54 protein-coding genes and 1 tRNA gene (2 of these 55 only partly in view) are annotated in these 57,671 nt (G+C 54.1%); 32 read left to right on the top strand and 23 right to left on the bottom strand.

Features of this window, described 5'->3' with window-relative positions:
• The 10 genes from M8Q36_RS02140 to M8Q36_RS02095 form a co-directional block, all read left to right on the top strand.
• Positions 1–129, top strand: the end of a protein-coding gene (locus tag M8Q36_RS02140) for a KPHS_23130 family T6SS system protein (RefSeq protein ID WP_249879881.1). Its footprint begins 1,080 nt before the window's first position; only the last 129 of its 1,209 coding nucleotides appear in the window; its start codon lies off the left edge, out of view; the stop codon is at positions 127–129.
• The gene (locus M8Q36_RS02135) at positions 126–3,602 is read left to right on the top strand and encodes an ImcF-related family protein (protein WP_249879880.1); all 3,477 of its coding nucleotides are present in this window, start codon (positions 126–128) and stop codon (positions 3,600–3,602) included. Before M8Q36_RS02140 ends, M8Q36_RS02135 begins: the two co-directional genes overlap by 4 nt.
• Positions 3,602–5,203, top strand: coding sequence for a type VI secretion system protein TssA (tssA, locus tag M8Q36_RS02130; protein WP_249879879.1), 1,602 nt, complete (start codon positions 3,602–3,604; stop codon positions 5,201–5,203). The genes M8Q36_RS02135 and tssA overlap by 1 nt, the downstream gene beginning before the upstream one ends.
• Positions 5,204–5,233: 30 nt before the next feature.
• Complete coding sequence (locus tag M8Q36_RS02125; protein ID WP_249879878.1) at positions 5,234–6,388, top strand: PAAR domain-containing protein; 1,155 nt, start codon at positions 5,234–5,236, stop codon at positions 6,386–6,388.
• Positions 6,381–6,650, top strand: coding sequence for a hypothetical protein (locus M8Q36_RS02120; RefSeq protein ID WP_249879877.1), 270 nt, complete (start codon positions 6,381–6,383; stop codon positions 6,648–6,650). The genes M8Q36_RS02125 and M8Q36_RS02120 overlap by 8 nt, the downstream gene beginning before the upstream one ends.
• Before the next feature lie 67 nt (positions 6,651–6,717).
• On the top strand, positions 6,718–8,472 hold the full coding sequence (tssF, locus tag M8Q36_RS02115) for a type VI secretion system baseplate subunit TssF (protein WP_249879876.1): 1,755 nt from the start codon (positions 6,718–6,720) through the stop codon (positions 8,470–8,472).
• Positions 8,436–9,521, top strand: a complete 1,086-nt coding sequence (tssG, locus tag M8Q36_RS02110; protein WP_249879874.1) for a type VI secretion system baseplate subunit TssG — start codon at positions 8,436–8,438, stop codon at positions 9,519–9,521. Before tssF ends, tssG begins: the two co-directional genes overlap by 37 nt.
• A complete protein-coding gene (tssJ, locus tag M8Q36_RS02105) occupies positions 9,499–10,044 on the top strand; it encodes a type VI secretion system lipoprotein TssJ (protein WP_249879873.1) in 546 nt (181 codons plus the stop codon). Before tssG ends, tssJ begins: the two co-directional genes overlap by 23 nt.
• On the top strand, positions 10,044–10,481 hold the full coding sequence (gene tssE, locus M8Q36_RS02100) for a type VI secretion system baseplate subunit TssE (RefSeq protein WP_017457549.1): 438 nt from the start codon (positions 10,044–10,046) through the stop codon (positions 10,479–10,481). Before tssJ ends, tssE begins: the two co-directional genes overlap by 1 nt.
• A 404-nt stretch (positions 10,482–10,885) precedes the next feature.
• Complete coding sequence (locus M8Q36_RS02095) at positions 10,886–12,295, top strand: VasL domain-containing protein (protein WP_249879872.1); 1,410 nt, start codon at positions 10,886–10,888, stop codon at positions 12,293–12,295.
• Between the two features lie 808 nt (positions 12,296–13,103).
• Here the strand turns inward: M8Q36_RS02095 and M8Q36_RS02090 are convergent.
• Both M8Q36_RS02090 and M8Q36_RS02085 read right to left on the bottom strand, forming a co-directional pair.
• Positions 13,104–13,179 (bottom strand) — tRNA-Phe (locus M8Q36_RS02090).
• A gap of 105 nt (positions 13,180–13,284) precedes the next feature.
• A complete protein-coding gene (locus M8Q36_RS02085; RefSeq protein ID WP_017457551.1) occupies positions 13,285–14,001 on the bottom strand; it encodes a DUF554 domain-containing protein in 717 nt (238 codons plus the stop codon).
• A gap of 399 nt (positions 14,002–14,400) precedes the next feature.
• Here M8Q36_RS02085 and M8Q36_RS02080 point away from each other — a divergent pair, with 399 nt between their 5' ends.
• Positions 14,401–16,536 carry an ornithine decarboxylase gene (locus M8Q36_RS02080; RefSeq protein ID WP_249879871.1) on the top strand — a complete coding sequence of 712 codons (2,136 nt, stop codon included), beginning with the start codon at positions 14,401–14,403 and terminating at the stop codon, positions 16,534–16,536.
• A 35-nt stretch (positions 16,537–16,571) separates the two neighbouring features.
• Here M8Q36_RS02080 and M8Q36_RS02075 read toward each other — a convergent pair whose 3' ends face one another.
• Complete coding sequence (locus M8Q36_RS02075) at positions 16,572–17,264, bottom strand: response regulator (RefSeq protein ID WP_017457553.1); 693 nt, start codon at positions 17,262–17,264, stop codon at positions 16,572–16,574.
• On the bottom strand, positions 17,254–18,891 hold the full coding sequence (locus M8Q36_RS02070) for an ATP-binding protein (RefSeq protein ID WP_249879870.1): 1,638 nt from the start codon (positions 18,889–18,891) through the stop codon (positions 17,254–17,256). The genes M8Q36_RS02075 and M8Q36_RS02070 overlap by 11 nt, the downstream gene beginning before the upstream one ends.
• A gap of 335 nt (positions 18,892–19,226) precedes the next feature.
• Between M8Q36_RS02070 and M8Q36_RS02065 the strand changes: the two genes are divergently transcribed.
• The 8 genes from M8Q36_RS02065 to citG are packed head-to-tail and all read left to right on the top strand — an operon-like array spanning position 19,227 to position 26,573.
• Complete coding sequence (locus M8Q36_RS02065) at positions 19,227–20,591, top strand: 2-hydroxycarboxylate transporter family protein (protein ID WP_200553449.1); 1,365 nt, start codon at positions 19,227–19,229, stop codon at positions 20,589–20,591.
• Between the two features lie 21 nt (positions 20,592–20,612).
• Positions 20,613–21,476, top strand: coding sequence for a fumarylacetoacetate hydrolase family protein (locus M8Q36_RS02060; protein ID WP_249879869.1), 864 nt, complete (start codon positions 20,613–20,615; stop codon positions 21,474–21,476).
• Positions 21,477–21,492: 16 nt separating this feature from the next.
• Positions 21,493–22,512, top strand: coding sequence for a [citrate (pro-3S)-lyase] ligase (gene citC / locus M8Q36_RS02055; RefSeq protein WP_249879868.1), 1,020 nt, complete (start codon positions 21,493–21,495; stop codon positions 22,510–22,512).
• Positions 22,513–22,529: 17 nt separating this feature from the next.
• Positions 22,530–22,823: a citrate lyase acyl carrier protein gene (citD, locus tag M8Q36_RS02050; RefSeq protein ID WP_249879867.1), complete on the top strand. Its 294-nt coding sequence runs from the start codon at positions 22,530–22,532 to the stop codon at positions 22,821–22,823.
• Positions 22,820–23,695: a citrate (pro-3S)-lyase subunit beta gene (citE, locus tag M8Q36_RS02045; protein WP_086873483.1), complete on the top strand. Its 876-nt coding sequence runs from the start codon at positions 22,820–22,822 to the stop codon at positions 23,693–23,695. The genes citD and citE overlap by 4 nt, the downstream gene beginning before the upstream one ends.
• A gap of 10 nt (positions 23,696–23,705) precedes the next feature.
• Positions 23,706–25,232, top strand: coding sequence for a citrate lyase subunit alpha (citF, locus tag M8Q36_RS02040; RefSeq protein WP_249879866.1), 1,527 nt, complete (start codon positions 23,706–23,708; stop codon positions 25,230–25,232).
• Positions 25,229–25,768, top strand: coding sequence for a citrate lyase holo-[acyl-carrier protein] synthase (gene citX, locus M8Q36_RS02035; protein WP_249879865.1), 540 nt, complete (start codon positions 25,229–25,231; stop codon positions 25,766–25,768). Before citF ends, citX begins: the two co-directional genes overlap by 4 nt.
• A complete protein-coding gene (gene citG / locus M8Q36_RS02030; protein WP_249879864.1) occupies positions 25,746–26,573 on the top strand; it encodes a triphosphoribosyl-dephospho-CoA synthase CitG in 828 nt (275 codons plus the stop codon). The genes citX and citG overlap by 23 nt, the downstream gene beginning before the upstream one ends.
• 241 nt (positions 26,574–26,814) lie before the next feature.
• Here the strand turns inward: citG and M8Q36_RS02025 are convergent, their stop codons facing one another.
• The 4 genes from M8Q36_RS02025 to mutY form a co-directional block, all read right to left on the bottom strand.
• Entirely contained in the window at positions 26,815–28,068 is a 1,254-nt protein-coding gene (locus M8Q36_RS02025; protein WP_020455178.1) for a nucleoside permease, read from the bottom strand.
• 238 nt (positions 28,069–28,306) lie between these two features.
• Complete coding sequence (gene mltC / locus M8Q36_RS02020) at positions 28,307–29,389, bottom strand: membrane-bound lytic murein transglycosylase MltC (protein ID WP_249882710.1); 1,083 nt, start codon at positions 29,387–29,389, stop codon at positions 28,307–28,309.
• 109 nt (positions 29,390–29,498) lie between these two features.
• Positions 29,499–29,774 carry an oxidative damage protection protein gene (locus M8Q36_RS02015; RefSeq protein ID WP_200553435.1) on the bottom strand — a complete coding sequence of 92 codons (276 nt, stop codon included), beginning with the start codon at positions 29,772–29,774 and terminating at the stop codon, positions 29,499–29,501.
• A gap of 25 nt (positions 29,775–29,799) precedes the next feature.
• Positions 29,800–30,849 carry an A/G-specific adenine glycosylase gene (gene mutY, locus M8Q36_RS02010; protein WP_249879863.1) on the bottom strand — a complete coding sequence of 350 codons (1,050 nt, stop codon included), beginning with the start codon at positions 30,847–30,849 and terminating at the stop codon, positions 29,800–29,802.
• 142 nt (positions 30,850–30,991) lie between these two features.
• Between mutY and trmB the strand changes: the two genes are divergently transcribed.
• From trmB to wzz(fepE), 4 genes are all read left to right on the top strand, one after another.
• Positions 30,992–31,711 carry a tRNA (guanosine(46)-N7)-methyltransferase TrmB gene (gene trmB / locus M8Q36_RS02005; protein WP_097406099.1) on the top strand — a complete coding sequence of 240 codons (720 nt, stop codon included), beginning with the start codon at positions 30,992–30,994 and terminating at the stop codon, positions 31,709–31,711.
• Entirely contained in the window at positions 31,711–32,037 is a 327-nt protein-coding gene (locus M8Q36_RS02000) for a YggL family protein (protein WP_249879862.1), read from the top strand. The genes trmB and M8Q36_RS02000 overlap by 1 nt, the downstream gene beginning before the upstream one ends.
• Positions 32,038–32,092: 55 nt before the next feature.
• Complete coding sequence (locus M8Q36_RS01995; RefSeq protein WP_017457569.1) at positions 32,093–32,812, top strand: YggN family protein; 720 nt, start codon at positions 32,093–32,095, stop codon at positions 32,810–32,812.
• A gap of 327 nt (positions 32,813–33,139) precedes the next feature.
• Positions 33,140–34,243 carry an LPS O-antigen length regulator Wzz(fepE) gene (wzz(fepE), locus tag M8Q36_RS01990; RefSeq protein WP_249879861.1) on the top strand — a complete coding sequence of 368 codons (1,104 nt, stop codon included), beginning with the start codon at positions 33,140–33,142 and terminating at the stop codon, positions 34,241–34,243.
• Positions 34,244–34,297: 54 nt separating this feature from the next.
• Here the strand turns inward: wzz(fepE) and hemW are convergent, their stop codons facing one another.
• The 5 genes from hemW to M8Q36_RS01965 are packed head-to-tail and all read right to left on the bottom strand — an operon-like array spanning position 34,298 to position 37,605.
• On the bottom strand, positions 34,298–35,434 hold the full coding sequence (gene hemW / locus M8Q36_RS01985) for a radical SAM family heme chaperone HemW (protein ID WP_249879860.1): 1,137 nt from the start codon (positions 35,432–35,434) through the stop codon (positions 34,298–34,300).
• Positions 35,427–36,020: an XTP/dITP diphosphatase gene (locus tag M8Q36_RS01980; RefSeq protein WP_249879859.1), complete on the bottom strand. Its 594-nt coding sequence runs from the start codon at positions 36,018–36,020 to the stop codon at positions 35,427–35,429. Before M8Q36_RS01980 ends, hemW begins: the two co-directional genes overlap by 8 nt.
• Positions 36,021–36,028: 8 nt before the next feature.
• A complete protein-coding gene (gene yggU, locus M8Q36_RS01975; RefSeq protein WP_020455169.1) occupies positions 36,029–36,319 on the bottom strand; it encodes a DUF167 family protein YggU in 291 nt (96 codons plus the stop codon).
• Positions 36,316–36,882 carry a YggT family protein gene (locus tag M8Q36_RS01970; RefSeq protein ID WP_017457574.1) on the bottom strand — a complete coding sequence of 189 codons (567 nt, stop codon included), beginning with the start codon at positions 36,880–36,882 and terminating at the stop codon, positions 36,316–36,318. Before M8Q36_RS01970 ends, yggU begins: the two co-directional genes overlap by 4 nt.
• Positions 36,883–36,900: 18 nt before the next feature.
• Positions 36,901–37,605 carry a YggS family pyridoxal phosphate-dependent enzyme gene (locus M8Q36_RS01965; RefSeq protein ID WP_249879858.1) on the bottom strand — a complete coding sequence of 235 codons (705 nt, stop codon included), beginning with the start codon at positions 37,603–37,605 and terminating at the stop codon, positions 36,901–36,903.
• A gap of 17 nt (positions 37,606–37,622) precedes the next feature.
• On the opposite strand from M8Q36_RS01965, the gene M8Q36_RS01960 reads away from it, so the two are divergent.
• A complete protein-coding gene (locus tag M8Q36_RS01960; protein WP_249879857.1) occupies positions 37,623–38,603 on the top strand; it encodes a type IV pilus twitching motility protein PilT in 981 nt (326 codons plus the stop codon).
• On the opposite strand, the gene M8Q36_RS01955 is transcribed toward M8Q36_RS01960, so the two are convergent.
• Complete coding sequence (locus tag M8Q36_RS01955; protein ID WP_249879856.1) at positions 38,600–40,858, bottom strand: FAD-dependent oxidoreductase; 2,259 nt, start codon at positions 40,856–40,858, stop codon at positions 38,600–38,602. The genes M8Q36_RS01960 and M8Q36_RS01955 overlap by 4 nt on opposite strands.
• 66 nt (positions 40,859–40,924) lie before the next feature.
• Between M8Q36_RS01955 and M8Q36_RS01950 the strand changes: the two genes are divergently transcribed.
• On the top strand, positions 40,925–41,617 hold the full coding sequence (locus M8Q36_RS01950; RefSeq protein ID WP_249879855.1) for an IclR family transcriptional regulator domain-containing protein: 693 nt from the start codon (positions 40,925–40,927) through the stop codon (positions 41,615–41,617).
• A gap of 152 nt (positions 41,618–41,769) precedes the next feature.
• Here the strand turns inward: M8Q36_RS01950 and ruvX are convergent, their stop codons facing one another.
• The 8 genes from ruvX to metK form a co-directional block, all read right to left on the bottom strand.
• Positions 41,770–42,186, bottom strand: a complete 417-nt coding sequence (gene ruvX / locus M8Q36_RS01945) for a Holliday junction resolvase RuvX (RefSeq protein ID WP_017457579.1) — start codon at positions 42,184–42,186, stop codon at positions 41,770–41,772.
• Positions 42,186–42,749: a YqgE/AlgH family protein gene (locus M8Q36_RS01940; protein ID WP_017457580.1), complete on the bottom strand. Its 564-nt coding sequence runs from the start codon at positions 42,747–42,749 to the stop codon at positions 42,186–42,188. The genes ruvX and M8Q36_RS01940 overlap by 1 nt, the downstream gene beginning before the upstream one ends.
• Positions 42,750–42,869: 120 nt before the next feature.
• The gene (gene gshB, locus M8Q36_RS01935) at positions 42,870–43,817 is read right to left on the bottom strand and encodes a glutathione synthase (protein ID WP_097406108.1); all 948 of its coding nucleotides are present in this window, start codon (positions 43,815–43,817) and stop codon (positions 42,870–42,872) included.
• Positions 43,818–43,830: 13 nt separating this feature from the next.
• Positions 43,831–44,562, bottom strand: coding sequence for a 16S rRNA (uracil(1498)-N(3))-methyltransferase (rsmE, locus tag M8Q36_RS01930; protein ID WP_249879854.1), 732 nt, complete (start codon positions 44,560–44,562; stop codon positions 43,831–43,833).
• Positions 44,563–44,643: 81 nt separating this feature from the next.
• A complete protein-coding gene (gene endA / locus M8Q36_RS01925) occupies positions 44,644–45,342 on the bottom strand; it encodes a deoxyribonuclease I (RefSeq protein WP_249879853.1) in 699 nt (232 codons plus the stop codon).
• A gap of 87 nt (positions 45,343–45,429) precedes the next feature.
• Positions 45,430–45,936 carry a SprT family zinc-dependent metalloprotease gene (locus M8Q36_RS01920; RefSeq protein WP_249879852.1) on the bottom strand — a complete coding sequence of 169 codons (507 nt, stop codon included), beginning with the start codon at positions 45,934–45,936 and terminating at the stop codon, positions 45,430–45,432.
• Between the two features lie 81 nt (positions 45,937–46,017).
• Positions 46,018–47,412: a sugar porter family MFS transporter gene (locus tag M8Q36_RS01915; protein ID WP_249879851.1), complete on the bottom strand. Its 1,395-nt coding sequence runs from the start codon at positions 47,410–47,412 to the stop codon at positions 46,018–46,020.
• Positions 47,413–47,814: 402 nt separating this feature from the next.
• Positions 47,815–48,969, bottom strand: coding sequence for a methionine adenosyltransferase (gene metK, locus M8Q36_RS01910; RefSeq protein ID WP_017457586.1), 1,155 nt, complete (start codon positions 48,967–48,969; stop codon positions 47,815–47,817).
• Between the two features lie 439 nt (positions 48,970–49,408).
• Here metK and yqgG point away from each other — a divergent pair, with 439 nt between their 5' ends.
• From yqgG to speA, 3 genes are all read left to right on the top strand, one after another.
• Positions 49,409–49,552, top strand: a complete 144-nt coding sequence (yqgG, locus tag M8Q36_RS25545) for a small protein YqgG (protein WP_419177757.1) — start codon at positions 49,409–49,411, stop codon at positions 49,550–49,552.
• A 94-nt stretch (positions 49,553–49,646) separates the two neighbouring features.
• A complete protein-coding gene (gene yqgB, locus M8Q36_RS25540) occupies positions 49,647–49,829 on the top strand; it encodes an acid stress response protein YqgB (RefSeq protein WP_502825464.1) in 183 nt (60 codons plus the stop codon).
• Between the two features lie 8 nt (positions 49,830–49,837).
• Positions 49,838–51,814 (top strand): biosynthetic arginine decarboxylase, encoded by a 1,977-nt coding sequence (gene speA / locus M8Q36_RS01900; RefSeq protein ID WP_249879850.1) that lies wholly within the window; start codon positions 49,838–49,840, stop codon positions 51,812–51,814.
• Between the two features lie 284 nt (positions 51,815–52,098).
• Here speA and loiP read toward each other — a convergent pair whose 3' ends face one another.
• The gene (gene loiP / locus M8Q36_RS01895) at positions 52,099–52,857 is read right to left on the bottom strand and encodes a metalloprotease LoiP (RefSeq protein WP_249879849.1); all 759 of its coding nucleotides are present in this window, start codon (positions 52,855–52,857) and stop codon (positions 52,099–52,101) included.
• Positions 52,858–53,136: 279 nt separating this feature from the next.
• Between loiP and tkt the strand changes: the two genes are divergently transcribed.
• From tkt to pgk, 4 genes are all read left to right on the top strand, one after another.
• Positions 53,137–55,128, top strand: a complete 1,992-nt coding sequence (gene tkt / locus M8Q36_RS01890) for a transketolase (RefSeq protein WP_249879848.1) — start codon at positions 53,137–53,139, stop codon at positions 55,126–55,128.
• A gap of 309 nt (positions 55,129–55,437) precedes the next feature.
• Positions 55,438–56,187, top strand: a complete 750-nt coding sequence (locus tag M8Q36_RS01885) for a phage antirepressor KilAC domain-containing protein (RefSeq protein WP_249879847.1) — start codon at positions 55,438–55,440, stop codon at positions 56,185–56,187.
• 353 nt (positions 56,188–56,540) lie between these two features.
• Positions 56,541–57,560, top strand: a complete 1,020-nt coding sequence (epd, locus tag M8Q36_RS01880; protein WP_249879846.1) for an erythrose-4-phosphate dehydrogenase — start codon at positions 56,541–56,543, stop codon at positions 57,558–57,560.
• A 48-nt stretch (positions 57,561–57,608) separates the two neighbouring features.
• Positions 57,609–57,671, top strand: the 5' portion of a protein-coding gene (pgk, locus tag M8Q36_RS01875) for a phosphoglycerate kinase (protein ID WP_017457593.1). It continues 1,101 nt past the right edge of the window; the window shows 63 of its 1,164 coding nt (coding positions 1–63); the start codon lies at positions 57,609–57,611; its stop codon lies off the right edge, out of view.

The raw sequence follows: 57,671 nt of genomic DNA, 5'->3' as shown, positions 1-57,671 counted from the left end.
GCTGCCGCCACTGAAATCGCCCGACAAACACAGTCACCACAGATGATCATCTGCGGTGATACCACACAGAATGTGCTGTGGAGCACGCTCATTACCCCGATTGCTTCCCGACAGGAGATGGATCCGTGAAGCTACCTTTAGCACCGAAGACTACGGAAGGACGCTATCTTGTTGTCGCATTCATTTTCTTTTTGCTGTTAGCCGTTATGACGTTCATGGTCTGGATGCACCCGGATATAGCCGGGATTGAAGACGGTAGTCAGCAGCAAATTTACTGGCTTATCGCCGGCGGATGTATTTCAGGGGGTGCCCTTATCGTATCAGTGATGCTCCTGGCCGCGGTACGTAGTGCCGGCAAGCAGGAGTTTAATGCGCTTGTCGACAACACCAGCGGTGATGATGAGAAAAAGAAACGGGAAAATGATAAAGCGCCTGTTCACCCGGCGGTGGCCATGTGTAACAAGATTCGGGGGCATCTCCGCTCCCGTATTGGCCTTTACTGGCGTCGTAAAACCCGTCTGTTGTTAATCACTGGCGATGAGGCGGCAATCGAAAAACTGGTACCTGGCCTGCAGGAAAACCAGTGGCTTGAAGGCAACTGTACCGTTCTGATTTACGGCGGCAGCCTGACTGCTGAACCGGATAAGGAAAAATACACCGCACTGCGTAAACTGAGTCCTGGACGCCCACTGGACGGTATTGTTCGCGTCATACCACAGTCGCTTAATCTGACCCCACAAACCAGTGACAACGATTTACGCGGACTGGAAAAAATCGGCGAGTTGCTTCGTTTTTCCGCACCGGTCTGGCTGTGGCAGTTGTGCGATAGCAAGTGGTCGCAGACTAAACGCACTGAACAAACGGTAGGGGTCAGTTTCCCGCTGCGTGCGAAAGCCGAAAATATTACCCGCCAGCTTGAATTGATGCTGCCGACCCTGCGGACGCAGGGGGTGAGTCAGGTCGCTGAGAGCAACAGTCACGACTTCCTGCTGCGTCTGGGGCAGCACCTCAAAGACGGCGGTATTGCCCGCTGGGCTCAGCAACTGGTGCCATGGTTGTCTGGTTCCCAGCAGCGCGTTCCGCTGCGTGGCCTGATGTTCAGTCTGCCGGAGAATCAACCCGCTGATCCATTAGAGGGAACAACCAGCTCCGCATCTGCCGCGAAATATATCCCAGAATCGCAACGCCATGCGCTGACCCTGCCGGTTACCTGGCAGGGTATCGTTGACGGCTGCACCCGAGTACGTGGTCGCCGAGTCGGTTTGGCGTGGGAACAGACGTTTGCCTGGGCGCTGATGACCTTTATCGGTATCTGGGGAGCGGGAATGCTGCTGTCGTTTGCGTTAAATCGCCTGCAGATAGTCTCTGTTGCTGAACAAGCCCATGCCCTGGTGGAGCATCCTTCCGTATTGGATTACCAACTGACGGCTCTACATGCCCTGCGAAATGATGCTGGTCGCCTACAGCACCGTATTCAGGATGGTGCGCCATGGTATCAGCGCTTTGGTCTGAACCATAACCAGCAGTTGCTCGACGCGATGCTGCCCTTGTACGGCGTGGCGAACAATCGCCTGATACGCGACCCGGCAAATGCCGCCCTGGCGCAGAAACTCAGCGCTTTGGCAGGCACTCCTCCCGACAGCGGCCAGCGTGCTCAACTGGCGAAACCGGGCTATGACCAGTTGAAAGCGTGGCTGATGATGGCCCGTCCGGATAAAGCCGATGGCGCGTATTACGCGCAGACTATGAAAACCGTGCAGCCGACGCGGATGGGCATCTCAACCGACCTGTGGCAAAGCCTGTCGCCGGATTTATGGGCCTTCTACATTTCCGAACTGCCAAAGCAGCCCCAGTGGAAAATCACGCCGGATGCGCAACTGGTCAGCCAGAGCCGGCAGATACTGTTGCAGCAGATTGGCCGCCGCAACGCTGAAAGTACGCTTTATGAGAACATGCTCAAATCCGTGCGTCGTAATTTCGCCGATGTGTCTCTGGAAGACATGACTGGTAGCACCGATGCGCGCCGTCTGTTTACTACAGATGAAGTGGTTCCGGGTATGTTCACCCGCCAGGCATGGGAAGGGGAAATTCGGCAGGCCATTGAAAAGGCGGCCAACTCGCGGCGGGATGAAATCGACTGGGTGCTGAGCGACAGTCGAAAAAACGTACCCTCAACTCTGTCAGCGGAAGCACTGAAAGGGCGTCTGACGCAACGTTACTTCACCGACTTTGCCGGTAGCTGGCTGAATTTCCTCAATAGCCTGCGACTTAATCCGGCGAACAACATTGCGGACGTCACTGACCAACTGACCCTGATGAGTGATGTACGCCAGTCGCCATTGGTTGCCCTGATGAATACCATTGCCTGGCAGGGTCAGACCGGGCAGCAGAATGAAGCTCTTTCGGACTCCATCATCAGATCGGCCAAAGATCTGGTGGGCGAAAAAGACAAACCCGCCATTGACCAGTCAGCGTCAGGCCAGCAGGGACCACTGGATGAATCCTTTGGACCATTGCTTACACTGATGGGCAAAGACAAGGGCGGTAATATGGTGTCGGCGGATGACATGCTGAGCCTGCAGACTTACCTGACCCGCATCACCCGCGTGCGTCTGCGCCTGCAACAGGTGGCCAGCGCCTCTGACCCGCAGGAAATGATGCAAACCCTGGCGCAGACCGTGTTCCAGGGCAAAAGCGTGGATCTGACCGACACCCAGCAGTACGGCAGTCTGATTTCGGCAAGCCTTGGCGAAGAGTGGAGCGGTTTTGGTAGTACGATGTTCGTGCAGCCATTGACTCAGGCCTGGGAGACGGTACTTCAGCCGTCGGCGGCAAGCCTCAACGACAAATGGAGCCGTTCGGTTGTCGCCAACTGGCATACCGCTTTTGACGGGCGCTTCCCGTTTGCGGCGAGTAAAAGTGATGCCTCTCTGCCGATGCTGGCTGAATTTGTGCGCAAGGACAGCGGACGTATTGAGCGCTTCCTGACGACAGAGCTCAGCGGTGTACTGCACAAAGAGGGCAGCCAGTGGGTACCGGATAAAGTCAACAGCCAGGGGCTGAGCTTTAACCCGGCCTTCCTGCGGGCGATTAATCAGCTGAGTCAGTTGTCGGACATTCTGTTTACTGATGGAAGCCTGGGCATCAGCTTTGAACTGCAGGCGCGTCCTGTATCGCAGGTGGTGGAAACCCAGCTGACCATTGATGGACAAAAGCTGCACTATTTCAACCAGATGGCCGACTGGCAGAGCTTCCGCTGGCCGGGAGACACTTACAAGCCGGGGACTATGCTGACCTGGGCTACTGTCAACGCCGGCGCGCGCCTGTTCGGAGACTACAGCGGGAGCTGGGGCTTCATTCGCTGGCTGGACCAGGGTAAACATCAGCAGCTTGACCACAGTCAGTGGATGATGAGCTTTACCGCCCCGGACGGTCGAACCCTGCCGTGGGTGCTGCGCTCACAACTCGGAAAAGGTCCACTGGCGCTGCTGGATCTGCGCGGTTTCACGCTGCCGGAGCAGATATTCAGTGTCGACAGCGCGGCCACCGCTCAGGCGCTAATGGTCAACACCGGAAACAGTGACATGGATGGAGTCGAATAATGAGCACTCTGCAGAATCTGGTTGCCGCCTGCCAGGCTGATGAAACTCAGTTACGGCAACAGGCGCAGGCACGCATGGAAAACTGGCAACCCTGGCTTGCTCTGGTCAGCGATACCAGTCCGACTGGAGAAGACCCAGGATATGACGATGATTTTCAGCGCATCCGGGAGGAGGTCAATAAACTTTCCGGCATCGATACCGTGCTGATTTGCACGCTTGCCGAAAAACTGCTGACTACTACTGCCAAAGATATCCGGATTGTCACCTATTACTGCTGGGCGCGTCTGCATAAGGACGGGGAAACCGGCTTTGCCGAAGGGCTTGAGCTGCTGGCGGGATTGCTTCAGCGCTATGGAACGCAACTTCATCCGCAGCGCGAGCGAAGCCGTAAACCGGCGCTGGAGTGGCTCGCAGGCTCCCGTGTTCTCGACAGCCTGTCACTCTGGCCGGAAGTGGTTCGCGAGGATGCGTTGCGCACTGTCGGCGCGTTGCTGCTGATCCGCGACAGCCTGGAGGCGGAGCCGGAAGCGTTACAGCCAGGTCTGAATACGCTTTATAGAGCACTGGAGTCCCGATTGATGAAAGGCGGCGGCGTTGATGCGGTTGTACCGCAGAACGCCAGCAGTCAGACACGCGCGCAGCCGCCATCTCACACGACAGAACAGGATGCGCCAGTGCTGAGCCGCATCACGTCCGGTCAGGATTTGCTGGCCCAGTCCCGCACCCTAACGGGGTACCTGCGTGAGCAACCCGATGGCTGGCTTGCCGCACATCGGCTGATGAAAAGCCTGCGCCATGACACGCTGAGCGCTATTCCGGCTCCGGATGCCGAAGGGAAAACGCGCATTGAACCGCCACGGGCTGATCAGCGGGCCATGCTCAAACGCCTGTACCTGCAGCAGAGCTGGCTGGAGATTCTGGAGCAGGCGGACAGCACTTTCTCGCGTGGCGCTAATCACCTCTGGTTGGATTTGCAGTGGTATATCCACCAGGCCCTGGTGAAATCGGGGCAGGATGTGCTGGCCGACATCATTATCGCCGACCTGAAAGGGCTGCTGCGCCGTCTTACCGGGCTTGAAATCCTGGCCTTTAATGACGGGACGCCATTTGCCGATGAGGTAACACTGAACTGGATAAATCAGAGTGTGCTGGACGAAATTTCCGGCTGGTGTGATGAGCCGGTCAGTTTCGTCAGTGGGACGGATAACGATATCCTTGCACTCGAGCCGGAAGCGCTGGATAAAGCGGACACTGACGGTCTGGATGCCACACTTCAATGGCTGCAGACACGCCCGGGCACCGACTCGATAAAAGACAAATGGTTACTGCGTTTACTGATGGCTCGCGTGGCCGAGCAGAAGGGCAAAAATGAACTGGCCCTGCATTTGCTGGGGGAACTCGATGGGGCTGCACAGTCCATCACCCTCACGCAGTGGACTCCGGCACTGTTATTCGAAGTCAAATCGCGCCGCCTCAAATTGCTGCGCATGAAAGCCGCCCGCAGTGAAACCGATAAATCGCGGTTACAGCCAGAGATGGAGCAACTTCTGGCAGGTCTGATTGCGCTCGATCCGGCAGGCAGTGCGGTGCTTTGCGGGTAAACAGAACTGAATTTAGCAAAAAGGGAAGTTATGTCAGCAGAAGGCTTTTATCTGGTGCAGGGCGACAAAACGACCTGCGGCGGGAGAATTATCACAGGTGCAGAGGATCATACGCTGTTTGATAGACCTGTTGCCCGGGAACAGGACAGCGTGACCTGTGGAAAACATGCCGGGCTTTACAGGATAGCCGGTGGCATCGACAACGATACCATACACGGCAGGCGAATGGCCGGAACACTCGACAGCTACAGTACCTGCCCGTGTAAGGCGAAGTTTATTCCATCGATGATGGATGATACATACGAGAAGAGTTCGGCTGGAGCAATTTCAACTGCAGGAGGATCTGGAACGGATGATGTTTCTAAGGCGTTTCTGGCTGGCTTACGGGCTGATACGATGTTAGCTCCGGGCATTGATAGTAGTCAGTCTGGTCAAAATGACCTTGCGGGAATGTGTATTGCAGAACCGAATGAACTGAGCGATGGCGTTTTTCTTTGGACAGAAACCCAGGGTGCAGGACATGCTTTCGTTTCAATACATATTAAAAATATGATCCATGTGTTCACCTATGGACGATATGATCAGGAAGGATTTAGTCCTGTAGGTGAAGGTGTGTTGATTAAATATTCCAGCGAAAGAGCGGAAAGGTTTTACACAAAAGAACTTTATCGAATGATGGCGTCAGTTTTTAAAATACTGGATGTTGATGAATCCAACACGCTATCAATATTTAATGCTTTATGGGCATCCAGTAGCGTTCACCCTGATGGAAAAAATACCAGTGCGGAGATAAAAGAAAATGGACGTGTTATTGATAGATATAACCTGGTAGTCAACAACTGTACTACAACGTCAGTAACGGGACTTAAAAAAGCAGGTACCGGAATATTTAACGTGAGCCTGCTTGACTCTTTTGGTTACAGTGAAGACTTTGCGATCCCATCGTCCCTGAATGCTTATCTGGAGGAGTTAGCTGTAAATCCAGCTGATATGCGAATAATGAGAATGACTGACGAATTTAAGGGCAACTATCATAACGCTTCAAATTATAAGGAAATTGAAGGTGCAGGCAGCGGTAATGAAACTGCCGGGGCAATAGGCAAAATAAGTGGGTTCGCCGGAAAAGGTTCGAGCGGTTATGCCCCCACAACATTCAGCCAGTCCCAGGGATTTGAGAATGATTAAACCTCTACTGATTGCTTTTGTGCCCGTAGCCTTATTTTTACTGGTCAGTACAGCGGTTCTTTCCCTGTCATTTATGGATATCAAATACACTTACGAATCCGTGTTAATTGGAACGCATCTGGATTATCTGGTTGACGAAACTTACTCTATGGTCTGGTTATTCTTCGCTACATCGAATATTGCTTTTATTGTTATTTATATTGTCTTTCTCCTGGTTTTTAAACGCTCAAGTAATAAAGATCAGCCGGTACGATCTCAATAAGTTGCAGGCTGTTATGGCTTCGCTTTATTCCTGAACACTGTAAGTCACTCAATCATATTGGTTATCTATGGATGATTTAACCCTGCGTTATTACGACGCTGAAATGCGTTACCTGCTGGAAGCGGGTGAAGAATTTGCCCGTGCTCATCCTGAGCAGGCGGCAATGCTGAACCTCGATAAGGCTGGTGCCCGTGACCCGTATGTGGAGCGCTTGTTTGAGGGCTTTGCTTTCCTCATGGGGCGGCTGCGCGAGAAGCTCGACGATGACCTGCCGGAGTTGACCGAAGGATTGGTCAGCCTGCTGTGGCCCCATTACCTGCGTACCATACCGTCGATGTCCGTGGTGGAGTTCACTCCCGACTGGCGTGAAATGAAGGAGCAGATGCGTATCGTCAAAGGTTTCGAGGTGAACTCGCGGCCGATCGGTGAAAAGGGCACCCGCTGCCGGTACACCACCACCAAAGATATCACCCTTCAGCCGCTGTCGCTTGAGCACGCAAGTCTGATAACCGATCCTGATGGCCGGTCGGTGATTACGTTGCGCTTTAACTGTAGTCAACTTGCAGACTGGAGCCGTATCGATCTCAGCCTGATCCCGTTTTACTTCAATGCTGACACACCGCTGGCCTGCGCCATGCATGAAGCTTTTACCCTGAATATTGCCCGTCTGTGGTTGCGGATGTCCGGTGATGTGGAGAGAAGACCGCTTGATGGGTATTTCACCGCGCTCGGGTTTGGTGATGATGATGCTCTGTGGCCGAAGGGGGAGAGTAGTTTCAGTGGCTATCAGCTGCTACTTGAGTATTTCACCTTTCGCGAGAAATTCATGTTCACCGGGCTGCGAGGGCTGGAGGCCGTCGCCTTTCCGGCTGATCTCTCCTGGTTTGAAATAGATGTGGTCCTGGCTGAGCGCTGGGAGCATGACTTCAGCTTCACTGAAAAGCACTTGCGTCTCAACTGTGTACCGGTGATCAACCTGTTTCCGCTGGAGTCAGACCCGCTAACACTCAACGGATTGCAGACGGAATACATGTTGCGCCCGATGCGTGTGCAGGATGGTCACACAGAGATTTATGCGGTGGATTCGGTGATGTCATCCAGCCAGCATACCTACGTCCCCTTCACGAGCTTTCGCCACAAGGGGGGAATGATGCGCCATGAGGCACCGGAATATTACTGGCACACCCGTGTGCGTCGTGGTCCATCCGGGTTGCATAACACCTGGCTTATTCTCGGTGGTGAAGCCTTTGATAACCATACCATCCCGGAAGATGAAAGCCTTTCTCTGACACTCACCGGCACCAATGGTCAGTTACCTCGCCGCGCGCTGCAGAGTACCGTGCTCGACACGGTGATGAAAACCACCTCGGTCAGCATTGCTGTTCGCAACCTTTGCGCCCCGACGCTTCCCTGTTATCCGCCGGCACAGGACAGGTTTCACTGGCGTGTGCTCAGCCACCTCGGCAGCGGGTTTCTTTCGATGATGGATAATGCCGATGTGCTGCGTGGCACCCTTGCGTTGTATGAGTGGACCAACCGTGAGATGAACCGCCGCCGTCTGGAGAGCATCATCGATGTGAAACACAGCGAAACTGAGCGCTTTGAGCAGGGCTACCTGGTGCGCGGTGTACAGATAGAAGTGATGTTGGACAGCCACGGTTTTGCCGGGCGTGGCGACATCTGTCTGTTCGGCGAGATGCTGAGTCGCTTCTTTGCGCTCTATACCGACATTTACCTGTTTAATCGCCTGATTATTATCCTGCAACCGACCGGAGAACGTCTGGAATGGGAAGAGAAGCACAATCGCCGTATTCCCGGCTGACCGCGCGACTGGAGGCTGACCTCAACCGGATCAATTTCTATCGTTTCTGTCAGTTACTGGAGAAACGGAATCCGGACAAGTCGTTGATGGGTTCAACCAGCCACCCGGCAGATGACCCGGTGCGCTTTGCGCCGCATCCAGGGATGGGATTTCCGGTCAGTGAGCTGAAGGCGATTGAATACGATGAAGACGATGGCAGCAAACCGCCGATCATCCGTACCACATTTATGGGATTGTACGGCGTAGATTCCCCTCTGCCGACGGCATATCTCGATGATATTACTCAGCGTCGGGAAGGACATGAGGCGCTGCAGGGTTTCCTGGATATCTTTAACCACCGCATTCTGACGCAGTTCTACCGCATCTGGCGCAAGTATTCTTATCCGGCCACGTTTGAACGTGGCGGCACCGACAATATCTCACAGTCATTGCTGGGGCTGGTGGGGCTGGGTATTCCCGGCACGGCTGAACATATTGCCACGCCAGTATCACGCTTTCTGGCTCTGCTTGGCGTGTTGCGCCAGCCGGGTAAAACCCAGGAGGGGATACAAGCACTGGTTAGCCTGCTGGCTCCGGATACCACCGTGCAGGTCAGCCCTTACTGTCTGCGCCCGGTAGAAGTGAGTAAACCTATGGGCTTTTACGGCGATGAGGATTTTCTGCTGGATGGCAATACGCCGCTTGGCGACGAAGTGCTGGATGCCAACAGCCAACTGCTGATTGCTCTTTCCACGGATAACGAACAGGAATCGCAGGGCTGGAGGCCGAATGGCCTGCTGTATCAGGATTTGCTGGTTATGCTGCGGGTATACCTGGGCTGGCGATTCAGGGCAAAAATTACCCTGACCATTTGTAGCCACCTGCTGGCTTTCATGCCGTTGGGCGAAGGCTCTTTCTGGCTCGGGATAAACGGTGTACTCGGTGTGGAAGGTGATGAACTTCCGGACGATATTCCGCAGAGCTTTACGATAGAGTTGGGCTACTACACAGGACTGGAACCTGCGAAAACACAACAAGGAAACCGACGTGTTACGTACAAATTTAACTAAGGTCGCGTTCTGGCTACTGCCTGTGCTGGCTTTCAATCTGGCGGGCTGCGGAGTGACGCAGGGCGTTACTGATGGCACTAAATCGGCATTTAACGCCGTGTTCTACAAAAAGATTAAGGTGCTACACCTGGATTTCACGGCTCGTGAAGCACTGAACACTGATACCCGTGAGAACAACGTGCTGTCTGAATCGGTTCTTGTGCGGATTTATCAGCTTAAAGACCACAAAACCTTCGACCAAAGTGTGTACCAGCAGCTACTGAACGACGGTGAAAAGGTGCTCGGAACTGATCTTTTGGCTACCCGCGATGTCGTGCTTAAACCGGGCGGAGACGTGCTGCTCGATATGCCACTGGAAAAGGACGCGAATTACGTGGCCGTGGCTGGGTTGTTCCGGCAACCCGATCTGGTGAAAAATACATGGAAGCTGAAGATAAACCGTGAAGAACTCGTTCCGGATACCCCCCGGGTGGTTGAAGCCGGGAATAACTCTCTCAGGCTGCTACCGGTAAAGGACGAATAATGTCTCACAGCCAAAACTCTCCTTCTTTATATGAAATGCTCACCGGCAATTTCGTCGGTGGCCTCAATCTTCAGCAGGTCAATGAAGAAAATCAGGTCATACTTTCCGTACTGGACAATATGCAGCGCGTTCTTAACTGTCGTGCAGGCACATTGGCGCACCTGCCGGACTATGGACTGCCTGACATGACCAAAATCCTCGAGGGCATGCCGGGGACGGCGCATGTACTGATGGGAACCCTCTCCGCCGTCCTGCTCAAATATGAGCCACGCCTGAAAAAAATCGCCGTCGTACTACTGGAGCAGGAAATCCCCGGTGAACTGCGTTATGCCATAGACGCTGAACTCAAAGGTATTGGCCTGGTGCGTTATGGAACAGATTTTAAACCCGAAGGGCGGGTTCTGTTGCGACACCTTAAGCAACAGCAGTATCTCTAAACGACAACCCGTACGTAAGGCCAGGGAAGATAGTGTTCGTAAAATCACAATTCCTGCAAAAGTGACCGTCCCAACAATCCCTCTCTGCTTCGTTCATCAGTGAGCGCCTGGCAGCTATCGCTACATTTCGCCAGTGAATGTAACCGTGTCAGGAACAGATGGAAGAGTGGCTAATGCGATATGAAACACAGCGTCACGCAGAAGGCGCGGACAGATAAAAAGCTTGAATGCTAGCGTTTATATCTTGAACAAAAATTCAGGACGTACCCCCAGCAATATTCTCGTGCCGAATCCATTTCCCACCGTGCAAAGCACGGCTTGCGTATGCGATCTCAGATATGAGCTCCTTTGTTGATAATGCCTTCCAAACCTTCTGTTCTATACAAGCTAAATGGATATCTGTCATGAATGACATTTCCCCCCGTAAAATCAAAACCGGTAGCGACCCGCGTACACTGCCGGATTATGCCAACTTGCGCGATGAGCTGAGTAAGCTAAGTCATCCGGCGCGCCCGGACGTGAACTGGCGGTATGTAGAAAAGCTCTGTCTCTCACTGTTTGAGCAAAATGGCGTGGAATTGCAAACGGCCGCCTGGTATACGCTTGCCCGGACGCAACTGGCCGGATTATTCGGTCTGAATGAAGGCCTGGCAATACTGGAGGCCCTGATAAGTCATCAGTGGGGAGGGTTCTGGCCGCAGCCTGTACACGCCCGCATGGAAATTCTCAGCAACCTGAGCCAGCGCCTGCAGCAACGGATGCGCGCGCTAGCGCTGAACTACAGCGACCTCAGCCAGTTATATCGGGCTGAGCAACAGCTAATGAATCTCGGCGCGGTGCTACAGCGCCTGGAACTTAAGCACCTGAGCCAGCTCGATACTTTGCGATTGATGATACATAACAGTGCTGTTCGGCTGGAAAATAGTGATGGCGCATCCGACTCTGGTGTAGCTATTCAGACTGGTGTCGTGCTGCCTGCGACAGTAATGAATAACGCAGGAATATTAAGTGATGCTTTGCCTGATGCTCCTGTTACAGAAAAGAACGGGCCGACCAACTCGGTTAATTGGGTTTATGTTGCACGGCCCGAATATCAGCCGAACGTGGATGTGCTGGCGGCGCTACCGGTACAGGAAAAAAAGTGGAAATCCTTTGCCGCCGGTATGTGCACCATGCTGGTAATCAGTGCGGTAACGGTGTGGGGCTGGCATGTCTTATATCGACCTGACCCATTGCAGGCTCAGCTTGCTGCATCGCTGGCACCGTTACCCGCGACACTCACACCCGCGCAACTTGATACGCTGTATCAGCACACTCCCATACCGCAATCCTTGTTCGCAGACACGCAGCAGCAGCTCGTGCGCTTAGGTCAGTTGTCGCCGGACTGGAATATTGACTACAGCCGTCAACTGGTCGAACAGGCCCAGTCGCTCTGGCCTGAGCAGGCTAAGCCGCTGACGCAGAAGTGGTTTCGGCAATTGAACGCTGCCGGCATACCAACAGAAAATCTGAATGGCTGGCATCAAGGGATGGTGAAGCTACAGCAACTGAGTAACCAACTAAGTGGGCTGGATGGGCACAAGGGTAAATACATGACGGTCAGTGAGCTGAAGTCATCCGTCTTTGGCATGATGACCAGCTTTCAGCAGACTGAACCGGCGGAGGAACAGCTTCGTCAGATTAATTTATTGCCAGTTGGTTCTCCTCTGCGTCAGCAACTTATCCGGCTACTGGAACAACATCTACGGTCACAGATTTATACACTGTGGCAGATGAAAAACAGCACACCTGTCACGACGTTGCTGCACAAATAATCGGCAAATCCAGGCCCCTGAGCGATTAAGGAAACAACTTTTGGTGAGGAAGAGAACGGCGGGTTCTCCATGCAGAAGATTGCGCCACATTTGGTCGGGAGTTCAAAAAGTGCACGAACCTAAGGCGGGCTATTTATATTTGCAGCAATTTTTTTTCAACGCGTTTGCGCACCGTAACACAGCAGTTGCTACTGATTATGGCTATGCGGTGTTACGGCAACTTTCTGCTTAGTCCTGCTTTTTCGTTGCGTTATCCGCTTTCGCATTACGCTTTTTTTTCAGCGCCATATAAATAAAGATAACCAGTGCTGCCCCGATGATAAATCCTAATGTATGCATTTTTTAACCTTTCCTTTAGTTTCATACCGCTCGCAGGAGGGGGACTGAAAACCCTTCGGACGTGCTTTTTCGCGACAAAATCCTGGCACAGGTTTCGGTATTATTCGACAACTTTTAGCGATGTTTCCTAAAGGGCAGGGGCAAATTCAGGGGGTAAGATCCCATCGCGTCTTTTGTCCAACGCGCTCTGATTGTCAGTTCTGGATGAGGCAAGAGGTTTGCGGCGAATAATCGAACGCAGTTCGATGGAGAGTCCGTATCGCCAAAAGCAAAAACCCAGCCATAGGCTGGGTTCTCTGAATAAGTGGTGCCCGGACTCGGACTAACGCCGTCAGGCGTTGAACAGCGCGCTTGTCGCGCTGGCCCCGAAGGGGTGAGCCGCTTGCGGCGAATAATCGAACGCAGTTCGATGGAGAGTCCGTATCGCCAAAAGCAAAAACCCAGCCATAGGCTGGGTTCTCTGAATAAGTGGTGCCCGGACTCGGAATCGAACCAAGGACACGGGGATTTTCAATCCCCTGCTCTACCGACTGAGCTATCCGGGCAACGGGGCGCATTAAACCTGATTCGCCGCGCTCCGTCAACGAAATTTCTTCAATTCGCTGCGGACTGCACAATCTATCACCACTTTGTGCATAATGCACGTTCGCTCAGGCAAAAAATGCTGTCCACAGGGCAGAAATCGGCATTGCAATCACCAGCGCGGGCAGCATATTCGCCACGGCAAACATCTTAATACCGCAGATGCGTAACCCGGTCGCCAGCAGCAGGATGCCGCCAACGGCGGTGAAATCACCCATCATGGCGGGCGTGGTCAGCGGCAGGATCAGCGTTGCGCAGGTGGCGAGAGTAAGCTGGATAATCAGCATCGGCACGGAAATCATCGCGACAGCAAAACCGAGCGAAGTCGCGAAGATCACGGCGGTAAAGAAATCGAGAAAAGCTTTGGCGATAAGAATACTTGGATCGCCGGTCATCCCTTCGCGCATGGAACCAAAAATCCCGGTGCCGCTGGCGCAGAACAGAATAATGATTGCCACCAGGCTCTGAATAAACGACTCGTGAGCGCTGTTGGCATCCCCGTCTTTGCGTTTTTGCAGCAGATTACGTAGCGCGTTTACACCGCCGCTGATACCACGCTCGACGTAACAAAGTTCGCCAATTAACGTGCCGACCAGCGTGGCGAGCACCATCACCGGCAAATTCACGCATTTGATCACCAGCAAAATACCGATACCCAGCGATGCAAGGCCGAAAATTGAAGGCATGGAGGAACGGATACGCTCGGGCAGGCGGTGGCTGAGCAACGCGCCAAGGGTGCCGCCAATTAATACCGCGGCGGCGTTAATAAAAGGACCTGTCAGCACGAGTCACTCCTGTATTTCATATAACTGAATAATATGCCGCGTAGAATAGCATTTTTATGCGCGACCACGCCCGGCCCGGTTGCGCCTCTTTGGGAAAGGTGACATGATTGCGCGAATTTTATTCCACCTTACGGGAGCTGCCAGATGACGTACATGACTACTGTTTGTCACGCGTTTTGCACCTGCATGCCTTCAGGTACCCGTGTCATTTTCCCCCATACTTCACTCACCATGCGGTGAGGGTAACGCACGCTCACTGTAGGACAACAGTAAGATCAGAAGCTGTCTGCTTTTACTGATGTCTGGCGGTCGGAGCTGGTTCCAGTCAGACACGTTCGTTGGGCGAAGCAACTGCTTTGTCCGGGGTCTTTTACTCCCCTGAAACGGGTATTCGTGCTTATGAAATCAATGAAAATTGCCGTCAGCCGCGAGCTGATATCTGCGCTTTCCACCCACCGCGAAGTGGTGACGCTGGACAGTACCGATTTTACGGATGTGGCGGCAGTCGTCATGACATTAGCGGAGAGTCGCAGCGGCATTCTTGCGTTACTCAAACGGACGGGGTTTAACCTGCCGGTTTTTTTGTTCACTCAAGAGCCGGAGAGTGCGCCGCAGGGCGTGACAGCGGTGATCGGCGGTAAGGATCAGGACTGGCTGGAGCTGGAAACCGCCGCCTGTGATTATGAAGATAATCTGCTACCGCCATTTTTCGATACGCTGCGCCAGTATGTCGAAATGGACAACAGCACGTTTGCCTGCCCCGGTCATCAGCACGGCGAGTTCTTTAAAAAGCACCCGGCGGGCCGCCAGTTTTACGAATTCTTCGGCGAGAACGTATTTCGCGCCGACATGTGCAACGCCGACGTCAAGCTTGGCGATTTGCTGATCCACGAAGGGTCGGCCAAACACGCGCAGAAGTTTGCCGCGAAGGTATTCAACGCCGATAAAACCTACTTTGTGTTGAACGGCACTTCTGCCGCCAACAAAGTGGTGACCAATGCGCTGCTGACGCGGGGCGATCTGGTGCTGTTCGATCGTAATAACCACAAATCCAACCATCACGGTGCGTTGATCCAGGCTGGTGCAACGCCGGTTTATCTGGAAGCGGCGCGTAACCCGTTTGGTTTTATTGGTGGCATTGACGATCACTGCTTTGACGAAACTTACCTGCGCGAGCTGATCCGCGAAGTCGCGCCGGAAAAGGCAGAACAGCCACGTCCGTTCCGTCTGGCGGTGATCCAGCTTGGGACTTACGACGGCACGATCTACAACGCACGGCAGGTGATCGACAAGATCGGCAGCCTGTGTGACTACATTCTGTTTGATTCGGCCTGGGTAGGGTATGAGCAATTTATCCCGATGATGGCCGACTGCTCGCCGCTGCTGCTGGAGCTGAACGAGAATGATCCGGGCATTTTTGTCACCCAGTCGGTGCACAAGCAGCAGGCCGGGTTCTCACAAACCTCGCAGATCCACAAAAAAGATAACCATCTGCGCGGACAGGCACGCTTTTGCCCGCATAAGCGGCTGAATAACGCCTTTATGCTGCATGCGTCAACCAGCCCGTTTTATCCGTTATTTGCCGCACTGGATGTTAACGCCAAGATCCATCAGGGCGAGAGCGGACGCCGGCTGTGGGCAGAATGCGTGGCGCTGGGCATTGAAGCGCGCAAAGCGATCATCGCGAACTGTAAGATGATCAAACCCTTTGTGCCGCCGGAGATCGCCGGGCGACCGTGGCAGGATCACCCGACAGAAGTGATCGCCCGCGAGCGGCGCTTCTTCAGCTTTGAGCCGGGTGATAAATGGCACGGTTTTGAAGGTTATGCGCACGAGCAATACTTTGTTGATCCCTGCAAACTGCTGCTGACCACGCCAGGCATCGATGTTGAAACGGGCGAATATACCGAGTTTGGCATTCCGGCCACCATTCTGGCGCACTATCTGCGTGAAAATGGCATTGTGCCGGAGAAGTGCGATCTCAACTCGATCCTGTTCCTGCTGACGCCGGCCGAAAGTGCCGAGAAGATGGCGCAGCTGGTGGCGATGCTCGCCCAGTTCGAACAACATATTGAAGACGACACACCGCTGGCTGACGTGCTGCCAACCATATTTAATAAATATCCGGTACGTTATCGCGACTACACGCTGCGTGAGCTGTGCCAGGAGATGCACGATCTGTACGTGAGTTTTGATGTAAAAGATCTGCAAAAGGCGATGTTCCGCAAAGCCAGCCTGCCAGCGGTAGTGATGAATCCACAGGATGCCAACAGCGAGTTTATTCGCGGTAATGTTGAGCTGGTGCGCATCAGTAAGGCGGAAGGGCGTATCGCCGCCGAAGGTGCGCTGCCTTATCCGCCGGGCGTGCTCTGCGTGGTGCCGGGAGAAGTGTGGGGCGGGGCGGTGCAGCGCTACTTCCTCGCGCTGGAAGAGGGCGTCAATCTGCTGCCGGGCTTTTCACCGGAGCTACAGGGCGTTTATTCGGAGACCGACACCGATGGCATTAAACGCCTGTACGGTTATGTACTGAAGTAGTTTTTAGCCCCTCGACCGCACGGTGAGGGGCAATTTCACGCAGCCACCCGGCGGTACATGCGCCTCGGGTGGCCAATTTTCCCGTACTGCATCTCCACCGCCAGAAACCCGGCTTCCACGCAGTGTTCCAGATAGCGCCGGGTGGTGGTTTTGCTCAACCCCGTTTCGCTCACCACTTCATCGACGGAGAAACAGCGCGCGATCTCGTCGGCAAACAGTTTCTGAATCAGCGCCAGCGTACTCTCTTCAATGCCTTTACTGCCATTATCCTGGCGGAAATTCTTTGCCTGTAACTGGTAAAGCGAGTCCACGTTCTGTTGGTCGACAATTTTCCACACGCGTTGCTGCTCGGCGAATTGCACAAAGCGCTCCAGCGACTGGCTCAACCGCTTCCACGACACGGGTTTGAGGATATAGTCGAACGCGCCATTACGGATCGCCTGGCTACAGGTATCCATATCACTGGCGGCAGTAATGAAAATCACCGAGCAGTTCGCGCGAATAATCTGCGGATCGTTAATAAGGGTAATGCCTTTGCCATCCGGCAGGTAGTTATCCAGTAACACTAACTGTGGTTGCGTGTTGCTCAATAACTCCCGCGCTTCGGCAAGCGACGAGGCAATGCCAACCAGGCGCAAGCGCGGGTGTCTGCTGACCAGTTCCGCATTAAGCTGCGCAAGCGTGTTTTCATCTTCTACTATCAGCACGTCTATCAGTTCATGTTGCATAATTCTGATCTTCTAGGGTCGGCACGGGACGCGGTACGTTACCCGTTTCAGGAATAAACAAAGAGAAAATTGTGCCGCGAGGCGTGTTAGCGGAGACCTCAATCGATCCGCCCACTTGCGTGACATAGCTGGCAATCAGGTACAGACCAATGCCATGATCGCCACTGCGCTTGGTGGTCATCCCGCGTTCAAAAATATGATCACGAATCGCTGGATCAATGCCGATACCGCGATCCGCCACTTCAATAATCAACTCCCGTTCGTTCAGCAAAATCAGCACTTCAACCGGTTCGTGAGGCAGCGTGGCGCGCTGGGTTGCTTCAATAGCGTTATCCAGGAGATTACCGATGATTGAGATAAGCTCCGCTTCACCCAACAACCGGCAGGCTCTGTCCATCTGACACAGCGGATCAAAGGCCAGTTCGACACCTTTTTCACGGGCGCGTGCCGCTTTCCCCAGCAGCAAACCGCACAGCGTCGGCGAGCTAAAACGCGAAGAGATAAAGTCCAGCAACTCCTGCGCGTGCTCTGACTGCGCCTGGATGTAGCGCACAGCTTCATCGTAGCGCTCCATATGCAGCAGGCCAGAGAGTGTGTTCATGCGGTTCAGTTGCTCGTGGCGCATAATGCGCAGGTTATCAACATAGCGCTTCACCTGGCTGAGTTGCGCGCTCAACGTGTCTATCTCGTTACGATCGCGAAAGGTAATCACCCAGCCCTGCAATTTATTCTCCAGCATGATGCGTACCCGGCTGGCAATCACCGTTAACTGATTAAAACGGCAAATCTCATCGTGCGTGTCGTTTTCCAGCATCATCGAACGGTCAAAAAACCGTACCGGGGCAATGACTTCATCGATGGTTTGCCCGCGCAGCTCGCGCGTCGGCTGGCGTAACTCCAGAAGTTTGCGTGCGGCCTGATTGATCACTTCAATGCGCAGTTCGCTGTCAATCGCGATCACCCCTTCGTAGATCGATTCCATCATCGCCTTTTGCTGGCGCACCAGCAGACCAATCTCCCGTGGCTCAAGGGAGAAGATCTGTTTTTTAATGCTGCGGGTAAAGAACCAGGAAAAAATAAACAGCGCTGCCAGCAGCAATACAGCGGCAATAAAAATGTTGATCACTTTACCGAGCGTGATGGTATCGAGATAACTGGTCAGATACCCCACCGACACAATCCCGATAACGCGCCCGGCCTCATCAAAAATCGGCGCCTTACTGCGTAACGAAATACCCAACCCGCCTTTGCGGATAGTGGTGATGCTTTTCCCGTGCAACACCTCGGTATTATCGTCACCCACTAATGTTTTTCCGACCACATCAGAATCGACTGAATGAAATAAATGCATGCCTTTGTTATCGCCGATAACAATAAAGCTTGCATCGCTATGCGCCACCACTTTATGCATAAATTGCGCGATAGCTCGAATATCTTTATCGGCAACCGACTGGCGTAAATTCGGAATAATGGCTATTTCCTCAGCCTGTATTTTTGCTCGTGCGCTCATTTCCTGATATAGCTGGCGACCGACATCCTTGTAATAATAAATGCCAAGCAGAACGAACAAGCCGGAGAAAAAAAGCACCAGCGAAATAAAAAGTTTGATTTGGAAAGAGACTTTCATGACGGTTCGCACAGCAGCCAGCAAAGCGCCAATGTAGCATCTTTTTGCGCACGCGTACGCAGTTTACTGGAAACTTGTGATCCCTTGCACAGCCAGTACTGAAGCGGAAAAATGGTCTGTTAAATATTCTTTTTTGGAAATGTTATTAACTTGTGTTTCTATTTAAAAAAACCATAAAAACCACGCCAATAATTAAGGCGTAAATCACACAAAATAAAAGAAACCTTAAAAACCATAGGAGCCATTAAAACTCCGGTTTTAATATGCTATTCCTCACATAAAGTATGCATTTAGCCCTTTACTCTACAGGCACAAAATAACCAAGGGGCTTAATTATGAGCACAACTGACGATTCATTCTCTGTTACCTCTGAATCGCTGGCGATTCAAAAAACATCACTGAAGGATAAGTGGTGGCACATTATGGATACGTGGAAAGTGGGGATTATTCCACTGCCATTATTCCTGCTAGCCGGTGCGTTAATTGCTATCGATTGTCTTGGCGGCAAGTTGCCGAGCGATATCGTCGTGATGGTGGCGACGCTAGCGTTCTTCGGCTTTGCCTGCGGCGAGTTTGGTAAACGTCTGCCGATCGTGGGCAAACTGGGCGCAGCGGCGATTTGCGCCACCTTTATTCCTTCAGCAATGGTTTATTACGGTTTGCTGCCGGACGTGGTGGTCGAGTCCACAACGAAATTCTACAAATCAACCAACATCCTCTATCTCTACATCTGCTGCATCATTGTCGGCAGTATCATGAGCATGAACCGCACCACCCTGATTCAGGGCTTCCTGCGCATCTTCTTCCCGATGGTGTGTGGCGAAGTGGTTGGCATGCTGGTGGGTATGGGCGTTGGCCTGGCGCTGGGTATGGAACCGTTCCAGATCTTCTTCTTTATCATTCTGCCAATCATGGCGGGTGGTGTAGGTGAAGGCGCCATTCCGCTCTCTATCGGTTACGCCACCTTACTGCACATGGATCAGGGCGTCGCGCTGGGCCGTGTACTGCCGATGGTGATGCTGGGCGGTCTGACCGCAATCATCATTTCCGGCTGCCTGAACCAGTTGGGTAAACGCTTCCCGCATCTGACCGGCGAAGGCCAACTGATGCCAAACCGCAGCAATGGTGATGAACCAGCGCCGGCTGCCCCTGCGTTTTCCGGTAAAACTGATGTCACCACCATCGCGGCGGGCGCACTGCTGGCTGTGTTGCTGTACATGATCGGCATGCTCGGCCACAAACTGATTGGCCTGCCTGCACCGGTCGGCATGCTGTTTGCCGCCGTGCTGGTTAAGCTGGCGCACGGTGTTTCTCCGCGCCTGCTGGAAGGTTCTCAGGTGGTGTACAAATTCTTCCAGACCTCCGTGACTTACCCAATCCTCTTCGCCGTGGGCGTTGCCATTACGCCGTGGGAAGAGCTGGTTCACGCTTTCACTCTCGATAACCTGCTGGTGATCGTGAGTACCGTTTCCGCACTGGTTGCCACTGGTTTCTTCGTAGGTAAAAAGATTGGCATGCATCCGATTGATGTCGCCATCGTTTCCTGCTGCCAGAGCGGCCAGGGTGGTACAGGGGATGTTGCCATCCTGACTGCCGGTAACCGTATGAGCCTGATGCCGTTTGCACAGATTGCCACCCGTATTGGCGGTGCGATCAACGTGTCGGTATCGCTGCTGGTTCTTGGCAATTTCCTCGTCTGATTAAGCACTACAGGAACTGATATGAAACTCGCAAGCTTTGTCCATCAGGGGATCCGTAGCTACGGCATCGTCAAGGCTGATGGTGTCATCAATCTGGGCCAGCGCCTGGGCGACCGCTACGGTGATTTGAAATCGTTGCTCGCGGCAGACGCGCTGAGTGAGGCACAACAGCTGAGCGGTGAAGCGACGGATCTGCGCTTTGACGATCTCAACTTCCTGCCGGTTATTGAAAACCCGGGGAAAATTCTCTGCGTCGGCATGAACTACGCCGAAAAACGCAAAGAGTTTGATCAACATAACCCGGCGCCGACGCTGTTTGTACGCTTCGCCGACTCGCAAACCGGGCATAACGCGCCGGTGCTCAAACCGCGTCACTCCAGCGAATTCGACTACGAAGGTGAGCTGGCGGTGATCATCGGTAAAGGCGGTGAAAACATCTCTCGTGACGCAGCGTTAAGTCATGTCGCAGGTTACAGCTGCTACATGGATGGCTCTGCGCGTGACTGGCAGCACACCTGGTTCACCGCCGGGAAAAACTGGCGGCAGACCGGCGCGTTCGGCCCGTGGATGACCACGGCAGATGAGATCCCCGATCCGCATCAGCTCGCTATCCGCACCTGGTTGAATGGTCGCATGGTGCAGGACGACAACACCGCCAGCATGATCCACAAGGTCGCCGAGCTTATCGAGTACATCAGCACCTTTACCTGCCTGACGCCGGGCGACGTCATCATCACTGGCTCACCGGGCGGTGTTGGCAAGAAACGCAATCCGCCGCTGTTCATGAAAGCGGGCGATCGCATCGAAGTGGAGATCGAAAACATCGGTCACCTCAGCAATGTGATTATTGATGCGCCAGCCCATGCGCTGACGGCAGCGCACTAAGGACGAAGGCAATACGATGCAAGCACGACCCTCCATCGACTTCCGCGTTGCGGAAGTCAACGGCAATACTCAACGGCTGGCCTCTATCCGCGCGTTGCTCGCAGACAGTGGTTTAGGTATGGACAGCGATATCACCACCTTCGTTGAAGCCTGGTCGGGAAACCGGCTGGTGGGTTGTGCAGGTCTCGCCGCCAACGTCATCAAGTGTGTAGCGGTTGAAGAGCAGTTGCGTGGAGAAAACCTCAGTGCGCGGCTGCTGGCGGAAGTTGAGCATCTGGCGCTGGCGCGTGGACATTTTCATCTGTTCCTGTGCACGCGCCCTTGCAATCGGGAGCGTTTCCAGCATAGCGGCTTTTGGCCGGTTGCCCAGAGTGGTAACAATGCGATATTAATGGAAAATACGCCGTCTGGCATTCAGCGTTACTGCCGCACTTTGCAGGCGCGCCGCGTTGCCGGAAAGCGCATTGGCTCCATTGTGATGAACGCCAATCCCTTCACGCTTGGCCATCGGCATCTGGTTGAGCAGGCCGCACAGGCCTGCGACTGGCTGCACCTGTTTGTGGTGCGGGAAGATGCCTCGTTCTTTCCTTTCTCCGCACGGCTGAAAATGGTGAAAGCGGGCGTGGCGCACCTGCCAAATGTCACGGTCCACGAAGGCTCTCAGTACATTATTTCCCGCGCTACCTTTCCGGCCTATTTCCTTAAAGAGACCGGCAAAGTGCAGCAGGCGTGGAGCGAAATCGACCTGCTCATCTTCCGTAACCATATTGCCCCGGCGCTTGGTGTTACCCACCGCTTTATCGGCAGCGAACCGTTTTGCGATATCACCCGCCAGTACAACCAGACTATGCATCAGTTGCTCGCGGGGGCGGTTGAAGTGGTGGAAGTTCCGCGCATTAAAGCGACCGGCACCGCCATCTCTGCCTCAGAAGTGCGTCGTTTACTCAAAACACACCAGTTTTCCCGTATTCGGGAAATTGTACCGGATACCACTTTTGCGCACCTTGAATCTCATTACAGCGCGGAAGTCGCTTAAAAATCAGGAAAATAACTATGAAAATTGTAAGGGAGGCGCTGGCCGGGACGATGGAGTCCAGCGACCTGATGGTGAAAATTGCCCCCGCAGAAGGCGAGCTGGAGATTGTTATCCACAGCGAGGTGATGAAGCAGTTCGGCGATCAAATCCGCAAGGTAGTGGATGCCACGCTGCGCGCGATGGAGGTTCGCCAGGGCTTAATCATCATTGAAGACAAAGGCGCACTGGACTGTGTAATCCGCGCCCGTCTGCAAAGCGCCATTCTGCGCGCCGCCGAAGGCACTGAAATCGACTGGGGGAAACTGCTGTGAAAAAACTACGTCGTAGCATGCTGTTCCTGCCAGGCGCTAACGCTGCCATGCTCTCCACCGCCTTTATCTACCGCCCTGATTCGATCATGTTCGACCTGGAAGACGCGGTAGCGCTGCGCGAAAAAGACACCGCGCGCCTACTGGTGTTCCACGCGCTACAGCACCCGATGTATCAGGATATGGAAACCGTGGTGCGTATTAACCCACTGAACACGCCGTTTGGCCTGCCAGATCTGGAAGCAGTGGTTCGTGCTGGTGTTGATGTGGTGCGTTTACCGAAAACGGATACGCCGGAAGATATCTACGAGCTGGAACGCCACCTGGAGCGCATCGAACTGGCCTGCGGTCGCGAAGTGGGATCGACCCGCGTAATGGCGGCGATTGAGTCGGCGATCGGCGTGATTAACGCCGTTGCGATTGCGCGCAGCTCGCAGCGCTTAATTGGCATCGCGCTGGCCGCATTTGACTACGTAATGGATATGCAAACCGAACGTGGCGACGGCACCGAGCTGTTCTACGCGCGCTGCGCTGTGCTGCACGCCGCGCGTGCCGCTGGAATTGATGCGTTCGACGTGGTGTGGTCAGACGTCAATGATGAAGCCGGTTTCCTGCGCGAAGTCGACCTGGTGCGCAAAATGGGTTTCAACGGCAAGTCACTGATCAACCCGCGTCAAATCGATCTGCTGCATAACGCCTATGCGCCAACTCAGCAGGAAGTGGATCACGCGAAAGTGGTTATCGAAGCGGCGGAAGAGGGCGAGCGCAACGGCCTGGGCGTGGTTTCGCTGAACGGCAAAATGATTGACGCCCCGATTATTAATCATGCGCAGATGGTGCTGGAACGTGCAGCTGCGTCCGGCGTGCGTCGTTAAGGACAGAACAATGAATCAAACAGAGCTTCTTCACGTTAATTTTCCCCACCTGCGTGATTTAAAACCCTTTGAAAGCGCGCATTCGGCAACACCATGGCTGGCGGATATCAACACCAAACACACGCGCAAACTGTGCGCGACGCTGGAAGACGCGATTGCCCGCAGTGGTCTGAAAGACGGCATGACCATCTCTTTCCACCATGCATTTCGCGAAGGCGATCGTGTGATCAACAGCGTCGTGGCAACGCTGGCGCGTCTGGGATTTAAAAACCTGACGCTGGCGTCCAGTTCGCTGATGACCTGCAACGATGCGCTGATCGAGCATATTCAGAACGGTGTGATTTCGCGTATTTACACCTCCGGAATGCGCGGCAAGCTGGCGGATGCAATCTCTCACGGCCTGATGGCGGAACCGGTTCAGATCCACTCTCACGGCGGGCGCGTGAAGCTGTTGCAGGATGGCGAGCTGAACATTGATGTCGCTTTCCTCGGGGTGCCGTGCAGCGATGAGTTCGGTAACGCCAACGGCACTCAGGGGAAATCCTGCTGTGGCTCGCTGGGTTACGCGATGGTGGACGCGCAGTTCGCCAAAAAAGTGGTGTTACTGACCGAAGAGCTGGTGCCATTCCCGAATATGCCTGCGAGCCTTGGTCAGGATCAGGTTGATCTGATCGTGCAGGTAGAGAGCGTGGGCGATCCGGCGAAAATCAGCGTCGGCGCGGCACGCGTCACCAGCAATCCGCGCGAGTTGATGATCGCCCGTTACGCCGCGGATGTGATCGAGCACTCCGGTTATTTCAAAGACGGTTTCTCCATGCAGACCGGCTCCGGCGCAGCAGCGACCGCAGCGACGCGCTTCATGGAAGAAAAAATGGAGCGCCACGGGGTGAAAGCCCGCTTCGCGCTTGGCGGCATCACCGGTAGCCTGGTGGATCTGCATGAGAAAGGGCTTATTGAAAAACTGCTGGATACGCAGTGTTTCGATGGCGAAGCGGCGGCTTCGCTGCGCTGTAACCCGAATCATGTCGAGATCTCCACCAACGTCTATGCCAACCCGGGCGGTAAAGCTGCTAGCTGCGATCAACTGGATGTGGTGATCCTCAGCGCGCTGGAGATCGATGTCGACTTCAATGTTAACGTCATCACCGGTTCTGATGGCGTGATGCGTGGCGCATCCGGCGGTCACTGCGATGTCGCGGCAGCTGCCAACCTCACCATTGTCGTGGCTCCTTTGCTACGCAGCCGCATTCCTACCGTTGTAAAACGCGTGACCACGTTGCTGACACCAGGGGAAAGCATCGACGTGCTGGTCACCGATCATGGTATTGCTGTTAACCCGGCGCGACCGGATATTCGTGAGCGTTTACTGGCGGCAGGGCTGAAAATCGTCGACATCGAAGCGCTTTACCAGCGTGCGATTTCACTGACCGGCGAACCGAAACCGATCGCATTCACTGACCGCATTGTTGGCGTGATCCGTTATCGCGACGGCAGCGTGATCGATGTTGTTCGTCAGGTTAAAGAGAACAATCTATGACCACACTGACGCCCGTGAGAGCGGGCGTCAGCCTCGAAGCGCTGCTGGCGGCGAAAGATAGCCGCGCGGCGCGTCAGGCTGACTGGCTCACTCACTATCAACAACCGGTTATTTCGCTGACGCTGGTTACCCCCGGCGCGGTAAAAGACAGTATTCGTTACCGCAATACCATGGGCGTGGCACTCCAGGCCTGTGACCAGTTGTTGTGGCAAAACCGCTGGCGCGTGCTGGACAGGCAGGTATTGTGGCTGCCAACCGGCGCGGAAGCGTTGTGGTGCGTGGAGCACCCGGCGGTGGAAATCAAAGCGCAGTGCGTGGAGATGGAACAGACCCATCCGCTTGGCAGATTGTGGGATTTCGATGTGTTTTGCCCGAAAGCAGGGCAGGTGGGGCGGCATTCGCTGGATCTAAATACTCGCCGCTGTCTGGTATGTGATGAACCTGCACACGGCTGCGCCCGTTCGCGTCGCCATTCGTTAGAAGATGTAGTTGCTCGCGTGGAGAGATTAATCGATGGCTGGTTTGCTCGCGACTAAATCCGCCATTGCTGATGTGCCTGAGCTTGCGGCGCAGGCGCTGCGTCTTGAGCTGGATTTAACCCCCAAACCGGGGCTGGTGGACAGAGCCAATAACGGCTCGCACCAGGATATGGATCATGCGCTGTTTTTAAAGAGTATTGCGGCGATTACGCCGTGGTTCAGGGTCTTTGCCGAAGCAGGAAAAACCCATGCGCAGAAACCAGCCAGCGAGCAGCTACGGCTGCTGCGCCCGATGGGTATCGCCTGCGAGCAAGCGATGTTCACGGCGACAGGGGGCGTGAACACCCATAAGGGCGGCATTTTTTCGCTTGGTCTGCTCTGTTTCGCCGCCGGGCGTTTGCAGGGACAAGGGCGCAGGGTTAGCGCTGACGCGCTTTGCCAGCAGGTGAGTGAAATCTGTTGTGGATTAGTGGCGCGTGAACTGGATGGTCGCCCACAGGCTATCACGGCGGGTGAAAAACAGTTTCGCCAGTATGGGCTGACTGGCGCACGCGGTGAAGCCGAGCAGGGGTTTATCACCGTGCGCCGTGCAGTGTTGCCGTACTGGCATCAGGAGCACGGGGAGCGGCGGTTACACAATGCGCTGCTGCGCCTGATGGCCGCGAACTGCGACAGCAATCTGGTATCTCGCGGTGGTATTGAAGGGCTGCACTACGTACAGGATTATGCGGCGAGGTTGCTGGTAACTGGCTGGGATAGCGACGCGCTGCGCGAAATGGATCGGGCGTTAATGGCTCGTCGGTTAAGCCCCGGCGGGAGTGCCGATCTGCTGGCGGTGGCCTGGGTTCTTGCCGGGCTGTAAGTAGGTTATAAAAAATCACCTGTATAGCAGATGGTATTGATCGCGCCCAGGAGGCGCTCGCTAAAAGCATGATTAAAAGCCTCAGCCTGTTCTGCACGATTTAAAGCAAAAGAGAATAAACCGAAGCCTGTTGCTGACCACCTTCGCAAAAAGAGATGGTCAAATGGCCACAAAAAACCCGGCGCTCAGGCCGGGTTTTGTCTTTGCATCGTTAACCACCTTCAGGAGATGGTTATCAGTTTCAGGCTTTCTGCGCCACGCCTTCTGGCTCACGCACGTGTTTATACTTAAACAGCATCACGAAGGCGAAGGCCAGCACCAGCGAGTAACCTGCGAAAATCAGCCACACGGTTTTCCAGTCGGTGATGCCCGCAGTGGTGTAGATCTCAACTACTTTGCCGCTCACCATCCCGCCGAGAATACAGCCGAAACCGTTGGTCATCATCAGCAACATACCCTGCGCACTGGCGCGGATAGCCGGATTCACCTCTTTCTCCACGAATACCGAACCGGAGATGTTGAAGAAGTCGAATGCACAACCGTAAACGATCATCGACAGAACCAGCAGCACGGTACCGAACGGCGTCGGGTCGCCATAAGCAAACAGACCAAAACGCAGCACCCAGGCGATGATACTGATCAGCATGACGTTCTTGATGCCGTAACGGCTCATAAAGAACGGGATCGCCAGGATAAATGCGGTTTCGGAAATCTGCGAAATCGACATCATCACCGACGCATGTGTCACGATGAAGCTATTGGCGAACAGCGGGTTCGCGTCGAAGCTGTGCAGGAAGGTGTTGCCGAACATGTTGGTGATTTGCAGTTCGGCGCCCAGCAGCATCGAGAAGATAAAGAAGATTGCCATGCGCTTGTTTTTAAACAGCGCGAAAGCGTTCAGGCCCAGCATTTCCACCCAAGTCTGTTTCTCTTTGCTTTTAGCAACCGGCATATGCGGCAGCGTCAGAGAGAACAGGCTCAGCACCAGCGACAGCGCCGCGCCAATGTAGAGCTGCATGTGGCTCAGTTCGAAACCGGAGAAGCTCACCGCCCACATCGCCAGAATAAAGCCGATGGTGCCCCAGATACGAATCGGTGGGAAATCGGTCACGATATCGTGGCCTGCGGATTTCAGGCGGAAGTAAGAAATGGTGTTCACCAGGCCCAGCGTTGGCATGTAGGCCAGCGAGTTAAGCAGGATGATGGCGAACATTGCGCCTGGCGTGGTGACGCCTGCGGCGATAAATAATGTAATCGCGCCAACCAGATGGCACAGAGCATACACCCATTTTGCGCTCAGCCACTTGTCCGCAACGATACCGAGCAGCGTTGGCATCAGCAGTGATGCAATACCCAGCGAGCTATACACCGCGCCAATTTCCGCGCCCTGGAATTTCAGGGTCACGAACATATAAGAGCCAAGCGTAGTCAGCCAGCTTCCCCACAGGCAGAACTGCAGAAAGATAATGACTTTCAGCTGCAGCTTAAGATTCATGCTAATTTCCTCACAAAGGAGAGTGATAGATGTTGGAATGGGCACAATTGCGTTTGTTATGTGTCAGGATTCTACCATCTACGGGGTGGCGAATTTGTTATGCCCGACATAAAAATGCAAACTTCCTCTGATTGCATTTTTATATGGTGACGTATCTCACACTTTAGCGCAACCGTTTGCATCACTCACATGAATACCTTATGCCTCTTTCGTTGGTACAGACGAAAGAGGCAGCAGATTAGTTGCGACGGTAAGTTTTCTGCGCAGCGTTAACTTTGTAGAGATAGCGGCGGGATTCCGCCGAGGGGTGGCGTGTGGTCAGGGTTTGGTACACATCTCCTGGCGTCATGGTGTTGATGATATTTGCCGCCTGCACTTTATCGGCGGAAAAGACGCGTAACACGCTGCCGGCACCGCCGTTATAAGCGGTAATAACCGCATAGCGCCGCGATGTAGGGTTAGTAATACCGGAGAGATAAATATTGTTCAACATCGCCAGATAGGCGGTACCGGTATCGATGTTGCTTTGCGGATCAAACAGATAACTGCGATCGGGCGTACCAGATTTCCCCTGCGCGCGGAACACATCTTTACCGGCGCTGTGCTGCACAACCTGCATTAAACCGAGCGCATCGGAGCGGCTGACGGCGTATGGGTTAAAAGAGGATTCGGTTTGCATAATCGCCAGAATCAGCGATTCGTCGACGCCATATTTATGCGACGCTTTGCGCACCATACCGACGTATTTATGCGCGCGTTTATCCAGGTGGTTTGGCACCAGGTTAATGGTCACGCTGTAGATCATCCGTAAGCCGTTGCTGCGGCTTTTCAGCCGTGTTTGCAGCAAATAGTCCGCAAACTGCGCTGCACGCCATTGCCAGCGAATGGCTTCGCCATTGTTATCCAGCACCTGGCCATACAGGAACGGCTCTTTCGAGATCTGAATATCGTCAACATCGGAGTAAAGATCGATAGAACCCGGATCGTCGCCCATCAGCAGGGTTTTGATAATCGCCTGGCGCAAATGCGCCGCAGGATCGGTACCGGAGATCGTCTCGACGGTGATCGTCCCCTCGTCGAAGTTGATGTGGCTGCGGGTTTGGTACTGGTCGGTGTATTTAACGTAGTCTTTCGGGCCTGCGATCAGAACCTCGTTAAAACCCCATAAATTCTCAATATTATGGGCAAATTGACCCATCAGGATGTCAAAACCGTTGGTGTCTTTAATCCAGGCTTCGTTGTAGTCGTCGCCCGTTTTATTCGAACTGGAACAAGAAATCAGCAACGGCGCAATAATCGCTAGCGCTAAATATTTTTTCATCATTCCGGGATGCAATTGTGTTGGTGTGTTAGCGCCGGTGTTCTCTGCGCACTGGCAATGCCTTCCCATGCATTCGCGGCATTACCAGTGATTGCGCGTGAACAGCGGCTTATTTTTTTTCTTGCGGCGTATAGCCTTCAATATGCACGTCTTTACCTTCAAACAGGAAATTCACCATCTCCTCTTCCAGCAGTTTGCGGTGCTCGACGTTCATCATGTTGAGTTTTTTCTCGTTGATCAGCATGGTTTGCTTATGCTGCCACTGTTTCCAGGCCTCTTTCGAGATCTCGTTGTAAATGCGTTTTCCGAGATCGCCCGGATAGAGCTGGAAGTCTTGCCCTTCCGCTTCACGTTGCAGGAAGGTACAAAAAATAGTTCTGCTCATAACATAATCCTCTTTGCTTGCGCGCCTAACGGACTTCGGCGCGTAATTGCTGTATCAGGCGTTCCACGGGAGCCGCCAGACCGACGGATGGCGGTTGCGCTAAGTTATACCAAAGACCTGCGCCCTCATCCATGCAAGACGAGAACGAGGACACGCCAAGCCACATAGGCACAATATCCAGATGGAAATGGCTAAATGTATGGCGAAACGCCACAAGTTGGCTGAGATTATCGGCGCTAATCTTCCTCTGCGCCAGCCAGGCCCGCAGACTGGCCTCATCGCTGAACTGCGGGAAGCAGAATAACCCGCCCCACAGCCCGCTCGGTGGGCGCTGCTCAAGATATACTTCGCCTTCATGCTGCATCAGCAGAAGATAACCGGTGCGTTCGGGCAGCGTCTGTTTCGGTTTTTTACCCGGATATTGCGCCCAGGCGTTCGCTGCATAGGCTTCACAGCCCGTTTGCAGCGGGCAGAGCTCGCATTTCGGTTTCGAACGGGTGCAAACCATCGCGCCCAGATCCATCATCGCCTGGTTAAAGCGCTCGACGCCCTGAGCCGGGGTGACCTCTGTGCTGATCTCCCACAAACGCTTTTCCACCTCTTTTTTACCCGGCCAGCCGCCCACCGCATAGCAGCGCGCCAGCACGCGTTTTACGTTGCCATCGAGAATAGGAAAATGTTTGCCCAGCGACAAAGAGAGGATAGCGCCCGCGGTCGAGCGGCCAACCCCCGGCAACGCAGCAACCTCTTCGAACGTCTCCGGGAAGCGCCCGCCGTGCTGGTTAGCCACCTGCTGCGCGGCTTTATGTAAGTTGCGGGCGCGAGCGTAATAACCCAGCCCGGTCCATAAATGCAGCACTTCATCCAGCGGTGCGTTCGCCAGATCGGTCACCGTTGGAAAACGCGCCATAAAGCGCTGGAAGTAGGGGATTACGGTTGTTACTTGCGTTTGTTGCAACATCACTTCCGATAGCCATACTTTGTAAGGCGTTTTTTCAATTTGCCAGGGCAGCGTTTTTCGCCCGTATTTGTCGTACCAGCCCAGCACCTGGGCTGAAAATTGAGACGCTTGCATGGTCACCAGAATCACGTAATCAGGGGCGAAGATTGCAGCACAGAGGCGATGAGCTGTAAACCGGAACTTTCCGGTGCTTGCATCGGGCGATGAACTTTGGATAATGCCCGTTTCCTGAACACTCTCACAAGCAGATCACTTTATGAATAACGACGTCATTTCACCGGAATTTGATGAAAACGGCCGCCCGTTGCGCCGCATTCGCAGCTTTGTCCGTCGCCAGGGCCGCCTGACGAAAGGGCAGCAACATGCGCTGGATAATTACTGGCCGGTGATGGGCGTTGAGTTCACTGAGCAGCCGCTGGATTTCACAACGCTGTTTGGCCGCACAGCTCCTGTCACGCTGGAGATCGGTTTTGGTATGGGCGCGTCGCTGGTTGAAATGGCGAAAACGCGACCGGAGCAGGATTTCCTCGGCATTGAAGTACATTCGCCGGGCGTTGGCGCTTGCCTCTCCTCCGCACATGAAGAGGGTGTGGAAAACCTGCGCGTAATGTGCCACGACGCTGTAGAAGTGTTGCACAAGATGATCCCTGACAATTCTTTGAATATGGTGCAGCTCTTTTTCCCTGACCCGTGGCACAAAGCGCGTCATAATAAACGCCGCATCGTTCAGGTACCCTTTGCTGAACTGGTGAAAAGCAAGCTCAAGCTGGGCGGCGTGTTTCATATGGCGACAGACTGGGAAGCTTACGCGCAGCATATGCTGGAAGTGATGACGTCCATCGACGGTTACAAAAACCTGTCGGCGACAAACGACTTTGTGCCGCGTCCAGAGTCGCGCCCGGTAACCAAATTTGAACAGCGTGGCCATCGTCTTGGTCACGGCGTATGGGACTTAATGTTCGAGAGGGTGAAATAATGGCAACAAACCGCAGCCGTCGTTTGCGTAAAAAAATGCATATCGATGAATTTCAGGAACTGGGTTTTTCTGTTGCATGGCGCTTCCCGGAAGGCACCAGCGAAGAGCAGATTGATAAAATCGTTGATGACTTTATTCAGGAAGTGATTGAGCCGAACAAGCTGGCGTTTGACGGTAGCGGTTATCTGGCGTGGGATGGTCTGATTTGCCTGCAAGAGATTGGCAAATGTACTGAAGAGCATCAGGCCATCGTGCGTAAATGGCTTGAAGAACACCAGTTGACCGAGGTGCGCGTGAGCGAACTTTTCGACGTTTGGTGGGACTAACTAAAACATAAGGGGCCAGCATTTGCTGGCCCGTTTTGTCTCTACAGGAGTTTTTATGATGCGCAAAACGCTACTGGCGGCGGCACTAACGCTTACAGCATTCGCGGCTCAGGCCGACTATCAATGTAGCGTCACGCCGCGTGACGATGTGATCATCAACCCGCAAACCGTGCAGGTGAAAGGCGAGAACGGCAATCTGGTTATCACACCGGATGGCAACGTGATGTTCAACGGCAAACAACCGACCCTTAGCGCCGCTCAGCGCGAGCAGGCAAAAGATTACCAGGCAGAACTGCGCAGCGCGCTGCCGTGGATCGACGATGGCGCGCGTAGCCGCGTGGAGAAAAACCGCATCGCGCTGGATAAAATCATCGTTAAAGAGGTAGGTGAAAGTAGCAGCATGCGTAATCGCCTGACCAAGCTTGATGCACAATTAAAAGAGCAGATGAATCGCATTATTGAACATCGTAGCGATGGCCTGACCTTCCACTATAAAGCGATTGAGCAAGTGCGCGCGGATGGCCAGCAACTGGTGAATCAGGCAATGGGCGGCATTCTGCAGGACAGCATTAATGAAATGGGCGCGAAAGCAGTGCTGAAAAGCGGCGGCAACCCATTACAAAACGTTTTAGGCAGCCTTGGCGGTCTACAAACTGCAATCCAGAACGAGTGGAAAAACCAGGAAGCGGATTTCCAGCAGTTCGGGAAAGATGTTTGTAAGCGTGTAGTGACGCTGGAAGAGAGCCGTAAGGCATTGACCGCCCAGTTAAAGTAATCCAATTTCACAGCCTTCTCTTTTAAAGAAAGGCTGTGTATTTTTTTCTATATACTCTATTTAATTTTTTTTATTATTTCTTTAATTATATATAGATAATCCTTATCTTTTCTTCCCTTACTCACTGTACTTTTTAACAGGCATAAAAATTTCCGCTGGCCAATAAAAGTGCAACAAAGTATGCGAAACTACAAAATTTGGTGGGTTTTGAATAAAAGGTAGCAATATCTGTGCCTTAAATGACATTTGGTGTGCTTTCGGAATGTTCCTGTTGATGTTAATATCGCAGCTTCAAATCATGGACTTGATTTTTACCAAAATAACCTTATGTCATCATTAAATATCAAACCAGAACAGGCTCCTCCTTTATTTGAGAGTCATCCCATTCAGTTTAAAGCTAGCGAAATTGATCTACTAAATTTGGTGGGTATTTTATGGAAAGGTAAAGCTTTCATTATTGCGACTGTGCTGTTATTTGCTGTTGCCGGTTTTTTTATTGCCGCATTATTGCCACAGAAATGGACCAGCCAGGCTGAGGTTACGCCAGCGGAAAAAATCCAGTGGACAGAGTTACAGAAAACACTGGTTGCGCTGCAAGCGCTTGATGTAAAAGTGCCTATTGATGCTAACGAGATATTTAACCTTTTCCTGAAAAAATTTAACTCTCAATCATTGAAAGAAGAGTTTCTTGCCTCTTCTCCGCTGGTTTTGGGGAAATTACATGATCAGAACTTTGATCAACACGAATTGCGTCGCGCGGTCGTGCTGTTATCGGAAAAAATTAAAGCCATCAACAACATCAAACCCGGCACTAGTGACTCTTCTTACGCCTCATGGTCGCTGAGCTTCACCGCGCCGAGCGCACCGGAAGCGCAGCAGGTACTTAAAAGCTATATCGATTATGTGTCAGCGCAGGTGGTGAAAGAGACGCTGGATACGCTGCGTAGCGATGTTGACGTGCGTAAAAGTTACGAAAAAAACGTGCTGGAGATGGATCGGGTGCGCATCACGACGAAGCATGATGCTAATATCAAACGCCTGAATTACTCGCTGGAAGTCGCCAATGCCGCTGGAATCAAGCGCCCGGTCTACAGTAATGGCCAATCCGTACAGGATGACCCTGATTTTTCTATCGCGCTGGGCGCGGATGGGATCGCAGAAAAGCTGCGGATTGAAAAGTCGCTTAAGGATGTTACTGAGTTAAATGCGGATTTCCAGAACCGGGAATATACCTTGTCGGAGCTTGAAAAAGTTAACATCAAAGATATTGAGTTTTCCCCTATCAAATACCAACTGACGCCCTCTCTTCCGATGAAAAAAGATGGCGCGGGCAAGGCGTTAATTCTTGTACTGGCGGCGATGATCGGCGGGATTATTTCATGTGGTATTGTGCTGCTGCGCCACGCAATGCGTCAGCGTAATATTCTGTAGCCGCGGATTGTTTCCTGGCTGGCTGTTCAAATAACTGAACAGCCAGCACCTGAATTATTCGGCAAGAAATAGTTCCAGCAAGGAATTAAGAAATAACTTGCCGTGTTCTGTTATCTGCCAGCTCTCTTCATTTTCCGTCAAATAATTCAGCTTCAGAGCTTCCTCAATTTGCGGGCGAATAATGCGTTCATCCAGGCCGGTATACCGTGAAAAATCAGCACGCGGTGCGGGTTCCAGCAGACGGAAACGGTTCATAAAGAACTCGAACGGTTTATCTTGCGCTTCCACATCGTGCTGCTTATCCAGATAATTGCCCTGCATATAACCGCGTGGATGACGGGTTTTTGCCGTACGCAGAATACGCCCATCCGGGAACGTCACTTTACCGTGCGCACCGCAGCCAATCCCCAGATAGTCGCCAAAACGCCAGTAGTTGAGATTGTGCTGGCACTGATAACCGGGCTTCGCGTAAGCCGAGGTTTCATATTGCTGATACCCGGCGGCGGTCAGGATCTGGTGGCCCTGTTCGAAAATGTCCCAGAGCGCATCGTCGTCTGGCAGCGCCGGAGGACGTGAGCCAAACAGCGTATTAGGTTCAATGGTGAGCTGATACCACGACAAATGCGGCGGGTTGAGCGCAATTGCCTGGCGCAAGTCATCCAGCGCTTCTTCCAGCGACTGATCTGGCAACCCGTGCATTAAATCAAGGTTAAAGCTGCGTAACCCCAGCCCGCTCGCCAGGCGCGCGGCGCGTTTGGCTTCCTGCGGGCCGTGAATACGACCCAGGCGCTGTAACTTCGTTTCGCTAAAACTTTGTACGCCAATGGAAATGCGGTTCACGCCGGCACGCTGGTAATCGACAAAGCGGTCGGCTTCCACGGTTCCGGGGTTGGCTTCCATGGTTATTTCTGCATCCAGTGCGAGCGGCAAACGCGCACGTACGCCGTCCAGCAATGTTTGCATTGCCGGACCAGAGAGCAGGCTCGGCGTACCGCCACCAATAAAAATGGTCTTTACTTCACGTCCCTGCGCGTAGGCGACATCGGCATCGAGATCGTTAAGCAAATGCTGAACGTAATCGTCGTGCGGCACTTCGCCCTTTAATGCGTGGGAATTGAAATCGCAGTACGGGCATTTCTGCACGCACCACGGAATATGTATATAAAGGCTCAGAGGCGGCAAATCAGCCATTACGCAGTGCTTCCAGTAACAGTTTCAACGCTTGTCCACGGTGGGAGATCGCGCTTTTTTCTTCGCGGGTGAGCTCCGCAGCGGTTTTGCCCTCAGCAGGGACAAAGAAAATCGGATCGTAACCAAAGCCGCCGTTACCGGCGGCCTGCCGCGTAATCACGCCAGGCCAGCTGCCGTGGCACACCAGCGGGGTCGGGTCATCAGCATGACGCATATAGACCAGTACGCAATGGAATTGTGCTTTGCGCTTAGCGTCCGGCACATCTTTTAGCGCGTCGAGCAGTTTTTCCAGGTTCTGTTGGTCGCTGGCATCAACGCCGGAATAACGGGCGGAATAAATGCCCGGCGCACCGCCGAGGGCATCGACAGCCAGGCCGGAATCGTCAGCAATCGCAGGCAGGCCAGTAATTTGCGCTGCGTGGCGGGCTTTGAGGATCGCGTTTTCAATAAACGTCAGGCCGGTCTCTTCGGCGGACTCCACGCCTAACTCAGTTTGTGCGACAACATCAAAGCCAAAATCATTCAGCAGCGAGGCCAGCTCGCGCACCTTACCGGCATTACCGGTAGCGAGGACAACTTTTTGCATAGCGGATCCTAATGTATCAGCGCCGCGACTTCTGTCGGGATCTGTTGCGGATGTGAGATTTTAATCTGTTTGTGGCGGCCCAGTTCGCCTTTTTCAATCACGACCTGGTTTTTCGCCACGCGGAACTGCTTAGCGAGGAATTTCACCAGGTGCGCATTGGCCTGGCCGTCCACTGGCGGGGCGGTGATGGCGACTTTTAACTCGTCGCCATGCAGCCCGATAATGGCGTCACGGCTGGCTTTAGGCTGAATATACAGCTGCAACACCAGCCCGTCTTCACAGGTAACAACGGCACTCATAGTGCCATCCACAGCCCCGGCAGCAGAATATCGCCGGTAGATTGCAGCAATTCCGCAATCCCCATATTCAGAACATACAGCAGCAGCACCAGAATCATCGGTGAAAAATCGATGCCGCCCATGGCCGGCAGCAGACTGCGGATTGGGCGCAGCAGCGGCTCGGTCAACTGCATGAGCACATACTCCACCGGGCTGCGTCCCTGACTGACCCAACTCATGATGGCCATTACCAGCAGCACCCAGAAAATCATCAAGCCGATGGTTTTGAGTAAAATCAGCAGGGCGGAGGCCCAGATAATCGGCTGGAAGGTGATGACCATAAAAATCAGTATCGCTTTAATAAACGACAGAACAAAAGCAATCAGCAGCGAGGCGCTATCCAGCGGCCCCATTGCGGGCAGCACGCGGCGCAGCGGCCCGACAATCGGCTGCGTGGCCTTGACCACGAACTGCGAAAACGGGTTGTAAAAATCGCAGCGTGCCCACTGCATCCAGACACGTAACAGCAGAACCATTGTGTAGAGTTCAATCACTGTCGAGAGCAGGAAAGTCAACGTCTTCATGGCGTTCCTCAGTTTTCCTTAATTTTTTGTGTAATCGCGCGCACCAAAAATGGCCGTACCAATGCGCACCATCGTGCTTCCCGCCGCAATGGCGGCGGTCATATCATCGGACATGCCCAACGACAGGGTATCCACCGTCGGATAGCGTGTTTTCAACGCCTCAAATGCTACAGCCATTTGCCGTGCCACGGCAAACTGGCGTTCGTAATCTGTTTGCGGCGCGGGTATCGCCATCAGTCCTCGCAGACAAATACCAGATAGCCCGGTCACCTGGGCTGCCAGCGCATCCAGCTCGCTGAGAGCAATACCGGATTTGCTTTGCTCATCGCTGATGTTGATTTGGATAAGCACATTTAGCGGCGCTAACGTTGCCGGGCGCTGCTCGCTTAAACGACTGGCAATACGCAACCTGTCTACCGTGTGGCACCAGTCGAAGTTCTCCGCCACCAGACGGCTTTTGTTGGACTGTAACGGGCCAATAAAGTGCCATTGCAGACCCTGAACGCCCAGTTGCCTGAAGTGGTTAATTTTATCCACCCCTTCCTGAACATAGTTTTCGCCAAAAGCACGTTGCCCGGCGTCGATCGCTTCTGCGACAGCGCTCGCAGGTTTGGTTTTACTCACTGCAAGCAATGTCACTTCTTCTGAAGCACGGCCGCAGCGCGCTGCGGCGGCTGAGATTTTGTCCCGGACCTGTGCCAGGTTATGCGCAATATCGTTCATGATTCCAGGATGGCTATATGGATATAGAAGAAATAGTGGCGCTTAGTGTAAAGCATAATGTCTCGGATCTACACCTGTGCAGTGGCTCAGTGCCGCGCTGGCGGCAGCAAGGCCGTCTGGAACCCGCGCCGTTTGAAATAGCGGATCTCGCCGGGCTGATTGATTTGCACCTCAATACGGCTCAGCAGCGTCTGTGGCGAGAGCGGGGGCAGGTCGATTTTGCCCTGACGACAGCCGCAGGGCACAGGCTGCGGGCAGGTGCCTTTACGCGTCACGGTGGCGTTTCGCTGGCGTTACGCTTGTTGCCGCAAAGCTGCCCACTGCTCAGTGAGCTGGATGCCCCTGCGCCGTTGAGCGAATTACTTGGGCGGGAAAATGGCCTGATTCTGGTGACGGGCGCGACCGGCAGCGGCAAATCCACCACTCTGGCAGCCATGGTGGATTATCTGAATCAGCATAACGATGCGCATATTCTGACGCTGGAAGATCCGATCGAGTTTGTTCACACCAGCAACCGCTGCCTGATTCAGCAGCGGGAGGTGGGTCTGCATTGCATGTCATTTGCCGACGGCCTGCGCGCGGCGCTGCGTGAGGATCCGGATGTGATCCTGCTCGGTGAGTTGCGCGACAGTGAGACCATCCGTCTGGCGCTGACCGCCGCAGAAACCGGGCATCTGGTGCTGGCGACGCTGCATACGCGCGGTGCGGCACAAGCGGTGGAGAGGTTGGTCGATACCTTTCCGGCGCAAGAAAAAGATCCTGTGCGCAGCCAGCTGGCGGGAAGCCTGCAGGCGGTGCTGGCGCAAAAACTTGAGGCGGACAAGCGGGGAGGGCGAGTGGCGTTATTCGAGTTGCTGATCAACTCTCCGGCGGTGGCGAGCCTGATCCGCGAAGGCAAAACCCACCAGTTGCCCGGCGTAATGCAAACCGGGCAACAGGCGGGAATGCAAACTTTTGCACAAAGCCACCAACAGCGAGTGCTTCAAGGCTGGCTTTAGCGGATGTTGAGCGAGTAAACCGCAGGCAGCGCGCCCGCCGTTTTCAGGATCTCCAGCCTGACGCTACGCACCGTCAGCGGTTCTTCCAGCCTGTGCTGGCACACCGAGTGGTGGTTATTTTCCACCTCGGCCAGGAGCTGTTCATCGGCCCACAGACGGTAGTGCGTGATGCAATGCGGCGTTACGGCATAGTGATGACCCATCTGGACCGACTCCATCGCGTTATCGAAATCGTTGTCCTGTACCAGCGTAAGATGCTGCAACGTCTGCGGCTCCGCCCAGCGCCAGATGATTTCCGGGGCGACATCATCAGCGGCGGGCGTCCATGCGTTGATTTGCTGCTCCGGACGCAAGCGGCCATTTAAGACATTCTGCGCACTCCAGCCATTCAGTGGCTGGCTGAAACGCAGGGCAGGGAAGATCTGCTGCGGGTGGCGGCGCGGCAGCCAGAAATCGAACTCGTCAACGCCATAATCGCCATCTGCGACCTGCCGGGTGTGTTTTGCCACACGGGCGTTAAGGCTGTTAAAGACCGTCATGATGCCCGGCAGGTGGGTATCCGTGAGCGCAATTTCGATACCTTCCTGCGCTTCGAAAGCGACAAACACATACTGGTCGCGATCGCTTTGCCACTGGAAGGCCAGGGTGTGCTCTGCTTCGCCGGAGACCTGAAGCACGTTTTCGTCGTATTGATAGTCCGGGGTGAAGTTCCCGGCGCGTGCACTGCCAAGCAGCGAAACCGCCAGTGGCTGCGGTGTTGATGCCCGTAAACGCAGTGTCATTTCGGGCAGTTGCGCGCCTGCGCGTACGGGTAACAGTATCGCCATGCGCTCCGAAAGCGACTGCCAGCTGCCGTTGGGTTCCAGCTCGCTCAGTTGGTATTCGCTGCTGGCGCTGACGGTAGCGCCTTGCGCCGGATCGTTCAGCCACTGGCGTGGGATATGACAGCCAGTGGCCTGTAAATGTTGCTGCAAAGCGCTGATATGCTCGCGCTGCGCCAGCTCACGCGGTAGCAGGTTAAGCACTTTACACTGCGCGGCAGCGCGCCCGACAACTTCGCCCAACAGACCGCAAGTACACATCACACGGGCGCTGCCGAAGGCGACATGCGAAGCGGAGATCAACCGCCCGGTAAGCAATAAGTTATCGAGCGAACGGCTGTAGAGGCTGCGAAACGGAATGGTGTAGGTGCCTTTGCTGTGAAACTGCCGGCAACCGTCGTGGGTGCTGTACACGCCATCCGCCGGGTGCAAATCTATCGACCAACCGCCATAACCTACGGCGTCGTAGTGATCGCGCTGCTCAATAATGTCCTGTTGGCACAGCAAATGATCGCCCAGGAAACGGCGGCTTTCGCGTTTTCCGGGGATCGCGCCGACCCATTCGATAGTCATGTCGGCGGCTTCAGGGAATTCGCCAGAGTTTTTAATGTGATCCCAGACGCCCCAGACAATCTTCCACAGTTCCCATTTGATCTCTTCACTTTCGTGTACGGTATCGAGGCGGCCTCCCCACTCCAGCCACCATAAATCGCAGCCGTTCAGCGTTGACGTCAGGCGCTTATAGCGCGGGATCTCAGTGATATCTTTCAGCGCAAAAGAGGGGGGAACAAAGTTGACCGGCCCGGTGGTTTGCTTGGTGTAAAAATAGATGGAGTGGCCCAGCTTATGGCCAAAATTGTCACCGGGCGCCATTTTTTCGCCCAGCTCTTCTGCTTCTTCCGCGCCTTCACGGTATTCTGCGCCCGCCAGAAAACCGAGTACGCCGTCGCCGGTGGCGTCGCAGAACTGCGCGGCACTTATGGTGTAAAAGGTTTCGTTAATGGGGTTGAAGGCTTTTACCGCAGTGAGGGCGTTTTCCGTTTTTTCGACCTCAAAGACGGCGGTATTGAGTAGCAATGTCAGCCCCGGCTGGCTTTTGGCAAGATCCAGCAATACCAGGTCGAACATCACCGGATTTCCCTCTTTGTTCCGCCAGAGGTTCTCTTCCATGATTTCGCCCATGATGCCGCCTTCGCGTGCCCAACGGTTATTATTACCCATATGGGAGGTTGCGCCGTTGGCCCACAGACGCACTTCGCTGGAGGCATTTCCGCCCAGCACTGGCCTGTCCTGAACGAGCACCACTTGCAGGCCGTCTCGCGCTGCCGCCAGCGCGGCGCAAAGCCCCGCCAGCCCGCCACCCGCAACTAACAGGTCTGCGTGCAGTTGCTGCGTTGGAAATGTTCTGGCATCGGTTTGAGGAAAGATTTTCATAACCTTGTTTCCTTCTTTACTGGCGGTAAAATCGGTTTTTCGAGCAACCTGAAAAGTGAACCTGCAATGTCTTCACAACCCAATCAAAGCCTGATCGACGGCATTCGATGCCTGCAGTATCTGGTTTCCAGCGATCGCGCCATTGGCTGTCGCGAACTGGCTCGCCTGATGGGCATTAACACAACCCGTGTAAACCGGTTGTTGATGACCATGGCTTCTATTGGCCTGACGATGCAGGACGCACAGCGTCGCTATCTGCCTGGTCCCGGAATTCATGCGCTGGCGGCGCAGGCTATCCGTGGTTCAGCACTGTTCTCCCAGGCGCTGCCGCTACTGGAAAGCCATGCCCCGAAAGATATCGTGGTGGCAATGGGTGTGCTCTGGGAGGATCAGGTGATCTATATCTATCACTCCGAGCCCGGTAGCCAGGTCAGCCAGGCGCTGGCTGGTTTTCATATGCTTCCGGCCTGGCAGTCCGTCATCGGCATGGCGTTACTGGCGGCAGAAAGTGATGAAACCCTGCAACAGCGCTTTAGCGAAGAGCAGTGGCGACTGCTTGGCCCGCATGTTGCTGAACAGCGCGAGCGCGGCCACGTGGTCTGGCACCATGACGACGGTGAAGTCTCGATGGCAAAACCCCTTGGCGCGCACTCCGCCGCGCTCGCCTTTGCCGGAATGTGGCACGTTGACGACGCGGTCGTGGACACACGACTGCAGGCACTTCACGCGCTGGTTGAACGCCTGACGGAAAAATCCTGACGCTGCTAATGTCACAATGTTTCTTTTATAGAAACACGGAATGAAATGCAAAAAGCACAGCCAGAAACTGTGAGAACGATCGGCAGAAAGCCGCGAACAGGTCGCGGCTTTCGTCGGGTCAGGAACAGGGAGAACGGCTGGTTGGGGCTGGTTCAGAAATGTTGTTCGAAGTAGCTCTCAAGGATGATGACTGCGGAAGCGGAATCGACACTTCCTTTGTCGAGCGCGCGAAAACCGCCGCGTTCAAACAGCCCGGCGCGGGCTTCTACGGTGCTTAAGCGCTCATCATGCAGCGTCACCTGTACGCCAAAACGACCATGAACTTTGTTGGCAAAGTTACGGGCACGGGCGGTGAGGGGTTGCTCGGTGCCGTCCATATTCAACGGCAAACCCACAATCACGGACTCTGGCTGCCACTCTTTTAACAATTTTTCGATAAGCTTCCAGTCCGGCGTGCCGTCCTGCGCTTTCAGCGCGCTGAGCGGGCGAGCCGTGCCCGTGATGCGCTGCCCGATGGCAACGCCAATGCTTTTGGTGCCGAAATCAAAGGCTAACAGGGTTCCGCTCATCAGGCGTGTCCCGCCACGCCTGGCATGGTGGAGATATCGATGCCGATAAGTTTAGCCGCTTCACGCCAGCGATCGGCGATCGGCGTTTTAAACAGAATGTTGAGATCCGCAGGTGCCGTGAGCCAGGCGTTATCAAGGATCTCCTCCTCGAGTTGCCCTTTCTCCCACGAGGCATAGCCCAGCGCTACCAGCACTTCGCTCGGTTGCTCTGCCGTGCCAAGCGTCTCAAGCACATCGCGCGAGGTGGTGATCACGGTGTTATCCGACACGCGAATGCTCGACGAGAATGCCGCTGGTGGCGTGTGCAGAATAAAACCGCGATCTTCAGCTAACGGGCCGCCAAGCAGCACCGGTTTATCCAGGCGGATTGCCGGATCGCGTTCTGTGGGCTGGATTTTGAGTTTTTCCAGAACACCTTCCACTTTCAGGTTTTCCAGAGGCTTATTAATAATCAGCCCCATTGCACCTTCATCGTTGTACTCGCAAATGTAAACCACGGAGCGACGAAAGAGGGGATCCTGAAGAGCAGGCATGGCAATAAGAAAGTGATGCTGTAAATTCATTGTCAGAGGTTCTGTTTCCTGGTTCAAAAAAGCGACAGCTTAGTATGGGGGGAAAGCGGAGTGCTGTCACTAGCCAAAGCTGGCGAGGGGCGGGATCCGTCCCGCACCTTTCTATGACAGTTATTTTCCGAGGCGTTTCTCGATAGCGTCCATCAACATACCGGTAATGGAGATCGGGAATTCCGCTTCGATTTCGCGTATGCAGGTCGGGCTGGTGACGTTAATTTCGGTCAGGCGATCGCCGATAATATCCAGGCCGACAAAGATCAACCCTTTGGCTTTCAGCACCGGCGCGACTTTACGCGCGATAGCCCAGTCGCTTTCGCTTAATGGACGCGGTTCGCCGCGTCCACCTGCGGCGAGGTTACCGCGGGTTTCACCGCCCTGCGGAATGCGCGCCAGACAGTAAGGCACCGGTTCGCCATCAACGACCAGCACACGTTTGTCGCCATCTTTGATGGCGGGCAGGTAGTTCTGCGCCATGCAGTAGCGGCTACCCAGCTCGGTGAGCGTTTCGGCGATAACCGAGAGGTTTGGATCGCCCTCTTTCACGCGGAAAATTGAGGTGCCGCCCATGCCGTCCAGCGGCTTAAGAATGATGTCGGTGTGCTTCTGCCAGAAGGCTTTCAGTTGTGCTTTGTTGCGGGTGACCAGCGTTTCCGGGGTTAATTCCGGGAACCAGGCGGTGAACAGTTTTTCATTGCAGTCGCGCAGGCTTTGCGGTTTGTTAACGATCAGCGTGCCTTTTTCTTCCGCACGTTCAAGGATATACGTCGCATAAATATATTCGGTATCGAACGGCGGATCTTTACGCATCAGGATGGTGTCCAGCTCAGCGAGAGCAAGATCCTGTTCGCTGCCGAATTCATACCATTTGTCGTAATTGTGTTCGACGGACAACGTACGAGTTCGGGCGCGGGCTTCACCGTTGATCAGATAAAGATCCGCCATCTCCATATAGTGCAGCTCGTAGCCGCGGCGCTGAGCTTCCAGCAGCATGGCGAAGCTGGAGTCTTTTTTGATATTGATGTCCGCGATGGGATCCATCACGATGCCGAGCTTGATCATTCTGCTTCTCCTTTCAACCCAGGTCGCCGAAGCGCACCTGAAGCGCGGTGATGGCGGTAAGCGCCGTAGTCTCTGTGCGTAGCACACGGGGGCCTAACAAAATATCTGTGAACTGATAACGCGCGGTCATCGCAATCTCGTCGGCGGATAACCCGCCCTCCGGGCCAATCAGTAAGCGAACGCGTTCAACGGGCAGCGGTAGCGTGTTGATACTCTGGCTGGCGCGCGGATGCAGATTCAACTTTAAGCCTGCTTCCTCTTCGGCGCACCAGGCTTCGAGATCCATCGCCGGGCGAATTTCCGGCACCCGATTGCGCCCGCACTGTTCACAAGCGGCAACGGCAATTTTTTGCCACTGCTGAAGCTTCTTGTTCAGACGTTCAGCATCCAGTTTAACCCCGCAGCGCTCAGAAAAAAGTGGCGTAATGAGGCTTACCCCAAGCTCAATCGATTTCTGGATAGTGAATTCCATTTTTTCACCACGCGACATTACCTGGCCGAGGTGAATATGCAGCGGCGATTCACGATCGTCCACTTCACTGCCAAGAATTTTCACCACCACGTTTTTTTTATCGGCGCGGATAATTTCGGCCTCAAACACCTGATTAGAGCCGTCGAAAAGCTGAATGGCCTGGCCTGGCCCCATACGCAGCACGCGTCCGACATGGTTGGCAGCATCTTCGCTGAGGGCGATATCATGGCCTGGCTGGATAAGTTCTGGGTGGTGGATGCGGGGAATGCGCATGGTATTTCGAATCCGCTTAGGTTGCAGCCCCGGCCGGAATTAACGGGCGGGGCGGACTGTAACAAATGCCGCTAGTGTAGGTTAGCTCTTTCGCGCCATGCAAGCGCGCTGCACGTAAGGGTTATGGTTGCCCTGCACGTTGGCGATGCGCTCGTCACGTTTGCACTCCCAGTCGGTTACCGGATAAAGCTTGTCCCAGGCGGTGAAAAGCTGAGTTTGCTGGCGTGAAAGGCTGAGCTGGTACTGGTCACGCATATAGAAATAGGTACGGGCAATCGCGCCGCGAGCGCGCACCGGCGGTTCGGCGAGTTTTTCTTTGAAATCGATTTTCATGCCGCACTGACCGTACTGGCTTTCACCGCCGTTCCATTGACCGTACATAAAGTTGCCGCGATCGCCGTTTACCTCACCAACGGCAGGTTGCAGGTTGTGCATATCGCTTTCGATTTTACGGTACACCGGATCTTTGGCGCAGTTTTTACGCCCGCCATCCTGCCAGCACTGGCGCAGATGGCCGAACTGCCAGGCGGGCATGACATGTTCCCATTCGACCCGGCTGGCGCGGTTTTCGTTTTTACGCACCTGGTAGCCGCAAGACGCGAGGTCGATAACCCCTTTTTTACCCTGCCAGTTAATTTTACAGCCGCAGTAGAAATCGCCCGGCACATCGGCGTTAACTTTGACGCCCGCCGCTTTGGCCTGGGCAAAACTGTTGATGCCGTCCGCTGCGAGGGCGGGAACAGCTATCAGCGCGAAGAAGAGTGAGATAAAACGAAACATGGCGAACTCCCTGTCAAAACGAGTTCGCAACGTAGCGGAAGCTGTTGCCTGATGCAATCAGTTCGCGCGGAAAACTTCTTAATGGATTCAGTTACTCGCGCCAGCAGCCAGCGGCTCGCCGCAGTGTACGCAGCGGTAAACCGCTTCGCCGCGCAGCACCCGGTTGTGTCGTCGTACCGTTAACTGGTGCTGCTGGCATTTGCAATGGTATGGGAAAGTATTGGGCCGCACAGATTCCAGTTCGAACTGATGTGTGCGGCGAGCGGGCACACCGAGCACGCTCTCCATCATCCACTTCCACTCTTTACCGTGCGGCACGACGCGACCAAAGTGCTTCCACACCAGCAAGTGGGCAAGTTCGTGAGGAACCACCTCTTCAATAAACGCCTGCTGGTTTTCGAGTAGCAATACGGGGTTAAGTCGGATCTCGTAATCGGCCAGCCAGGCGGTGCCCGCCGCCGTGCCGCGCTGTTGATATACCAGTTTCGGTTCCGGGTAGTTGCGCCCCAGTTTCAGGTTCGCTTGCGCGAGTTTATCCCGCAGGCTGCGCATCACGGCTTGCTGAAGAGCGATTGGAAGACGGGGTGTTTTCATAAGTGCAGAGAATAGGTGGGGCGGGGCAGGAGTGCAACAGGCAAAAAGCAAAGGCTTCCTCCGCAGAGGAAGCCTTTAAGGTTAGTTGTGAGAACCAATTTCGCGCAGCGGGCGGCCACGCATCAGGTTACGCTCGATGTGCTCCAGCGAAACATGTTTTGTTTCCGGCACCAGCCACAGCGTCAGCACGATGAACAAGACGTTCAGACCGCCGTAGACCCAGAAGGTGTTGGCGTTGCCCAGCGTGTTCAGCATGGTCAGGAAGGTTGCGCCGACAATCATGTTGGCAATCCAGTTGGTCGCGGTGGAGCAGGTGATACCGAAGTCGCGGCCTTTCAGCGGCTGAATTTCGGAACACAGTACCCAAATCAACGGACCGGCACTCATGGCAAAGCCAACAATAAACATCAGCAACATGGCGACAGCAAAGTATTGTGCCGATGGCGAATGGATACCCAGATGCAGCATGGTGCCCAAAATGCCCATACCAGCCGCCATCACCAGGAAGCCCAGCACCAGCGTGGGTTTGCGTCCCCAGCGATCGACAAGACCGATGGCAATAAAGGTCGCCAGTACGTTAGTCAGACCGACGATCACCGTGCCCCACATCTGCTCAGTGGTATTGGTGTAGCCCGCCAGTTCAAAGATCTTCGGCGCGTAATACATGATGACGTTCATCCCGGTGAACTGCTGCATCACCTGCAACAACACGCCAAGGAACACCGCGCGGCGGAAGTTGCTGTTCTCTTTGAACAACGCCCAGCCGGTCTGTTTTACCTGCAGGCTTTCGCGGATCTCTTCCAGCTCGTTTTTCGCTTCGGCGCTGGTATCGCGCAGGCGTAACAACACGCGTTCGGCGTCATGGAAGCGGCGCTTGGCGGCAAACCAGCGCGGGCTGTCCGGCAGGAAGAACACGCCAATCAGCAGCAAAATCGCCGGAATGATGATGACGCCCAGCATCCAGCGCCATGCGCCGCTGTAGCTGAACGCGGTGTCAGAGAGATAAGCGCCCAAAATCCCGATAGTGATCATCAACTGATACATAGAAATCATGCTGCCGCGAATTTTTTCCGGCGCGATTTCAGAGAGATACAGCGGCGCGGTGTAAGAGGCAATACCAACCGCCAGACCGAGCAGTACGCGGGAAATAATCAGCACTTCCACGTTTGGTGCTGCCGCAGAACAGAGCGAACCGATGACAAACAAGACTGCGCCAATCATCAGGCTTTTTTTACGCCCCAGGCGCCAGGAGAGCCAGCCGCTGCCGACAGCGCCAACGGCGGCACCGAACATCATTGAGCTGACCACCCACTCCTGCGTGTGTGCGCTAATCTGAAAATCTTTGGTAATAAAGGGCAACGCACCAGCGATTACCCCAATATCCAGGCCAAAAAGCAGTCCTGCCAGTGCAGCGAGGAAACAAACAAAGAAGGTCATTGCCTTGTTTGAATACCCCTGTTTTTTATTGTCAGGCATTATGCCCTCCATTCATGTCATTGGTTTTTTCGATGTAAAAGGTAGGCCACTCATCACTAAAAATACGTGATTTACATCACATGAGTGTAATCGGTTACATTGCAATAAGGCCGTCAATGTAAATAAAAGTGTTAATTATTATAGAATTGTTGGGCGGTAAAGGAGAGGGGGCGCAGTGAGTTTCAGACTAAACCGAAACGGAATGTAACAGTCATGTTATGTTCGTTTTTCAAAAGGAAAAGTCTGAAAAATCAGCGAAGCGCAGCGGTGTAATCGCTTTCAGATAAATACGGTGTGGGATAAGTGAGTATAGGCGATGGAAAAAATCGCGGCGGAATGAACAGGTGTCAAAAATAAAAAGGCCAGCATAAGGCTGGCCTGAACAGCAACGCGGTCAGAGAATTATTCCAGACCGGCAGCTTCACGCAGCAGCGCCGCTTTGTCGGTTTTTTCCCATGGGAATGTTTCACGACCAAAGTGACCGTATGCGGCGGTTTGTTTGTAGATCGGGTGCAGCAGATCCAGCATCTGGATCAGGCCGTACGGACGCAGATCGAAGAACTCGCGCACCAGCAGCGTCAGCTGTTCGATGGCAATTTTCTCCGTACCGAACGTTTCCACCATGATGGAGGTCGGTTCAGCCACGCCGATAGCGTAAGAAACCTGGATTTCACAGCGATCGGCAAGGCCTGCCGCAACGATGTTTTTCGCAACGTAACGCGCAGCATATGCCGCAGAACGGTCAACTTTTGATGGATCTTTACCGGAGAATGCACCGCCGCCGTGACGAGCCATGCCGCCGTAGGTATCAACGATGATTTTACGCCCGGTCAGACCGCAGTCGCCCATTGGGCCACCGATAACGAAACGGCCCGTCGGGTTGATGAAGAATTTGGTTGAGGCGTTCAGCCATTCGGTCGGCAGGATCGGTTTGATGATCTCTTCCATCACCGCTTCTTGCAGGGATTTCTGATCGATATCTTCTGCGTGCTGAGTAGACAGAACTACCGCGTCGATGCCGACGATTTTGCCGTCGTCGTACTGGAACGTCACCTGGCTTTTCGCGTCCGGACGCAGCCACGGCAGCGTGCCGTTTTTACGCACTTCAGCCTGGCGCTGAACCAGACGGTGAGCATAGGTGATCGGTGCTGGCATTAGCACGTCGGTTTCATTGGTCGCATAGCCAAACATCAGCCCCTGGTCGCCAGCGCCCTGTTCCAGCGGGTCTGCACGGTCAACACCCTGGTTGATATCCGGAGACTGTTTACCAATTGCGCTCAGTACGGCGCAGGAGTTCGCGTCAAAGCCCATGTCCGAATGCACATAGCCGATTTCACGTACGGTGTTACGGGTGATCTCTTCGATATCTACCCACGCGCTGGTGGTGATTTCGCCACCTACCAGCACCATGCCGGTTTTGACGTAGGTTTCACAAGCAACGCGTGCTTTCGGATCCTGCTCGAGGATAGCGTCCAGCACGGCATCGGAAATTTGGTCAGCGATTTTGTCAGGATGCCCTTCAGAGACGGACTCGGACGTAAAAAGGTGTTTTGCCATAGTAAGTTTTCACCCTGGAGTAATACGGTTAGCTCGAATTCTGTGTCCGGAGGTCTTCGCGTCTGGCGGACGCGGACTGCAGAAGGTGACACATGAAGTCTGCGTGTTAATCGGTTCTGCGCATACATTCTTCACGTATGGACGGATTAACATCTGGATGGCTATTCTAGGTTAACTCTTGACCTTATTGCCAGCGTTTTTTGATGTTCGCCACATCCTGTCACAAATAGTGACGGAAAATTTTCCTGGCAATGCGGCAAACACAGCTTTTTTATTTTGCATTTTCACCCCGTTCTCGGTATAAAACGCCGCGCGCGGCTCATTAAAAAAGCGCACGGCAGAAACGCTGTGTCGCCACTTCCAGCCGGGTTAAGCAGTGAATTTAATGGCTTTGGCTTGTCGCGGGTCTTAACGGCTTGCGTGGAGGTGATAAGAGATAATGAAGCGCTGTTTTCTACAGGACCTGTCGCGTCGTTCTGACGTGCGTTTATTCCCCGCAACCTGCATTTCAAATCTGCAAACCTGCCGATGTTATACCCATTTCGGCGCTTCTCAGGACTCCAGGGCCGGTAAGGCATTGTGATAACTGAACAAGGGCTCTCCTGTTAGATCAGGGGGTTTTCTCGTGGTTTCGCCGGGCTGTCATACTCGAGTCCCGATACGTGTTTTACAATGATATGAATAAGAAACCGGTCGCACAGTCGGTGCTTCAGCATATTTCGCTGAAAAGTCAGACTGTTTATGGGTTGTTATCGCTATGTGTCACTGCGATAGTAGTCAACTATTTTATCCGCATGCATTTTCGCGCGGTCGCCTTTGGGCGTCGTGATATGCACAGGGTATACACTTTCATCTATTGAGGTTCGTTATGTCTGACGACATGTCTTCGTTTTCGCCTTCGTCAGCAGGCGAACAGGGTGTACTACGTTCCATGCAGGAGGTTGCGATGAGCTCCCAGGAAGCCAGCAAGATGCTTCGTACTTATAACATTGCCTGGTGGGGCAATAATTACTACGACGTCAACGAGCTGGGCCATATCAGCGTTTGCCCGGATCCGGATGTCCCAGAAGCCCGTGTCGACCTGGCGCAGCTGGTGAAAGCGCGTGAAGCGCAGGGGCAACGTCTGCCCGCGCTGTTCTGTTTCCCGCAGATCCTGCAACACCGTCTGCGTTCGATTAACGCCGCCTTCAAACGTGCGCGTGAATCTTACGGTTACAACGGTGACTATTTCCTGGTTTACCCGATCAAGGTGAACCAGCATCGCCGCGTGATTGAGTCGCTGATCCATTCCGGCGAACCGCTGGGGCTGGAAGCGGGCTCCAAAGCGGAACTGATGGCGGTTTTGGCGCATGCGGGCATGACCCGTTCGGTGATTGTGTGTAATGGTTATAAAGACCGTGAATACATTCGCCTCGCGCTGATTGGCGAGAAGATGGGCCATAAGGTCTATCTGGTGATTGAGAAAATGACCGAAATCGCCATTGTGCTGGAAGAAGCCGAGCGCCTGAACGTGGTACCGCGTCTTGGCGTGCGTGCGCGTCTGGCATCGCAGGGTTCCGGTAAATGGCAGTCCTCCGGTGGCGAAAAATCCAAATTCGGTCTGGCGGCGACCCAGGTACTGCAACTGGTGGAAATCCTGCGTGAGCGCGGACGCTTAGACAGCATTCAACTGCTGCATTTCCACCTCGGTTCGCAGATGGCGAACATTCGTGATATCGCCACTGGCGTGCGCGAATCGGCGCGCTTTTATGTTGAACTGCACAAGCTTGGCGTCAATATTCAGTGCTTTGACGTGGGCGGCGGTCTGGGCGTGGACTATGAAGGTACGCGTTCCCAGTCCGATTGTTCAGTGAACTATGGCCTGAACGAATATGCCAACAACATCATTTGGGCGATTGGCGATGCTTGCGAGGAGCACGGTCTGCCGCACCCGACGGTGATCACCGAATCCGGCCGTGCCGTAACCGCACACCATACCGTGCTGGTTTCCAACATTATTGGTGTTGAGCGTAACGAATACACGCCAGCGATCCCACCGGCCGAAGATGCGCCGCGCGCTTTGCAAAGCATGTGGGAAACCTGGCAGGAGATGCATGAGCCGGGTACGCGTCGTTCGCTGCGCGAATGGCTGCACGACAGCCAGATGGATCTGCACGATATCCATGTCGGTTACTCTTCTGGCACATTCAGCCTGCAAGAGCGCGCGTGGGCCGAGCAGCTTTATCTGAATATGTGCCACGAAGTGCAGAAGCAACTCGATCCGAGCAATCGCGCGCATCGTCCGATTATTGATGAGTTGCAGGAGCGCATGGCGGACAAAATGTACGTCAACTTCTCGCTGTTCCAGTCGATGCCGGATGCGTGGGGGATCGATCAGTTGTTCCCGGTTCTGCCGTTAGAAGGGTTGAATCACGCGCCGGAACGCCGTGCCGTGCTGCTGGATATCACCTGTGATTCCGATGGCGCTATCGATCACTACGTGGATGGCGACGGGATTGCGACCACCATGCCGATGCCGGAATACGATCCGGAGAACCCGCCGATGCTGGGCTTCTTTATGGTCGGTGCTTACCAGGAGATCCTTGGTAACATGCATAACCTGTTCGGCGATACCGAAGCGGTGGACGTGTTTGTCTTCCCGGATGGTAGCGTTGAAGTGGAGCTTTCTGATGAAGGCGACACCGTGGCGGATATGCTGCAGTACGTGCAGCTCGATCCGAACACGCTGCTGACGCAGTTCCGGGATCAGGTGAAACAGACCGGGCTTGATGAGACGCTGCAACAGCAGTTCCTCGAAGAGTTCGAAGCCGGGCTTTATGGCTACACCTATCTGGAAGACGAATAACGCAGGTTATAGCGTCTGACCGGTAACGAACTGAATCCCTTCCTCGCCAGCACGGTGCGGAAGGGATTTTTTTCTCTAAGGCTCTATGCCAGAAGCGTTGCGCGAAAGCGGTGTTACTCGCGATCTGCTTCCTTTGCATCGCCGCAGATGGATCAAAGAGGCCGGGAAGGAACAACGTGTAGTGATCCTGTGATAACGGCGCAATGCGGCAGTCACTCTGCTTCGTTCAGCGAGAGGCGCTTTCAGTCATAGAAAAAAGGGAGGCAAGATTGCCTCCCAATGCATTAATTAATGCCATCTGCCGCCATGCGATCGCGGATATGCTGCGCACGCTCAGCCGAGGCGGGGTGATCGTCAAACATCGAACTCTGACGGCCTTCTTCCATCTTCGCCAGTTTTTCGAAGCTGGTGGCTAACCCGGCTGGACTGATGCCGCGTTTGCGCAGCAGGTCATAAGAGTAGTCATCCGCTTCGGCTTCCTGGCGCTGGGAGAACTGGGAGTTAACCAGTTGCTCGCCCAGTGCGCCAAGCTGCGACTGCGACAAGCTGCCCACAATCCCGCCGGCGGAGGCCGCCGCCGCGCGCACCGCATTGGTGCCGAGCGCAACCTGCATGCCTTTCTTCACATGGCCTAGCGCCACGTGGCCCATTTCGTGGCCAATCACCGCTTCAACTTCGTTATCGGTCATCATGTCCATCAGCGCACTGTAAACACGGATGCAGCCATTCGCCATGGCGAAGGCGTTGACGTCTTTCGCCACGTAGACTTTGTAGTTCACCGGCTGGCCATTGATGTTGTCACCCAGAGCGGTGGCAATTTTATTCAAACGCTGCGTGTACGGGCTGCTCGCCGGGGCGATAGTCGCTTTGCTGTCCATCTGCTTACAGGCGTCATCGCTTAGCGCTTTTACCTGCGCGTCGCTCAACGTGTAGGCCTGGAACGCTTCCGCTCCTGAGCTGAGAAAACCGTTGGAGTTCATGTTCTGACACCCGGCAAGCAGGGTGGTCATTCCCAGAGCAAGCAGGGCTGGGCGAATTTTCATTTGTTCTCTTCCGCAATGATTGGATAGCTATTCTGTTCATACACCAATTCAGGCGAACCGGTGGTGAGCCTAAGTATAAGGAACAGAACAGAAGGCGGGCGAGGAGATTGCGCAACATGCGAGCAGCTTCCAGAGATTTCTGAATCGGCAAAAGGATGCTCCATGTACATGACTTGTCGCTTGGGTTACATTGTTGGCACTTTTTTCCGGCGTAGCCCAAAACGCGCTGTCGTCAAGTCGTTACGGGAACAGCCCTTAACAGTCCGATCTGGAGTCAAAATGTCCTCACGTAAAGAGCTTGCTAATGCTATTCGTGCGCTGAGCATGGACGCGGTACAGAAAGCCAAATCCGGTCACCCGGGAGCCCCGATGGGGATGGCCGATATCGCCGAAGTGCTGTGGCGTGATTTTCTGAACCATAACCCGACAAATCCGGCCTGGGCTGACCGTGACCGCTTTGTGCTGTCTAACGGCCACGGCTCAATGCTGATTTACAGCCTGCTGCACCTCACCGGCTACGATCTGCCGATGTCCGAACTGCAGAACTTCCGTCAACTGCACTCAAAAACGCCGGGCCACCCGGAAGTGGGTTACACCGCAGGGGTTGAAACCACTACCGGTCCACTGGGCCAGGGCATTGCCAACGCGGTAGGTATGGCGATTGCTGAGAAGACTCTCGCAGCGCAGTTCAACCGTCCTGGGCATGACATTGTTGACCACTTCACCTACGCCTTTATGGGCGACGGTTGCATGATGGAAGGCATCTCCCACGAAGCCTGCTCGCTGGCCGGTACGCTGAAGCTGGGCAAACTGGTGGCGTTCTATGATGACAACGGCATCTCCATTGATGGTCACGTGGAAGGTTGGTTTACCGACGATACGGCGAAACGCTTTGAAGCCTATGGCTGGCACGTGGTTCGTGGCATTGACGGCCACAACGCAGACGCCATCAAACGCGCCGTTGAAGAAGCCCGCAGCGTGACGGATAAACCGTCCCTGTTGATGTGCAAAACTATCATCGGTTTCGGTTCGCCGAACAAAGCCGGTACCCACGACTCCCACGGTGCGCCGCTGGGCGATGCGGAAATCGCGCTGACCCGTGAGCAGCTTGGCTGGAAATACGCACCGTTTGAAATCCCGTCTGAAATCTATGCGCGATGGGATGCAAAAGAAGCAGGCCAGGCGAAAGAAGCGGCGTGGAACGACAAGTTCGCTGCTTACGCAAAAGCCTTCCCGCAGGAAGCGGCTGAATTCACCCGCCGTATGAAAGGCGAGCTGCCGTCTGATTTCGACGCTAAAGCGCAGGCCTTTGTTGAAAAGCTGCAGGCCAATCCGGCGAAAATCGCCAGCCGTAAAGCCTCTCAAAATGCTATCGAAGCCTTCGGTCCGCTGCTGCCGGAGTTCCTCGGCGGTTCCGCTGACCTGGCACCTTCGAACCTGACTCTCTGGTCCGGTTCGAAAGCGATTAACGAAGACGCTGCCGGTAACTACATTCACTACGGCGTGCGCGAATTCGGCATGACCGCGATTGCTAACGGTATCGCTCTGCACGGCGGTTTCCTGCCGTACACCTCCACCTTCCTGATGTTCGTTGAATATGCCCGTAATGCGGTGCGTATGGCAGCGCTGATGAAACAGCGTCAGGTGCTGGTTTACACCCACGACTCGATTGGTCTGGGCGAAGACGGCCCGACTCACCAGCCGGTAGAGCAGGTCGCTTCCCTGCGCGTTACTCCGAACGTCAGCACCTGGCGTCCGTGTGACCAGGTAGAATCTGCAGTGGCGTGGAAATACGGTGTTGAGCGCCATGACGGCCCAACTGCGCTGATCCTCTCCCGCCAGAACCTGGCGCAGCAGGAGCGTACCGCGCAGCAGCTGGCAGATATCGCCCGCGGTGCGTACGTACTGAAAGATTGCGCAGGTCAGCCGCAGCTGATCCTGATTGCCACCGGCTCTGAAGTTGAGCTGGCTGTCTCGGCGTGGGAAAAACTCTCTGCCGAAGGCGTGAAAGCGCGCGTGGTTTCCATGCCGTCCACCGACGCATTCGACAAACAGGATGCGGCTTACCGTGAGTCCGTACTGCCGAAAGCGGTCTCCGCTCGTGTGGCGATTGAAGCCGGTATTGCTGACTTCTGGTACAAATATGTCGGCCTGAACGGCGCTATCGTCGGTATGACCACCTTTGGTGAGTCCGCCCCGGCAGAGCAGCTGTTCGAGGAGTTTGGTTTCACCGTCGACAATGTTGTAGCAAAAGCGAAAGCGCTGCTGTAATCATCCTCTGGCCCGGCGGCGCAACGCCTGCCGGGCCAGCATGACCACCATTTCCCATTGTGCCTGGGTTTTATCAAGGCTACAGATTTGCAGGCCAGCTAAACATAGTTTTATCCCCCTATCCCCCTCAATCAGCCATACCGCTGCGTTAGCGTCTCCAGCCGTTTACTTCCCATTTTTAGCCCTCTTTTTACAGAACAAACTCTACGCCGTTGATTTATGCATAAAAAATATACTGGATATTTGTACAGTAAGTCGTATAATAATTCTACAGATTATCCAGGGTGAGTATGTGTAAGGAGTGAACCTATGGTAATTCCTGGTGAAAATTTCAATTCCCAACAGGCTCTGGCGACGGTCAGCAGCCGCGAAATCGCAAAGTTGACAGGCTTGACTCACACCGAAGTGAAACGGATGGTGAAAAGCCTGGAGACTGCGCAACGACTCTCCCAGCCGGTGAACGAACATATGTATGAGCGGGAAGGTGAGATGCGACAGGAGTTTTTGCTCAATAAGCGGGACTCACTGCTGACGGTTTCGCGCCTCTCGCCAGGCTTTACTGCAGAGATGCTCGATCGCTGGCAGGAGAAAGAAAAGGATATCAGTCTGCCCGATTTCACTAATCCCGCAGCCGCGGCGCGCGCGTGGGCCGAACAGTATGAAAAGCGTCAGCGTGCGGAAGCGCTGCTTGCCGTTTCTGCCCCAAAGGCGGAGTTTTTTGACCGGTATGTCAGGGTTGAGGAGTCGCTTGGTTTCCGACAGCTTTGTAAGATGCTGCGGGTGAAGGAGTCTCTGTTCCGGAGCTTTTTGCTTGAACGCAACATCATGCAGCGCGTCGACGGTGCGCTGATGCCGCCGCAGTACCATATCGATGCGGGCTACTTTACCGTCCATGGCGGCGTAGGGGAAAACAAGCGTAGCTGGTCTCAGGCGCGTTTTACCGCCAGGGGCGTGAAGTGGGTAGCCGATCTGTGGGCTAAACAACTCTCCTCGCTGCCGGTAGAGATGCCGCGCGCAGAGCGCACCGAACCAAAAACAGCGGAACGTAGCTGGTTTTAATCATCCCCAGTAAAGCGTTTTGCCGGGATCAATCTTCCTTTATCAACACATCACGCAGGGATGCGTTGTTGCGCTTGTTCCCCTTTCTGTTAATTCTTAACCTCAGCAACAAGCCCTTCGGACGCGCCAATTATTCCAGTGAAAATGTGATGCAGGTCAGATTACTGGCGAAACCGTCTGGACAATCATTCCTTTTATTCCATGTTTCGCTTATTCTAGCTGAATCGTTTCAGTCGGCTAAATGTTCGACAAATAATCAAACAGACGCAGTTTAAGCAGGCGAGGATTCCCCTTCTGTGGTTGCTGGATTACTCTGTCATCCACTTCAGGCTGGCTAGCCTTGCAGGAGAGTTATGACCGTACGCATAGCGATTAATGGTTTCGGTCGCATCGGGCGCAATGTGGTTCGTGCTTTATATGAATCCGGGCGTCGGGCGGAAATCACCGTGGTGGCAATCAACGAACTGGCCGATGCCGTGGGCATGGCACATTTGTTGAAATATGACACCAGCCATGGACGTTTCGCATGGGATGTTCGCCAGGAGCGTGAACAACTGATTGTCGGCGATGACGTTATTCGCATCCTGCATGAGCGTGCTATCGACGCGTTGCCGTGGCGTGAGTTAGGCGTCGATGTGGTGCTCGACTGTACAGGCGTGTATGGCAACCGTGAAGATGGCGAGGCGCATCTGGCGGCGGGCGCGAAAAAAGTGCTCTTTTCCCATCCTGGTAGCCACGACCTTGATGCAACGATTGTTTTTGGCGTTAACCAAAACACACTGCGAGCCACTGACCTGCTGGTATCTAACGCGTCCTGTACGACGAACTGTATTATTCCGGTCATAAAACTACTCGACGATGCGTATGGCATTGAGTCAGGAACCGTGACAACGATTCACTCGGCGATGCACGACCAGCAAGTGATTGACGCCTATCACCCCGACTTGCGGCGTACGCGCGCGGCCAGCCAGTCCATCATCCCCGTGGATACCAAACTGGCGGCTGGCATCACGAGAATTTTTCCGCAGTTTAATGACAGATTTGAAGCGATAGCGGTACGTGTGCCGACAATTAATGTCACCGCTATCGATCTGAGTGTAACGGTGAAGAAACCGGTAAAATCCAGTGAAGTCAATGCGTTGCTGCAAAAAGCAGCGCAGGGAACATTTCATGGTATAGTTGACTATACGGAATTACCGTTGGTTTCAACCGATTTTAACCACGATCCGCACAGTGCCATTGTTGATGGCACGCAGACACGGGTCAGTGGCGCGCACCTGATTAAAACCCTGGTATGGTGCGATAACGAATGGGGCTTTGCTAACCGAATGCTCGACACGACGTTAGCAATGGCGGCTATTGGTTTCAGGTAGGGCGCAACAGCGCTCGCAAAACTTTAAGAATCATTGAGAGGATTCACCATGTCTGTAATTAAGATGACCGATCTGGATCTGGCTGGTAAACGCGTTTTCATCCGTGCTGAT

Source organism: Kosakonia sp. R1.Fl (genome assembly GCF_023516815.1).
Taxonomy (GTDB): domain Bacteria; phylum Pseudomonadota; class Gammaproteobacteria; order Enterobacterales; family Enterobacteriaceae; genus Kosakonia.
This window is presented reverse-complemented; position numbering and strand designations above follow the sequence as displayed.

Bases quoted from the DNA above. Each gene is read 5' to 3' on its own strand.
- tssE (WP_017457549.1), top strand. From the start codon at position 10,044: ATGTCTCACAGCCAAAACTCTCCTTCTTTATATGAAATGCTCACCGGC.
- yggU (WP_020455169.1), bottom strand. From the start codon at position 36,319: ATGAGTGCCGTTGTTACCTGTGAAGACGGGCTGGTGTTGCAGCTGTAT.
- endA (WP_249879853.1), bottom strand. From the start codon at position 45,342: ATGTTTCGTTTTATCTCACTCTTCTTCGCGCTGATAGCTGTTCCCGCC.
- M8Q36_RS02125 (WP_249879878.1), top strand. From the start codon at position 5,234: ATGTCAGCAGAAGGCTTTTATCTGGTGCAGGGCGACAAAACGACCTGC.
- M8Q36_RS01885 (WP_249879847.1), top strand. From the start codon at position 55,438: ATGGTAATTCCTGGTGAAAATTTCAATTCCCAACAGGCTCTGGCGACG.
- citC (WP_249879868.1), top strand. From the start codon at position 21,493: ATGCAAGCACGACCCTCCATCGACTTCCGCGTTGCGGAAGTCAACGGC.
- tkt (WP_249879848.1), top strand. From the start codon at position 53,137: ATGTCCTCACGTAAAGAGCTTGCTAATGCTATTCGTGCGCTGAGCATG.
- yqgB (WP_502825464.1), top strand. From the start codon at position 49,647: ATGAATAAGAAACCGGTCGCACAGTCGGTGCTTCAGCATATTTCGCTG.
- M8Q36_RS02120 (WP_249879877.1), top strand. From the start codon at position 6,381: ATGATTAAACCTCTACTGATTGCTTTTGTGCCCGTAGCCTTATTTTTA.
- M8Q36_RS01955 (WP_249879856.1), bottom strand. From the start codon at position 40,858: ATGAAAATCTTTCCTCAAACCGATGCCAGAACATTTCCAACGCAGCAA.
- citD (WP_249879867.1), top strand. From the start codon at position 22,530: ATGAAAATTGTAAGGGAGGCGCTGGCCGGGACGATGGAGTCCAGCGAC.
- citF (WP_249879866.1), top strand. From the start codon at position 23,706: ATGAATCAAACAGAGCTTCTTCACGTTAATTTTCCCCACCTGCGTGAT.
- M8Q36_RS02000 (WP_249879862.1), top strand. From the start codon at position 31,711: ATGGCAACAAACCGCAGCCGTCGTTTGCGTAAAAAAATGCATATCGAT.
- M8Q36_RS01960 (WP_249879857.1), top strand. From the start codon at position 37,623: ATGGATATAGAAGAAATAGTGGCGCTTAGTGTAAAGCATAATGTCTCG.
- M8Q36_RS02070 (WP_249879870.1), bottom strand. From the start codon at position 18,891: ATGAAAGTCTCTTTCCAAATCAAACTTTTTATTTCGCTGGTGCTTTTT.
- speA (WP_249879850.1), top strand. From the start codon at position 49,838: ATGTCTGACGACATGTCTTCGTTTTCGCCTTCGTCAGCAGGCGAACAG.
- metK (WP_017457586.1), bottom strand. From the start codon at position 48,969: ATGGCAAAACACCTTTTTACGTCCGAGTCCGTCTCTGAAGGGCATCCT.
- M8Q36_RS02025 (WP_020455178.1), bottom strand. From the start codon at position 28,068: ATGAATCTTAAGCTGCAGCTGAAAGTCATTATCTTTCTGCAGTTCTGC.
- M8Q36_RS01915 (WP_249879851.1), bottom strand. From the start codon at position 47,412: ATGCCTGACAATAAAAAACAGGGGTATTCAAACAAGGCAATGACCTTC.
- citX (WP_249879865.1), top strand. From the start codon at position 25,229: ATGACCACACTGACGCCCGTGAGAGCGGGCGTCAGCCTCGAAGCGCTG.
- hemW (WP_249879860.1), bottom strand. From the start codon at position 35,434: ATGGCTGATTTGCCGCCTCTGAGCCTTTATATACATATTCCGTGGTGC.
- M8Q36_RS02060 (WP_249879869.1), top strand. From the start codon at position 20,613: ATGAAACTCGCAAGCTTTGTCCATCAGGGGATCCGTAGCTACGGCATC.
- trmB (WP_097406099.1), top strand. From the start codon at position 30,992: ATGAATAACGACGTCATTTCACCGGAATTTGATGAAAACGGCCGCCCG.
- M8Q36_RS01940 (WP_017457580.1), bottom strand. From the start codon at position 42,749: ATGAATTTACAGCATCACTTTCTTATTGCCATGCCTGCTCTTCAGGAT.
- M8Q36_RS02065 (WP_200553449.1), top strand. From the start codon at position 19,227: ATGAGCACAACTGACGATTCATTCTCTGTTACCTCTGAATCGCTGGCG.
- tssA (WP_249879879.1), top strand. From the start codon at position 3,602: ATGAGCACTCTGCAGAATCTGGTTGCCGCCTGCCAGGCTGATGAAACT.
- M8Q36_RS01965 (WP_249879858.1), bottom strand. From the start codon at position 37,605: ATGAACGATATTGCGCATAACCTGGCACAGGTCCGGGACAAAATCTCA.
- mltC (WP_249882710.1), bottom strand. From the start codon at position 29,389: ATGAAAAAATATTTAGCGCTAGCGATTATTGCGCCGTTGCTGATTTCT.
- M8Q36_RS01995 (WP_017457569.1), top strand. From the start codon at position 32,093: ATGATGCGCAAAACGCTACTGGCGGCGGCACTAACGCTTACAGCATTC.
- M8Q36_RS02080 (WP_249879871.1), top strand. From the start codon at position 14,401: ATGAAATCAATGAAAATTGCCGTCAGCCGCGAGCTGATATCTGCGCTT.
- M8Q36_RS01980 (WP_249879859.1), bottom strand. From the start codon at position 36,020: ATGCAAAAAGTTGTCCTCGCTACCGGTAATGCCGGTAAGGTGCGCGAG.
- ruvX (WP_017457579.1), bottom strand. From the start codon at position 42,186: ATGAGCGGAACCCTGTTAGCCTTTGATTTCGGCACCAAAAGCATTGGC.
- loiP (WP_249879849.1), bottom strand. From the start codon at position 52,857: ATGAAAATTCGCCCAGCCCTGCTTGCTCTGGGAATGACCACCCTGCTT.
- M8Q36_RS02075 (WP_017457553.1), bottom strand. From the start codon at position 17,264: ATGCAACATGAACTGATAGACGTGCTGATAGTAGAAGATGAAAACACG.
- epd (WP_249879846.1), top strand. From the start codon at position 56,541: ATGACCGTACGCATAGCGATTAATGGTTTCGGTCGCATCGGGCGCAAT.
- M8Q36_RS01950 (WP_249879855.1), top strand. From the start codon at position 40,925: ATGTCTTCACAACCCAATCAAAGCCTGATCGACGGCATTCGATGCCTG.
- M8Q36_RS01970 (WP_017457574.1), bottom strand. From the start codon at position 36,882: ATGAAGACGTTGACTTTCCTGCTCTCGACAGTGATTGAACTCTACACA.
- tssG (WP_249879874.1), top strand. From the start codon at position 8,436: ATGGGAAGAGAAGCACAATCGCCGTATTCCCGGCTGACCGCGCGACTG.
- yqgG (WP_419177757.1), top strand. From the start codon at position 49,409: ATGAAGCGCTGTTTTCTACAGGACCTGTCGCGTCGTTCTGACGTGCGT.
- mutY (WP_249879863.1), bottom strand. From the start codon at position 30,849: ATGCAAGCGTCTCAATTTTCAGCCCAGGTGCTGGGCTGGTACGACAAA.
- gshB (WP_097406108.1), bottom strand. From the start codon at position 43,817: ATGATCAAGCTCGGCATCGTGATGGATCCCATCGCGGACATCAATATC.
- citG (WP_249879864.1), top strand. From the start codon at position 25,746: ATGGCTGGTTTGCTCGCGACTAAATCCGCCATTGCTGATGTGCCTGAG.
- M8Q36_RS02015 (WP_200553435.1), bottom strand. From the start codon at position 29,774: ATGAGCAGAACTATTTTTTGTACCTTCCTGCAACGTGAAGCGGAAGGG.
- tssF (WP_249879876.1), top strand. From the start codon at position 6,718: ATGGATGATTTAACCCTGCGTTATTACGACGCTGAAATGCGTTACCTG.
- rsmE (WP_249879854.1), bottom strand. From the start codon at position 44,562: ATGCGCATTCCCCGCATCCACCACCCAGAACTTATCCAGCCAGGCCAT.
- M8Q36_RS02095 (WP_249879872.1), top strand. From the start codon at position 10,886: ATGAATGACATTTCCCCCCGTAAAATCAAAACCGGTAGCGACCCGCGT.
- M8Q36_RS01920 (WP_249879852.1), bottom strand. From the start codon at position 45,936: ATGAAAACACCCCGTCTTCCAATCGCTCTTCAGCAAGCCGTGATGCGC.